The organism is Phenylobacterium sp. (genome assembly GCF_031425575.1).
Classification (GTDB): domain Bacteria; phylum Pseudomonadota; class Alphaproteobacteria; order Caulobacterales; family Caulobacteraceae; genus Phenylobacterium.
The window spans coordinates 1-41,957 of sequence record NZ_JANPJP010000250.1; the positions used below are offsets into that span (position 1 = coordinate 1).

At 66.5% G+C, this 41,957-nt stretch carries 29 protein-coding genes; 14 read left to right on the forward strand and 15 right to left on the reverse strand.

From position 1 onward, the window contains the following. On the reverse strand, nucleotides 1-1,298 hold a 1,298-nt coding region (locus RMO97_RS14330; RefSeq protein WP_310541724.1), incomplete at its 3' end, for an adenosylcobalamin-dependent ribonucleoside-diphosphate reductase. A 184-nt stretch (nucleotides 1,299-1,482) separates the two neighbouring features. Here RMO97_RS14330 and RMO97_RS14335 point away from each other — a divergent pair. Then, the gene (locus tag RMO97_RS14335) at nucleotides 1,483-2,091 is read left to right on the forward strand and encodes a hemerythrin domain-containing protein (protein WP_310541725.1); all 609 of its coding nucleotides are present in this window, start codon (nucleotides 1,483-1,485) and stop codon (nucleotides 2,089-2,091) included. Nucleotides 2,092-2,100: 9 nt separating this feature from the next. Here the strand turns inward: RMO97_RS14335 and RMO97_RS14340 are convergent, their stop codons facing one another. The 6 genes from RMO97_RS14340 to RMO97_RS14365 all read right to left on the reverse strand — a co-directional run bounded on the left by RMO97_RS14340 (nucleotide 2,101) and on the right by RMO97_RS14365 (nucleotide 7,821). Next, on the reverse strand, nucleotides 2,101-3,288 hold the full coding sequence (locus RMO97_RS14340; RefSeq protein ID WP_310541726.1) for a molybdopterin molybdotransferase MoeA: 1,188 nt from the start codon (nucleotides 3,286-3,288) through the stop codon (nucleotides 2,101-2,103). Further along, complete coding sequence (moaB, locus tag RMO97_RS14345; RefSeq protein ID WP_310541727.1) at nucleotides 3,285-3,824, reverse strand: molybdenum cofactor biosynthesis protein B; 540 nt, start codon at nucleotides 3,822-3,824, stop codon at nucleotides 3,285-3,287. Before moaB ends, RMO97_RS14340 begins: the two co-directional genes overlap by 4 nt. A 27-nt stretch (nucleotides 3,825-3,851) precedes the next feature. Continuing rightward, a complete protein-coding gene (locus RMO97_RS14350; protein WP_310541728.1) occupies nucleotides 3,852-5,141 on the reverse strand; it encodes an acyl-CoA dehydrogenase family protein in 1,290 nt (429 codons plus the stop codon). Between the two features lie 128 nt (nucleotides 5,142-5,269). After that, entirely contained in the window at nucleotides 5,270-5,674 is a 405-nt protein-coding gene (locus tag RMO97_RS14355; RefSeq protein ID WP_310541729.1) for a SirB2 family protein, read from the reverse strand. Nucleotides 5,675-5,721: 47 nt separating this feature from the next. Next, complete coding sequence (locus tag RMO97_RS14360; RefSeq protein WP_310541730.1) at nucleotides 5,722-7,008, reverse strand: O-acetylhomoserine aminocarboxypropyltransferase; 1,287 nt, start codon at nucleotides 7,006-7,008, stop codon at nucleotides 5,722-5,724. A gap of 528 nt (nucleotides 7,009-7,536) precedes the next feature. After that, nucleotides 7,537-7,821 carry a hypothetical protein gene (locus RMO97_RS14365; protein WP_310541731.1) on the reverse strand — a complete coding sequence of 95 codons (285 nt, stop codon included), beginning with the start codon at nucleotides 7,819-7,821 and terminating at the stop codon, nucleotides 7,537-7,539. A gap of 63 nt (nucleotides 7,822-7,884) precedes the next feature. Here RMO97_RS14365 and RMO97_RS14370 point away from each other — a divergent pair, with 63 nt between their 5' ends. Together RMO97_RS14370 and RMO97_RS14375 are read left to right on the forward strand one after the other, a co-directional pair. Further along, nucleotides 7,885-10,038, forward strand: a complete 2,154-nt coding sequence (locus tag RMO97_RS14370) for a family 16 glycosylhydrolase (RefSeq protein WP_310541732.1) — start codon at nucleotides 7,885-7,887, stop codon at nucleotides 10,036-10,038. A 551-nt stretch (nucleotides 10,039-10,589) separates the two neighbouring features. Beyond that, complete coding sequence (locus RMO97_RS14375) at nucleotides 10,590-13,286, forward strand: family 16 glycosylhydrolase (RefSeq protein WP_310541733.1); 2,697 nt, start codon at nucleotides 10,590-10,592, stop codon at nucleotides 13,284-13,286. Here RMO97_RS14375 and RMO97_RS14380 read toward each other — a convergent pair. Together RMO97_RS14380 and RMO97_RS14385 are read right to left on the reverse strand one after the other, a co-directional pair. Beyond that, nucleotides 13,283-18,667, reverse strand: coding sequence for a type I secretion C-terminal target domain-containing protein (locus RMO97_RS14380; protein ID WP_310541734.1), 5,385 nt, complete (start codon nucleotides 18,665-18,667; stop codon nucleotides 13,283-13,285). The genes RMO97_RS14375 and RMO97_RS14380 overlap by 4 nt on opposite strands. A 125-nt stretch (nucleotides 18,668-18,792) precedes the next feature. Then, a complete protein-coding gene (locus RMO97_RS14385) occupies nucleotides 18,793-19,404 on the reverse strand; it encodes a sugar transferase (protein WP_310541735.1) in 612 nt (203 codons plus the stop codon). 274 nt (nucleotides 19,405-19,678) lie between these two features. Between RMO97_RS14385 and RMO97_RS14390 the strand changes: the two genes are divergently transcribed. The 6 genes from RMO97_RS14390 (at nucleotide 19,679) to RMO97_RS14415 (ending at nucleotide 27,735) form a co-directional block, all read left to right on the forward strand. Then, nucleotides 19,679-20,578, forward strand: coding sequence for a glycosyltransferase family 2 protein (locus RMO97_RS14390; RefSeq protein WP_310541736.1), 900 nt, complete (start codon nucleotides 19,679-19,681; stop codon nucleotides 20,576-20,578). 111 nt (nucleotides 20,579-20,689) lie between these two features. Beyond that, nucleotides 20,690-21,361: a polysaccharide biosynthesis/export family protein gene (locus RMO97_RS14395; protein WP_310541737.1), complete on the forward strand. Its 672-nt coding sequence runs from the start codon at nucleotides 20,690-20,692 to the stop codon at nucleotides 21,359-21,361. 182 nt (nucleotides 21,362-21,543) lie between these two features. Then, nucleotides 21,544-23,760 (forward strand): AAA family ATPase, encoded by a 2,217-nt coding sequence (locus RMO97_RS14400; protein WP_310541738.1) that lies wholly within the window; start codon nucleotides 21,544-21,546, stop codon nucleotides 23,758-23,760. 11 nt (nucleotides 23,761-23,771) lie between these two features. Next, on the forward strand, nucleotides 23,772-24,707 hold the full coding sequence (locus RMO97_RS14405; RefSeq protein ID WP_310541739.1) for a glycoside hydrolase family 16 protein: 936 nt from the start codon (nucleotides 23,772-23,774) through the stop codon (nucleotides 24,705-24,707). A 110-nt stretch (nucleotides 24,708-24,817) separates the two neighbouring features. Then, on the forward strand, nucleotides 24,818-26,203 hold the full coding sequence (locus RMO97_RS14410; protein ID WP_310541740.1) for an O-antigen ligase: 1,386 nt from the start codon (nucleotides 24,818-24,820) through the stop codon (nucleotides 26,201-26,203). After that, nucleotides 26,200-27,735 carry an oligosaccharide flippase family protein gene (locus tag RMO97_RS14415; protein WP_310541741.1) on the forward strand — a complete coding sequence of 512 codons (1,536 nt, stop codon included), beginning with the start codon at nucleotides 26,200-26,202 and terminating at the stop codon, nucleotides 27,733-27,735. Before RMO97_RS14410 ends, RMO97_RS14415 begins: the two co-directional genes overlap by 4 nt. Here the strand turns inward: RMO97_RS14415 and RMO97_RS14420 are convergent. From RMO97_RS14420 to RMO97_RS14430, 3 genes are all read right to left on the reverse strand, one after another. Beyond that, nucleotides 27,732-28,718, reverse strand: coding sequence for a glycosyltransferase family 2 protein (locus RMO97_RS14420; RefSeq protein ID WP_310541742.1), 987 nt, complete (start codon nucleotides 28,716-28,718; stop codon nucleotides 27,732-27,734). The genes RMO97_RS14415 and RMO97_RS14420 overlap by 4 nt on opposite strands. Before the next feature lie 8 nt (nucleotides 28,719-28,726). Further along, nucleotides 28,727-29,713 (reverse strand): glycosyltransferase family 2 protein, encoded by a 987-nt coding sequence (locus RMO97_RS14425; RefSeq protein WP_310541743.1) that lies wholly within the window; start codon nucleotides 29,711-29,713, stop codon nucleotides 28,727-28,729. A 262-nt stretch (nucleotides 29,714-29,975) separates the two neighbouring features. Further along, nucleotides 29,976-31,124, reverse strand: coding sequence for a glycosyl transferase family 1 (locus RMO97_RS14430; RefSeq protein WP_310541744.1), 1,149 nt, complete (start codon nucleotides 31,122-31,124; stop codon nucleotides 29,976-29,978). A 96-nt stretch (nucleotides 31,125-31,220) separates the two neighbouring features. Between RMO97_RS14430 and RMO97_RS14435 the strand changes: the two genes are divergently transcribed. The 5 genes from RMO97_RS14435 (at nucleotide 31,221) to sppA (ending at nucleotide 37,053) form a co-directional block, all read left to right on the forward strand. Further along, the gene (locus RMO97_RS14435; protein ID WP_310541745.1) at nucleotides 31,221-32,282 is read left to right on the forward strand and encodes an acyltransferase; all 1,062 of its coding nucleotides are present in this window, start codon (nucleotides 31,221-31,223) and stop codon (nucleotides 32,280-32,282) included. Between the two features lie 1,175 nt (nucleotides 32,283-33,457). Continuing rightward, nucleotides 33,458-33,685: a hypothetical protein gene (locus RMO97_RS14440; RefSeq protein ID WP_310541746.1), complete on the forward strand. Its 228-nt coding sequence runs from the start codon at nucleotides 33,458-33,460 to the stop codon at nucleotides 33,683-33,685. Between the two features lie 10 nt (nucleotides 33,686-33,695). Then, nucleotides 33,696-34,535, forward strand: a complete 840-nt coding sequence (locus tag RMO97_RS14445; RefSeq protein ID WP_310541747.1) for a metallophosphoesterase family protein — start codon at nucleotides 33,696-33,698, stop codon at nucleotides 34,533-34,535. Between the two features lie 188 nt (nucleotides 34,536-34,723). Further along, nucleotides 34,724-35,188, forward strand: coding sequence for a chemotaxis protein CheW (locus RMO97_RS14450; protein ID WP_215341652.1), 465 nt, complete (start codon nucleotides 34,724-34,726; stop codon nucleotides 35,186-35,188). Nucleotides 35,189-35,277: 89 nt separating this feature from the next. Then, nucleotides 35,278-37,053 carry a signal peptide peptidase SppA gene (gene sppA / locus RMO97_RS14455; RefSeq protein WP_310541748.1) on the forward strand — a complete coding sequence of 592 codons (1,776 nt, stop codon included), beginning with the start codon at nucleotides 35,278-35,280 and terminating at the stop codon, nucleotides 37,051-37,053. Nucleotides 37,054-37,065: 12 nt separating this feature from the next. Here sppA and RMO97_RS14460 read toward each other — a convergent pair whose 3' ends face one another. The 3 genes from RMO97_RS14460 to RMO97_RS14470 all read right to left on the reverse strand — a co-directional run. Further along, nucleotides 37,066-38,094 (reverse strand): aspartyl protease family protein, encoded by a 1,029-nt coding sequence (locus RMO97_RS14460; RefSeq protein ID WP_310541749.1) that lies wholly within the window; start codon nucleotides 38,092-38,094, stop codon nucleotides 37,066-37,068. 101 nt (nucleotides 38,095-38,195) lie between these two features. Continuing rightward, nucleotides 38,196-41,318 carry a TonB-dependent receptor domain-containing protein gene (locus RMO97_RS14465; protein ID WP_310541750.1) on the reverse strand — a complete coding sequence of 1,041 codons (3,123 nt, stop codon included), beginning with the start codon at nucleotides 41,316-41,318 and terminating at the stop codon, nucleotides 38,196-38,198. Between the two features lie 433 nt (nucleotides 41,319-41,751). Further along, nucleotides 41,752-41,957, reverse strand: a 206-nt coding sequence (locus RMO97_RS14470) for a hypothetical protein (RefSeq protein ID WP_310541751.1), incomplete at its 5' end; no start/stop codon positions are given.

Genomic DNA, 41,957 nt, shown 5'->3' on the forward strand with positions numbered 1-41,957 from the left:
CCGGTGGGCGCGATGGAGGTCAGGCACCCGTTGCGCAGGCCATGCTCGGCGATCATGGCTCGGGTCTCCCCGTCCAGGCTCAGCAGGTTCGGGCGCTCCAGGATCTGCGGATCATAGAGCGGGAAGCTACCCTTCTCGGCAGCCAGCGCCGCCGAGGCGCGGTAGGCCTCGCGCTTGATCACCTGCAGCCAGCGCTGGGTCAGGGTCACAGCCTCATCCCCGCCATAGCGGGCGCCGCAGAACAGCAGGGCGTCGGCCAGGCCGGTGACGCCGATGCCGATCCGACGCTTGGCCCTGGCCTCCGCCGCCTGGGCCTCCAGAGGAAAGCGCGAGATGTCGATGACATTGTCCAGCATGCGGACCGCCGTACGGGTCAATCCGGCCAGCAGCGCCTCGTCCAGGACCGCGCCCTCAGAGAACGGCGCCTCCACCAGGCGCGCCAGGTTAAGCGATCCGAGCAGGCAGGCGCCGTAGGCCGGCAGCATCTGCTCGCCGCAGGGATTGCTGGCCAGGATCTCCTCGCAATAGGCTAGGTTGTTGTTGGCGTTGACCCGGTCGATGAAGATCACCCCCGGCTCGGCGGCGTCGTAGGTGGCGGTCATCAGCCGCGCCCACAGGTCGGCCGCGCGAACATTGCGGTGGACCTTGCCGTCGAACACCAGCGGCCACTCCCCATCCGAGGCCAGGGCCTGCATGAACGCGTCGGTCACCAACACTGAGAGGTTGAAGTTGCGCAGACGTCCGGGTTCGCGCTTGGCGTCAATGAAGGCCTCGATGTCGGGGTGGTCGATGCGCAGGCAACCCATCATCGCCCCCCGCCGCTGACCGGCCGACAGGATGGTGCGACACATGGAGTCCCAGACGTCCATGAAGCTGAGCGGTCCCGAGGCGTCGGCCCCGACACCGCGGACTAGGGCACCGTTGGGTCGCACGGAGGAGAAGTCCATGCCGACCCCGCCGCCTTGCTGCAGGGTGACGGCGGCCTCGCGGACATGCTCGAAGATGGCGCCCAGGTCGTCCGGAATCTTTCCCATGACGAAGCAGTTGAACAGGGTGACCGTGCGCTGCGTGCCGGCGCCGGCCAGGATGCGGCCGGCGGGCAGGAAGCGGCAGTCGGTGAGCGCGTCCATCACCTCGGCGCGGAAGGCTTCACGACGGTCGGGCGCCTCGGGCTCGCTCACCGCGCGGGCGACGCGGGCCCAGGTCTCGGCGAGACTAGCGTCCCCGCCCCCGCCGGCAGGGGCGAAACGGTACTTGCTGGACCAGATTTCTCCGGCGAAGGGATTGTCGAAGGCCATGGCGCTCTCTCTGCGTGGGAGAACGAGGCTGTCCGATTCCCTGCGGCGCCCGGCGCGCGCATTGGGTGTCGCGGGCCACCAAAACAGCCAGGCGGCCACTTGGCCAAGATCAAGCCGGAGTCAGGCCCGGCTCAAGGCGCGGGGAACGCAGGCGGTCTAGTCTGTCCTCATTGAGGAGGCCGCCATGATCCCGATCCCCACCCCTGGACTCGATCTCTGGGCCCGCGAGTTGGTCAAGCGATCCCCAGAGGCCAGCGACATCTTCCGTGTCAGGGGTCCCCTGACGAAGTTGGAGAAGCTTGAGCGTGACCTGACCGCAGCCACCCGTGGAGGAAAGACCGCCGAGCGCGCGGCCGGAGAGCTGATCGATCATATCCTGGAGCGCTTTCACGAAACCCACCGCCGGGAGTTTCCTGAAGCCATCGAGCTGGCGCGCACGGTGGAGCGGGTTCACGCCGGCGACCCCGAGTGCCCCCGCGGCCTGGCCGACCACCTGGCGGTCATGGCCGACGACCTGGAGGGCCACCAGCTCAAGGAGGAGAACATCCTCTTCCCCACCATGCTGGCCGGCTCCTGCGGGGTCCTGAAATTCCCCATCTCGCGGATGATGGCTGAACATGACGACGTCTATGAGCAGCTCGACCGTCTGGCGGCCCTGACCCGGGACTTCACCCCACCCCAGGACGCCTGCAAGACCTGGCGCGCGCTTTCCCAGGCCTGCCGCAAGCTCGACCGCGACCTGCGCGAGCACATGCGCCTGGAGAACGACGTCCTCTTCCCCCACTTCCTGTAGTCGAGGTCCTCAGAACTCGAGGACCTCGACTCGGTCTCCGATCGCCGCGGCTGGGTCACCCGGTCGCCGACGGATAAGCACATCGGCCAGGGCCAGGGCCTTTTGGGACGAGGAATCCTGGTCCGACAACGGCGCGACGCCCGCTGTAAGGCATTGCCCGCGCACGAAGGTCTCCCGATCGCCGCAGGCCTCCAACGCCTGCGTCAGCGGCGCCCAGCGCCAGGCGAGGGCGCGGTCCGTGGCCTGCCCGCCCAGGCCAGCCACCAGCGGCGCCAGCAGCAGGCGCGCGGTCACAAGGGCCGCGGTGGGATTGCCCGGCAGGCCCACCACCAGCTTGCCCCCGGCCCGCCCCAGCCAGACGGGTTTTCCGGGCTTGATGGCCACCTTTGCGAACACGCAGTCCAGGCCGAACGGCGCAAACATCGCCTTGGCGTAGTCGCGTTGGCCGACGGAGGCCCCGCCGGTGACCACCACCAGGTCGGCGGCCTGCAGCGCTTCGCCGGCGGCTTCCTGCAGCAGGGACAGGTCATCCCCAAGCCGCCGTCGGCCGATGACCTCTCCGCCCCAGGCCCGCACCAGGGCAGCCAGGCCGAAGGAGACGCTTTCGGGGATCGACGCCCCACCGCCGAGACCCTGGCCCGGCTCATGCAGTTCGTCGCCCGTGCTGAGGATCATCACCCTTGGCCGGGCCACGACCGCCAATTCGGACTGGTCGGCCGCGGCGGCCGCAATCAGCCTCTGCGGTGTGAGCCGCAGGCCCGCAGCCAACAGTTCGTCGCCGGCCCGGAAGTCGCAGCCGGCCGCGCGGACATGCCGCCCACCGCAGGGGGCTTCGGCGAAGTAGGCGACGCCGCCTTCATCGCGCACCGCTTCCTGCATCACCACGCGGTCGGTCCCCGCAGGGGCCGGAGCGCCGGTGAAGATGCGCACGCAGGCGCCCGGCGCCAGGGGCTGGTCAAAACCCTTGCCAGCATAGGCGACCCCCACCACCGGAAGGCTGACCGCGCCGCGCGACAGGTCGGCCTCTCGCACGGCGTAGCCGTCCATGGCGGAGACCGCGACGGCAGGTGACGCCCCCCTCGCCACGAGGGGAACCGCGAGCACGCGGCCGTCGGCCTGGTCGAGCCCGACGCGCTCGGTAGCCAGGGGCCGGGCGAGCCCGGAGACCAGGGCCACAGCGTCGTCGAAGCTGATCAATTGCAGACGCCCCGATAGCGCGGGATCTGACCCACCAGCGAACAGGGGCGGAAGCGGCTGTCGAATTCCTCGGCCAGCACCAGGTCCCAGGCGTCCTTGCAGGCGCCGGTGGAGCCGGGGATGCAGAAGATGAAGGTCTCGCCGATCTGGCCGGCCAGGGCGCGCGACTGCAGGGTCGAGACACCGACGGTGCCCTGACTCGCCTGGTGAAAGACCACAGAGAAGCCGTCCATGCTCCTGTCCAGCAGGGGCGCAACCGCCTCAGGCGTCACGTCGCGCGGCGAGAACCCGGTGCCGCCCGTGGTCAGGATCACGTCCACCTCGGCCGCCGCCGCCCAGGCGCGGACCTGGCTCGCGATGGCGCCCGCCTCGTCGGGGACGATGACCCGGGCGGCCAGGACGTGGCCGGCGCTGGTCAGTCGGTCCGCCAACAGGCCGCCGGAGGTGTCGGTGACCTCCGTCCGAGTGTCGGAGATGGTCAGGACCGCGATGTTCAAAGGGTGAAAGGGCAGCCGTTCGTCGATGCCGGTCTTCATGGGGTGTCGGGTTCCAGGATTTTCGATCTAGGCCGGGGTCGGAATCTGTCCGCCCTCCAGCGGCGCGCCGTCGCGCCAAGCCCGCAGGCGGGCGCCGTGGCGGCCGATCTCCAGCTTGGCGATGGCCCGCCTGTGCACCTCGTCGGGGCCATCGGCGATCCGCAGGGCGCGCATGCCGGCATAGGCGCGCGCCAGGCCGAAGTCCTCCGACAGGCCCGCGCCGCCGTGGGCCTGCATGGCGTCGTCCAGCACCTTCAGGGCGGTGCGGGGCGCGGCCACCTTGATCATCGCGATCTCGAGCTGGGCGGCCTTGTTGCCCACCTTGTCCATCATATCGGCGGCCTTCAGGCACAGCAGGCGGGTCATCTCGATCTCCAATCGCGCGTCGCCGATCCGCTCCTCCCAGACCGACTGGTCCGCCAGCCGCTTGCCGAAGGCCACCCGGGAGAGCAGGCGGTCGACCATCTTCTCCAAGGCCACCTCGGTGGCCCCGAGCGCGCGCATGCAGTGATGGATGCGGCCGGGGCCGAGACGGCCCTGGGCGATCTCAAAACCTCGCCCCTCCCCCAGGATCAGGTTCTCCACCGGCACCCGGACGTCTCGCAGCATCACCTCGGCGTGGCCATGAGGGGCGTCGTCATAGCCGAAGACCGGCAGCATGCGGACCACCTCGAACCCGGGGGCGTCGGTGGGGATCAGGATCTGGGACTGTTGGGAATGGCGGGCGCCCTCAGGATCGGTCTTGCCCATCAGGATGGCGACCTTGCAGCGCGGATCGCCAATGCCCGAAGACCACCACTTGCGGCCGTTGATGACGTAACTGTCGCCGTCGCGGCGGATCGAGGTCTGGATGTTGGTGGCGTCGGAGGAGGCCACGTCGGGCTCGGTCATCAGGAAGGCCGAGCGGATCTCGCCGTCCATCAGCGGCCGCAGCCACTGGGCCTTTTGCGCGGCCGAGCCATACTGGCGCAGCACCTCCATGTTACCGGTGTCGGGCGCCGAGCAGTTGAACACCTCCGAAGCGAAGGCGACCCGGCCCATCTCCTCGGCGCACAGCGCGTATTCGAGATTGCTCAACCCCGGCCCCGTATAGGCGTCGTCGTCCTGTTCCGATGGGTTCAGGAACAGGTTCCAAAGCCCCTCGGAATAGGCCCGCGCCTTCAGCTCCTCCACGATCGGAATGACCTGCCAGCGCGCTGCGCCCACCTGGTTGGCTTGCTGCTGATAGAGCGGAATCGAGGGGTAGATATGCGCCGCCATGAAGGCCCGCACGCGATCGCGCCACAGCGCCTGGCGTTCAGACAGGTCAAAATTCATGTGCGGCCTCCACCAACTCGACGGCGAGCCTTAGCCCCCTGGGGCGCCGCACACCTTGATGGGGGTCAACTCGGCTGTCGAAGATCATCACTCCGTCTGCGCGCCCACCTCGTAGGCTGAGCGAGGAGTTAGGCGCCGAGGCTCGCGAAAAGCCCGAGAGGGCTGTGGGCCCGCGCCACGCTGACAATGAAGCCGAAGACACAGAGCGCGGCCACCCAGAAGCCGATGCGGACCGAGCGGGAGCGTCTCTGGGAGAAAGCCATGGCGCCAAGGCCGATATAGACCACGAGCAACACCACCTTTGTCGTGAGCCAAGCATCGGCGAACGGATACTGCTGGATAAGGGTCGTCAGGATGAGCGCCGCGGAGAGCAACGCGGAGTCGATCACCCAGGACAGGATCCGCACGGGCAGGACCTTGGGCCAGCGCGCCTCCAGCAGGTTCCAGGCCCCACCGCGCAAGGCGAACAGCAGGCCGCTGGCCACGACCGCCCATATGTGGATCGTCCGAATTACGGGATAGAATTCCTCCACGAGTCCTTCCTGATCACTGGCGCTTCACGGCGACGTTTGAAGCGAGATCATAGGCCCGCCAACGCTTGGTCGAGGTCGGCGATGATGTCCTCGATGTGCTCGAGACCCACCGACAGACGCACCACGTCTGGACCGGCGCCGGCTGTGATCTGGTCAGCCTCTTCCAGCTGACGGTGGGTCGTGGAGGAGGGGTGGATGATGAGGCTGCGTGTGTCGCCGATATTGGCCAGGTGCGAGAATAGCTTCACCGAACTCACCAGCTTCACACCGGCGGCGTAGCCATCCTTGAGTCCGAAGGTGAAGACAGCGCCCGCGCCCTTGGGCGCGTAGCGCTGGGCCAGGGCGTGATAGCGATCCCCCGGCAAACCGGCATAGGAGACCCAGGCCACCTTGGGATGAGCCTGCAGCCATTGGGCGACGGCCAGGGCATTCTGACAGTGCCGCTCCATCCGCAACGGCAGGGTCTCGATCCCGGTCAGGATCATGAAGGCGTTGAAGGGGGAGATCGCGGGCCCGAGGTCGCGCAGACCGAGCGCGCGGCAGGCGACGATGAAGGCGGCCGGGCCAAAGGCCTCGGTGAAGACCTTGCCGTGATAGCTGGGATTGGGCGTCGAGAGGTAGGGGTACTTGCCGCCGGCCGCCCAGTCGAAGCGGCCGCTGTCGACGATCATGCCGCCGATGGAATTGCCGTGGCCTCCGAGGAACTTGGTCAGGGAGTGGACCACGATGTCGGCCCCATGGGCGAAGGGCTGGCAGAGGTAGGGAGAGGCCAGGGTGTTGTCGACCACCAGGGGGACGCCCGCCGCATGGGCCGCCTGCGCGATGGCGGCGATGTCGGAGATCACTCCCCCGGGGTTGGCGATGGACTCGATGAACACCGCGCGGGTCTTGTCATTGATCGCCTTGGCGTAGTCGGCGGCGTCGTCGGTGTCGATGAAGGTGACGCCCCAGCCCATCTTCTTGAAGCTCTGGGAGAGCTGGTTGATGGAGCCGCCGTAGAGTTTGCGGGAGGCGACGATGTTGCAGCCGGGTTCCAGCAGGGTGTGGAACACCAGGAACTGGGCCGCATGGCCGCTGGCGACCGCCAGGCCGGCGATCCCGCCCTCCAGGGCGCTGACCCGGGCCTCAAGCACGCTCTGGGTGGGATTGCCCAGCCGAGTGTAGATGTTGCCGCCGGCCTCCAGGTTGAACAGGGCCGCGGCGTGATCGCTGTCTTCGAACACATAGGAAGCCGTCTGATAGATCGGCGTGATGCGGGCCTTGGTGGTGGGATCTGGCGTGGCCCCAGCGTGAATGGCCAGGGTCTCAGGGCGCTGGGCGCTGGATTCGCTCATTGTGGTCTCTATGTCAGGGGCGGACGGCGTCCGCCTCTCATAGAGGTCAGACACCGCTCGGTCACCCGATCCCTATCAACCCCCGTGGGCTCAAGGCGCTTTCGGTCAAGGGCGTGGGCGCCGACGACGCGTCGGACCGAGCCCGGACGGCGGAGATCGCGGGCGCACGCCCCGCGCGGCGACCGGCTTCACCATGTGCAGGAGGGTCAAGCCGGCGCGCGCCCGGGCGCAAGCAAGCGCGGCCATATTCACTCCAAAGAATATTCGTGGCGAAATATTGTTCGTTTTTGTCGCCCGATTCAGAATTGGAAACCCCAAATGCAGAGCCACAGAAAATCTAAGCGCTGCAATACAATTGCATTGCTGAACTGAAACGCGTCATTTATCTCGAGTCGGGTCGGTTGCCTCAGGGGCGGGAAGCGGCGTTAACTTTTCTGCAATCAGAACGCGTGAGAGCAACGTCCAATGGGATATGCAAACTACTCCGGTACCGTTTTGTCTGAAACGTCGCCTTGGTCTATTGACTGGCTAAGCAATCCAAATCAGCAAATTTCTCAAAATTATGGAACTGGCCCACATACTGTACAGATATGGCAGTCCTATACGCTTCCAGATTCTGTAGAAAATCTGACGAACTTCGGCGACAATCAATATGCGGCCGGAAATTCCCAGAACAACATCATCAAATCTCTCGGTAATGATGCGCAACTGTACGGCGGGGCCGGACAGGACGTCTTCATTGGGAGCCACTCTCGAGACACCTTCATCATTGCTCTCGGCGAGGGCGACAAGGTCATCCAGAATTTTGGCCACGGACAGGACGCCGTTCGCCTGATCGGCGGGCCTTTGGTCAGCTTTCAGGCGGTGCAGGCGGCGATGACCCAGCAGGGCGCTGACGTCATTCTGAATAACGGCGGCACGATGATCGCCTTCCGCAACGCCGCCGTGGGTCAGTTCACCGCCAACGACTTCAAGCTGCCGTTGAACCCGGCCAGCCTGGGCGGAGCCACCTTCAGCGAAGAGTTCAACAGCTCGCAGACCATCCCGGCGAACTGGACCACGAACTTTGGCTATGCCGGAACCGGGCTGAACAGCTTCACCCTTCCCCGCAACGGCGAACAGCAAATCTACACCAGTTCAGCCTTCCAGGGGACGGCCGGCTCGCCGCTAGGTCTGAACCCCTTTTCCTTCAACAATGGTGTACTGACGATCACCGCCCAGCCGGTGACGCAGGCGCAGTCGGACCAGATGTGGGGCTATGACTATTCGTCGGGTCTCCTCGTCTCCAACTTCACCCAGACCTATGGCTATTTTGAAATCCGCGCCGAGTTGCCGGAGGGCCAGGGACTGTGGCCGGCCTTCTGGCTGCTCGGCCCCGAGAACAAGGAGATCGATGTTCTCGAAGGGCTCGGAAGCGACACGAAGGCGGCGCACAACGCCATCCACAGCAACAGCGTCCCGACCCTGGGGAACGCCGCCTTCAACCCCTATGGCGACGGCTTCCACACCTACGGGGTGAAGTGGACCGCGCAGACCATCACCTTCTATGTGGACCGCGCCGAGGTCTGGCAGACCGCCACGCCGGTGGACATGCATTCCCCCATGCGGATGCTCGTAAACCTCGCGGTCGGCGGCAACTGGGCAGGTTCGCCAGACGCCTCCACGCCATTCCCGGCCGACCTGCGCGTGGACTACATCCATGCCTTCAGCCTGGCGCAGGCCGACGGCGGGGCGCCGGCCACTCCGGCCCCTCCCCCGGCCCCCGCTCCGGCGGTGGGCGGCGCGGGCCAGGTGCTGACCTCAGCCTATGCCGGCGCGACGCTGACGGGCGGAACGGGCGCCGACACCCTGATGGCGAGCCAAGGGTCGGACCGGCTCACCGGCGGCGCCGGGGCGGATATCTTTGTGTTCAAGGCGATCCCCTGGAACGCCGGTCGCATCACCGACTTCCAGGTGGGAACCGACCAGCTCGACCTCTCCAGCCTCTATGCCAATGGCTATAACGGCTCCAATCCTGTCGCTGACGGCTATGTGAGCTTTGTCTCCGACGGCGGCGGCGGGACCAAAGTCCTGCTGGACACCGATGGTCCGGGCGGCGCCAACAGCCTGAAGTTCCAGATCGCCACCCTGGAGGGGGTGTCGGCCAGCAGCCTGACCAGCGCAAGTCTCGTCGGCGGCGGGGCCGGGACGGCGGCCCCCGCTCCGGGCGGCGGCGGACAGGTGCTGACCTCGCCCTATCCCGGGGCGACTCTGACAGGGGGATCTGGCGCCGACACCCTCAACGCCAGCCAGGGCTCCGACCGGCTCACCGGCGGCGGCGGCGCCGACACCTTCGTCTTCAAGGGCCTGCCCTGGAACGCCGGCCACATCACCGATTTCCAGGTGGGGACCGACAAGCTGAACATTTCCGCCCTCTACGCCAACGGCTATTCGGGTGCGAACCCGGTGGCGGATGGCTATGTGAGCCTGGCGTCAGACGGCGCCGGGGGGACGAGGGTCCTGCTCGACTCCGATGGCCCGGGCGGCGCGAACAGCTTGAAGTTCGTCATCACCACACTGGACGGCGTCGCGCCGTCGTCCCTGACCAGCGCCACCCTGATAGGGGGTGCGCCCGCCACCGCGCCGGGCGCCGCCGGACAGGTGCAGACATCGCCCTATCCCGGCGCAACACTGACCGGTGGATCCGGAGCCGACACCCTGAACGCCAGCCAGGGGGCGGACTGGCTCACCGGCGGCGGCGGCGCTGACAGCTTCGTATTCAAGGCTCCGCCCTGGAGCGCGGGACATGTCACGGACTTCACGCCGGGCGTCGATGTGCTGGATCTGCGCGCCCTGTTCGCCGCCAGCCGGTACAGCGGCTCGAACCCCGTCGCGGAGGGATACCTCAGCTTCGTGGCCGATGGCGCGGGCGGAACCAGGGTGATGTTCGACTCAGACGGTCCAGGCGGTGCGAACCCCTGGCCGATCACGATCACGACCCTAGACCGTGTCCTGCCCGGCGCCCTGCATCCGACCGACTGGCTTCACTAGACGCTGACGAGCTCAGCTAGACCACCTGACGCGAGATGAGTCAGGGGCAAGACATCAGAGCATGGACGTGGCGGCCACGGCGCGGCACGGCTCCAGGCACAAGAAAGCCCCCGACCCATGCGCCGGGTCGGGGGCGCCCTTCACGACGGCGTGAGGCGTAGCCTCCCGCAACGCCGCCGCGCGGCAAAAAGGCTCGGGCGGCTTGGACAAATTGCCACATCTGCGTCCCGCAGACCTTCGTTATCCGAACCCATGTAACTCTGCACGTCTCGCAATCAGCGGCAGGCCTAAGGTGACGCTTGATCTTGTGTTAGATCAAACCCCTATCGATATTGATTATGCATCAGGCTCCTCACGAATAACGTCTGAAGCCGCCTAAGGCTAAGCTTGTTTGCGTCGCACAACGACTGCATTTGGGCCCTCCCGAGCCGCGCGGAAACTATTTGTGCGGCATCTTGGGTCATGTGTTGGAAAGGCGGTAAGCGCTAGCTTTGTCGGACCGCGAGAGGCGCCTGGTGTGTCGGGTGTCGGCTCCGGATCGGGGAAACTGAATGTCCTTGCTCAAATATGACGGCTCAGTCGCCGTCGGAACAAACACGCCTGTCTCCGACCTATACGGGACCGACGGCAGAGATACCCTGACGGGAAACGCCGACGCCAATTCCCTGTGGGGCGGCCAGGGCGATCGGATGGTGGGCGGCGCCGGGGGCGATACCTATTATCTGAAATCGTCATCCGACCAGGTGGTCGAGCAGGCCAACGGCGGGGTCGATAAGATCGTCGCCTGGTCGAACGTTTACCTCCCGAAGTACTCCGAAGTTGAGAACCTCGAGGTCAATGGCGACCGCACCTACGGCGCCGGGGGCGCCGGCGACAACATTATCCAGGGCGGGGCCGGCTCCCAGCAGCTCTATGGCGGCGGCGGTCAGGACATCCTGATTGGCGGCGCCGGGGCGGACGTCTTCCTGGTGGTCAAGGGTGAAGGCAGCGACGTCATCCAGGACTTCTCCCCGGGCGAGGACGTTATCCGCCTCACCGGCGGATACACGAACTTCACGCAGTTGCACTCCCACCTGACCCAGGTGGGCGGCGACGTGAAGCTCGACCTCGGCGGCGGTGACGGCGTCATGCTGAGAAATCTCAACATCTCACAGCTCAGCGCCCAGGACTTCGAACTGCAGCTGGACCCCAGCCAACTGGGCGCGATGACGTTCCGTGACGAGTTCGACCAGCCGTTGTCGCTGTGGGATGCGCAAAGCAATCCGAACGGCGTCTGGCGTCCCGACTACGGGTACCAGGGCGAGCAGGGTCTGGGCTCCTACACCCTCGCCACCAACAATGAGAAACAGGTCTACGTCTCCCCCTACTTCCGAGGTCACGCGGGGGACTTCGCGGTGACGCCGTTCACCTCCAACGCGGACGGCACCCTGTCCATCCAGGCGCGGCCGACCTCCAACCCGGAGACCTACGGCTACGAATACACCTCTGGAATGATCTCGACCCGGCCGACCTTCACCCAGACCTACGGCTATTTCGAAATGCGCGCCGACCTGCCCGAGGCCGCCGGAGCCTGGCCCGCCTTCTGGCTGCTGCCGGCCGACGGATCCTGGCCGCCGGAACTCGACGTCATGGAGACCCTCTCGTCGGATCCCCGGGCGGCCTGGACCACCGCCCACTCGGGGCTGAACGGCGACCACGTCTCCTCGGGTCAGGCCGCCTTCGTGCCTGACACGGCCGACGGCTTCCACACCTATGGCGTGCTTTGGACCGCCACGAGCCTGAAATGGTACGTCGATGGCGTGGAGGTGTTCCAGGCCGCGACTCCAGCCGACATGAACAAGCCCATGTACATGATCGCCAACCTGGCGCTCGGCGGCTGGGGTGGCGAGATTGACCGGGGCGCCCTGCCGACCGAGCTGAAGATCGACTACATCCGGGCCTATGCGCTCCCGGGCACGGTCGCAACCGGCGCCCCCGCAGCTGAGGCCTCGGGCCTCCGCCTCACGGCCTCCGGCTACGCCGACACCCTCACGGGCGGCGCGGGCGCGGATTCGGTTACGGCGGGCCAGGGCCCCGACAGGCTCACGGGAGGGGGCGGCGCCGATGTCTTCGTCTTCAAGAACCTGCCATGGAACGCGGGCTACATCACCGACTTCCAAGTCGGCGTCGACAGGATCGACCTCTCCGCCCTCTACGCGGCTGGCTACAGTGGTGCGGACCCGGTGGCCGACGGCTATGTCTCGTTCGTCTCCGACGGACTGGGCGGGACGAAGGTCATGCTCGACATCGACGGCCCCGCGAGCGGCAACCCCTGGGCCTTCACCATCGCTACTCTCGACGGCGTGTCGCCACTGGGTCTGACTGCAGCCAAGGTGTTCGGAGGAACAGCGGCGCCATCGGGCGACCCGCCAAACAGTCAGCCGGCGGCCTCAGGCGGCGTCGTGCTGCAGTCGGAAACTTACTCCGACATCCTGACAGGCGGCGCGGGCTCGGACACGCTCAATGCCGGCCAAGGCCCGGACGTCCTCACCGGTGGGGCGGGCGCTGACAGCTTCGCCTTCGCCAACCTGCCCTGGAACGCTGGTCACATCACCGATTTCGTTTTGGGGGTTGATCGTCTGGATCTCTCAGCGTTCATCGCACAATCCAACTACACCGGGACCGACCCGATCGCTGACGGCTACCTGGTCCTGCGCGACGATGGCGCCGGCGGAAGCCAAGTGCTCTGGGACGTCGACGGCCGGGGCATCGGCAATCCCTGGCCAATCACCATCACGACTCTGGACGCCGTTCGCCCTGGGGATCTTACCGCGGCCAACCTGATGACCCCTGCGGGGACGCAGCAGCCGACCGGCGTCCTGGTGGCGTCAAATGGGCCCGTCGCGCAACTCAGTGGAACAGTGGGGGCCGACACCCTCATGGCCGGGAGGTATGCCGATGTGCTCACCGGGGGCGCGGGCGCCGACCGTTTCGTGTTCCAGGAGACACCCTGGAACGCCGGTCACATCACCGACTTTGCGCCCGGTTCCGATGTCCTGGATCTTAGGGCCATCTTCGCCGCCGCCCAGTATCGAGGATCTGATCCCTTGATGGACGGCTACTTCAGCCTGCAGTCAGATGGCTCCGGAGGCGTCCGGGTCTTCGTGGACATCGACGGTCCGCAGGGTCCAGAGTGGCCTTTCTTGATTACGACCCTCGACCGGGTCGAACTCAACAGCATCCGCGCTGGTGACTGGCTGTTCCACTAGTGGATCACCCAGTCCTGAGCCGAGATTAGGGCCGGCCTCACGTGATCAAGGGTGGTGACCAGCGTCGGCCACTGCGACCCCGAGGGACCGTCAAGGTCAACATAGACCTGGGTTCCGCCTGAGCCATCAGCGCGGAGTTCCAGCCAGCGGTCTGCGAGCGGATCACCACCGCTATAGGCCGTTGCGGCCGCCAGCTGGCTCAGGTCGATCACGTCCACACCTGGCGTGAAGTCAGTGATGTGTCCGGCATTCCAGGGCGCGTTTGCAAAGACAAAAATGTCTGGGCCGCCCGCGCCGGTCAGGACGTCGGGTCCCTGCCCGGCGTTGAGCGTGTCTGCCCCGGCCCCTCCCGCAAGCACGTCACCATATTTGGACGAGGTGAGAACCCGACCCGCTGTCTCGTCGCCGCCAGGCGGAGGAGGTGGCGGCGGCGGAGGTGGCGGCGTGGCGGAGCTGGATGTCAGCTGGGCGTAGGTCAGGCCGGTGCTGGCCACACCATTGAGCGTAGTGATTGTCGTCGGCCAGGGGTTCGCGGCGCCGGGGCCATCGGTGTCGAAGGCGATCCGCACGCCGCCCGCGCCATCCGACGACAGGTTTAGATACCCGTCGCCGACCGGGTCTGAGCCCACATAGCCGCTGGCGCTCAACAGCGCGTTGAGATCGAGCCTGTCGGTCCCCACCACGAAGTCGGTGACGTGGCCAGCATTCCAGGGCAGCACACGGAAGGCGAAGACGTCGGCGCCTGCGCCGCCGCTGAGGATGTCCGCGCCGTGCCCAGCCACCAGGGTGTCGGCGCCGTCCAGCCCGTTGAGGCTGGAGCCATAGTCATTGGAGATCAGGGTATTGTCGAGCCCGCTGCCGGTGCCGCTTTGGGCGACGGAGCCGACCAGCTCCAGATTGTGATCCGATCCGGATAGGGTGTAGGCGGCCGCTGACGTCCGAACTGTCGTGTCGGGCGCGGGTGCGGAGTCATCGTCAAGGATGGTCCCGCTGGCGGTCTTGACCCCCAGCGTGGCGCCTGTCGCGTTGCTGAGGGTGACCGTGAATCTCTCGTCGGGTTCGGCGGTGGCGTCTCCCGCGACCTGGACGACAATCGACTTGCTCGCCTCGCCGGCCGCGAAGGCTACGCTGCCAGCCGGGAGCGCCGCGCCCTGGAAGTCGGAGGCCATTGCGGGCGCCGAGCCGGACCCGCTGATTGACCAGGACGCGCTGGCGGTTCCGCTGAGGTCGCCGGTACGGCTTAGGTTGAAGACCAGGGCCGTGGATCCGTTGTCGCCTTCGTTGATGCTGACCGCTGAGGAGGAGAAGGCCAGCTGGGGGGATTGGGCAGGCGGAGGGTTTGTCGCGCCGCCGCCGGTAAGGGCCGACCAGGTCAGGCCGGCGGCCGACACTTGGTCAAGCTTGAGGATATAGTTGGCCCATTGCGGGCTGGGGCCGGCGCCGTCCCGATCGAACAGCACCTGAGCGCCGCCGGCTCCATCGTCCAGCAGCGTGATGTAGTGGTCGGCGACCGGATCAGCCCCCGCATAGCCCGCCTTCTGGAACAGCGCCGAAAGATCCAGCCGGTCCACGCCGACCGTGAAGTCGGTGATCCGGTTGGGTGACCAGGGTTCGGCCGGGAACGAGAACACGTCGGCGCCGGCGCCGCCCGTCAGGACTTCATCGCCACGGCCGCCGATCAAGGTGTCGTCGCCTGCGCCGCCCGCCAAGGTCGAACCCGGGCCCGCGGAGATGAATACATCGCCGCCAGGGCCTGTTGAGCCGTCCGCCCAGCTTTGGAAGATCTGGAAGAAGTTGTCGCCAGATGTGTTGACGCCCTCGGCCGCAAGATGCAGGCCATCAGCCTGCAGCGGTAGGCCGGCGGCGTCGAAGCTCAGGGCGTTCGCGTCAGCCTGATCGACGCTCAGCTGACCAGCCCGGACATCGGCCGCATAGAGCGGAGAGGTTCCGATTGCGAAGAAGCCGATCTTGCCATTGGGGTCCTGAAGCCAGTCGGCCCGAACCGCCGAGAAGAAGGCCGTCAGATTGCCGCCATAGGCCTGAGCCGTCGCCTGGTAGTTGGCGTCTTCCTCTCCCTGACCAAAGAACACGGCCGCGGGCCGCAGGCCGCCGGCCGCGGCGCTAGCCTGGCTGATCATCTGGGTGGTCTGATCAAAGAGCTCACCGCTGCTCATGGGTGACCAGTCGGCGTGATACAGCCCCGTGTCCTGCGCCAGTTGGGTGCCACCGGCCACGGACTTGACGATGTAGAGGGTCTCCCCCGGATGCACAGCGCGCATGTCGATTGCAAACGCGACCTCGGGGCCCCAACCATTGGGCGCACCGGCGTAGCCGGTGTTGACGCCCGGGCGCAGCTCTTCGAAAGTCTGCGTCGTCTGGTTCCAGATCTGGGTCAGAGGACTCTGCGACCAGAGACTCGAGATGTTTGACGCATCGGTCCCGTAGACGCCCATGTTTGACTGGCCCGCGAACACGACTAGCGTTCCGCCTCCAGACGGCGGCGGCGGGGAACCAGCGCCCTGGGTGAGTCCCGACCAGGTGAGACCTGAACTCGACACCTTATCCAGCTGGATGACGTAGTTCCCCCACTGCGGGCTCGTCCCCTCTCCGTCGCGGTCGAACAGCAGTCTCGTCCCCCCCGCCCCGTCGTCGAGCAGGGTGACGTACCGGTCGGCGATGGGGTCCGACCCTGTATAGCCCGCCTTCTGCATCAGGGCCGAAAGGTCGAGCTTGTCCGAGCCGACGGTGAAGTCGGTGATGCGAATGGGAGACCAGGGCTCATTGCCGAATACAAACTGGTCGGCGCCCGAGCCCCCGGTCAGGACATCGTCCCCCTGGCTGGCGTAGATCGTGTCGTCGCCTGCGCCGCCCGAAAGGGTGGCGCCCGTACCAGAGGCGGTGAGGACTTGACCAGCGCCGCCAGGCTCCGCCGGACCGGCGCCGGTGTCGTCATTCTGAATGACGCCGCTGGCCGTGGCGTTCCGCAGCTCGACGCCCGCGCCGGTCGGGTTGGAAATCGTCACGACAAAACGCTCGTCCGACTCCACCGTGGCGTCTCCGGCCACATTGACGGTGAGGGTCTTGCTCAGCTCGCCGGCGCTAAACCTCAGGAGTCCGGTCGGCAGGACGCCGCCCTGGAAGTCGGCGCCGAGCGCCGGGTTGGCCCCCGCGCCGGAGACGCTCCAGGAGACGTCGCCCGCCGCCGAGGTGTCGCCTGATCGCATGACCGTATAGGTGAAGGCGGTGACGCCCGTGTCGTCCTCGAGCTGGGTGACCGGCGCCGACTGGATCGAGACGGTCGAGGGGGTGTAGGTCGATGCGTCGGCCAGGGTGTAAAGTTCCTGCCCAGCGCCATTGCTCGCGATGATCTGACCGTCCGCCGTGACCCCGACGAGATCGCCGGTCACTTGGCGCGCGGGGCCATACCATCCGGGCACGTCGCCGCCGTAGGCATATTCATCGTATCCCCGCGCCACCACCATGCCGTCAGGGGTGTGCCAGCTGACCGCGAAGCCACCGTGGCCGGTAGCGATAAAGGTGGCGTCCGGGGTGGCGCTCGCCGCGCCCAGGTCCTGGCGGACGAAGGTCTTGCGCACCGGATCAAACACGATGTCCCAGAGGTGCTGACCGCCGTCGCTGCTGGATTGCAGATAGGCGAAGACGACCTTGCCGCTGGTGAGCCAGGTTCCAGCTCCAGTGAACTGGCTGATCGAACCAGCCATTAGCGCGGTAGGCATCGCAAGATTAGACCCATCCGAAACCGCGCCGAACACCGCGCCGGCGTCCTCCCAGATCATCATGGTCTGGCCCGGCGGCAGTGTCGTCGGAGGCGACAGTGAGAGCTGGATGTGGGAGGTGGTGACCGCCGCTCCGTCCGCCTCGAAGGTGACAGGCTTATTCACCTGCCCACTGGCGGGTCCGTTGTCCTGCAAGGTGGCCACCGGCAGCGGAGTCGTGAGGTTGAGCACCTCAGTCGACCCGTCGGAGAGCGCGTAGGCGCGGACATAATCCACGTTCAATTTCGCCGGGAAGGCCGCCGGATCCGGCGCGCCACCCCACCCGCCAACCGCGAGGTTGACGATCAGCGACATCGGGCTTGTCCAGGTGGATGGCGTCGCGCCGTGCAGCACGGTGAGACCATCGTAGAAGAAGGTCACGGTCTGGGGCGTCCACAACATCCCGTAGGTGTGGAAGCCCTCGGGGTCGACGGTCAGGACGTTGTCGTATTGTGTCTCCGACCCATCAACGCCGCCATAGGCCCGCCGGTAGTCAACATTGGGCGTCGCAGCCAACCCTTCCATGATGTCGGCTTCTGCGTTCGGCTTGTAGGGGCTGGGGATCATCCAGAAAGCTGGCCAGGAACCGACCGCCGTGGGGACCTCCGCCCGCATCTCGAAATACCCGTACTTCTGCGCGAAGCTGCCGAGGGTGTTGAGCATGCCCGAGGTGTGGGTGGCGCCCCATGCGGCATAGACATCGTCGGCCGCCACTGGCGCCGCGGTGATCGTCAGCACACCGTTTTCGATCGTGAACGGATTGACCCCGATGTCGTGGTCACCGCGGCCCTGGAACCCGGGTGCGACATAGGACTGTTGCTCCCCGTTCTGGACCAGGGCGTAGGCGTATTGGTCCTTCAGATTGCCGCCGAAATTGGTGTTCCACTGGCCCACGCCGAGCGAAGGGTCGCGAATCTGAAGGGTGTCGAACTCGTCGCTGAAGGTCATGGCGCCGAGCTTGGTGGTGTCCAGCGCGCCCAGCAGCTGTCGGTCGGTGAAGGCGGCCGGCGTCATGTCGCGGAACGTGAGGGTTTCGGTCTGCGAAAGCCGCAGGATGCTGTCGGCGCCCGACTGGGTCATCTGGGCGCGGACGTCCGCCGCGGTCTCGAAGCCCGCTGCGTTCAGAAGCTGCAGCTGGGAGTTGCCGTTCCAGTTGTAGATGACGTCGTTGCCGTCGCCGATCCTGACCTGGAACGTGGTGCGCTGGGTTACCGACCCGACCAGGACATCATCGCCGGCGAGGCCGTTGATCCACTGGCTACCATCCACGATGATGAGGTTGTTCAGTTCGTTGCCCACGGCGAAGTTGAAGTCGAAGTGGACCGTCAAATTCTCGACGTTGGGGGCGAGGATCACCGAGGTGTAGGCGATCTGTGTGTCGACACCCCCGCCGGGCGACTCCTGGACGCGGTCGTGGCTGTCCTTGATGTAGAAGGTGGTGTCGCCGGAGGAGCCGATCAACAGATCACCACCGCCGCCGCCGGAGATGGACGAGCTTCCGGCCGAAGCCTGAAGGGTTTCATCGCCCGCCGGGGAGCCATCGATGCTCGACTGTCCCGGGGCCGATTGCACCATCGCCTGGCCGAGATAGTTGTAATAGGTCATGAACTACGCCCGGAAAATGGCGACGCTGCCGGCGTGGAAACGATCCGCACCGAGCCGCCTATGGTTGGGTTACTCGAAGTGGGAATTCGAAGAGATGGTGTTAGCCAGGCGCGGGTCAGCACCGGCTAGTAGGACCCGCGTCTCAGCAGCACGGCGGGTACGGTGTTGAACATGATGGCAAGATCCAGGGCGGCCGTGCGGCGCTTGGCGTAGATGCAGTCCAGGGCGACGCGGGCGCGGTAGGTCGTGTCATTGCGGCCGCTGACTTGCCACAGGCCCGTGATGCCAGGCTTGACCGCGCAGTATTGCTGAAAGCGCCGGCCGTACTTCTGGATTTCGGCGTCGACGATCGGCCGCGGACCGACGAGGCTCATATCGCCCGCCAAGACGTTGAATAGCTGCGGAAGCTCGTCCAGGCTCGTACGCCGGAGGAAGGCACCTAGTTTGGTGACACGCGGGTCATTGCGTAGTTTGTGATCCTTTTCCCATTCCGCGCGGGCGTCGGGATCACAGGCCAGAACCTCGGCCAGGCGCGCCTCGGCGTCCACAGCCATGCTCCGAAACTTGAGACAGGGAAAACTCGCGCCCCCCCGACCGATCCGGCGGTGGGCGAACACGATCGGCCCCCCATCATGGGAGAAGATCGCCAGCGCCACGAACAGCATCAGGGGCGCGACGAAAACCAGCGCCACGAGCGCTATGATGAAATGCATCGCCTCGGACGCGACATCGTCCATCAAAGCGAGTGTCTGCGGAAAGGCTTGCGCCTCGGGGGCCGTGCGAAGAGAGTCTGACATGATCGCTACTAGAAAATTCCTGACGAACCAAATGCACGCCTGATTTGCCGCAACAACGTCCATGCCTAAGGATGTGGTTCCAAGCTTAAGTGGAGAATTTAACGCCGGCTTCCAACCGCAAAGCTTGCCTTCTGGTCAAGCTAAGGGGGCTTTTCATGCTCCAGGGAACGCAAGCGACAGTTTATCGTTTGGGATGCTCTCACGGGGGTCGGTCATGAGCGCATCGGTCGTCAGTGTCGCGGTTTGCACCTATCGCCGGCCCGAGGTGGTCGCCACCCTTGCTTCCATCGCCCGGCAGCAGCTGCCTGAGGACGTGACCATCCAGGTTGTTGTCGCTGACAACGATACGAGCCGTGAAGCAGAGGCGCGTGTCCTCGCGGCGGCTGACCTGAATTGCCTTCCGGTCACCTATGTCCACGCGCCGGAGCGAAACATCTGCGTGGCGCGCAACGCCTGTCTCGATGCGGCTTCCGGAGATTGGCTGGCGTTTCTAGACGATGACGAAACCGCAGGGCCCGGCTGGCTGGCCGCCCTTCTCTCGCAAGCTCAGCAATCGGGTTTCGACGCCGTTCTTGGCCCGGTGAAGGCGACCTACCCCCCACAGGCTCCAAGTTGGCTGGTCGCGGCCGACCTTCATTCAACGGCGCCAACCTTTACCAATGGACAGATCCTCAAGGGCTACGCTGGAAACGTTCTGATCCGGCGAAGCGCGATAGACCGATACAGTCTGCGGTTCGACCCGGCTCTTGGGCGGATGGGGGGAGAGGACGACGCCTTCTTCTATCGTCTCACCGACGGGGGCGGATCCATCGGCTTTGCGCCTGACGCTGTGGCCTACGAGCCGGTCGCCCCTGCGCGCCTGAGCCTGGGCTGGCTGCTGCAACGCAGCTTCCGGACGGGTCAGACTCATGGATCGAGACTGCTGGGGCGGCAAGGCTGGTTGGGGCGAGTCGTCCAAATCGCCATGGCGGGCGCCAAGGTCATCCTGTGCCTTGGGGTGGCGCTGGCCAGGGTCAGGTCGGTCCGGTCGCGCAACCGTTGGCTGGTGCGCGGCGCGCTTCACGCCGGCGCCGTCGCGCGTTTAGCCGGGCTGGGAGTGCTTAAGCTGTACTGATGAAATCTGAAGAGGGCCGACGGAACACCTTGGCAATGTCGGCGTTGGTTGGACCAGTGAGTTGTGGCCAGCCCCTTCCAAGCTGCGCCGTCGCCCCCGGAGTTTCGCCAAATGCGTCTGTACCTTTCCGTCATTTCCGCTGCGTTCGTGTTGCTGACGCTCGGTCAACCCGCCTTCGCCGCGCCGCTGCCTCCGCCCGACAGTGCGCCGACGCGTGTGGGTGCCAGCGGCTATCGTATCGGCCCCGACGACAAGCTCGACATCAATGTCTTCCAGATCGCCGAGCTGAGCCGGACGGTCACCGTCGACTCCGGGGGGAAAGTCTTGCTGCCCCTGCTAGGCTCGCTTCAAGCGAGCGGCCGGACGCCAGGTGAACTCTCCGACGATATCGCCACCGCCCTGAAGAAGTCCTTCATGAAAGATCCGCAGGTGACGGTGTCGGTGAAGGAGGCGCAGAGCGAGCGCGTCACAGTCGATGGGGCGGTTGTCCAACCTGGCGTCTATCCTCTCACCGGCCGGACGAGCCTGTTGCAGGCCGTCTCGCTGGCCAAGGGCCCTGATCCACGCTTGGCGAACATCAAGCGTGTGGCGATTTTCCGCACCGTCGGCGGATCGCGCCGCAGCGCCTTCTATGATCTCGGGCAGGTGCGGAGCGGCAAGGCCGAGGATCCGGAAATATACGGCAACGATATCGTCGTGGTCGACACCTCCGGCTCAAAGTCCTTCTTCCAGAATTTCCAGGGGTCGTTTGGCCTGTTGGGGATGCTCGTCCGCCCCTGGTGACCCATACGCGAAGCTTGGCCTCGTCCGCCAAGCTTGGCCTCGTCCGGCGCACGTCCCGCCTGCGAGCTCGACGAAGACTGACACACCAAGCCGTCCGGCGTGGCCGCTCGCCTGTTCTTGCTTGGTGGGTTTGACGCGCCAACCCGATTGCTGACCTCGAATTTGCGAAACACAGGCTTCCCATGAACGCTATGATCCCGGTCGCCGGCGACGAACTGCCCGCCCATCCCGGTCCCTCGTCGTTTCGTCCGGCTGAACCCGAGCGCATGCACTTGCGCCAATTGCTCGGCATCGTGCTGCAGCGCGCGCCCTTGGGTCTGGCGGTGGCCACGGTCATCTTCGTCCTCGTGCTGGGCCTATTCGCCCTGCAGACGCCCGCCTATACGGCGGTCGGCTCGGTCGTGATCGACCCGAAACAGCAGAATCTCACCGACACCTCGTTCCAGCAGGGCGGCCTGCCCCCGGACACCAGCGCGGTGGACACTCAGGTGGAGATACTGCGCTCGCCCGCCCTGGCTCAGGACGTGGTCAAGCGCCTGCGCCTGTACAACGACCCAGAGTTCAATCCGGCCATGGAACCTCGGTTCTTCGGCGCGATCCCGGGCCAAGAGCCGATCAACCAACCGGACGCGCGCACCCTGGCCAAGGTGACCAACAACATGATGGCGCGAACCTGGGCGCGTCGGGCCGGTTTGACCTATGTGGTCCAGGTGGGAGTTAGCGCGGCGTCGCCTCAGAAGGCGGCGTTGATCACCAACACGATCCTCGAAACCTATCTGTCCCGCCAGCTCGACGAGAAGGTCGTCGCCGTCACCCGCGCCAACACCCAGTTGGGCGCCAGCCTGGAAAAGATGCGCCAGGAAGCGGAATCCGCAGAGGCGCGGGTGCAACAGTACAAGAACGCCAACGGCCTGCTGAGCGCCGAAGGCGCCACCATGGCCGAGCAGGAGGTTTCCACGCTCAACCAGCAAGTGGCGATTTCAAAGGCCGATCACGCTGAGAAGGCCGCCCGTCTGGCGGCCGCCCTGGCCCAGCTTCGCAACGGCAGCGGCGGCGCTGACGTGGGCGCCGCGCTCGGGTCGGACACGGTCAAGGAACTCCGCAAGAAGGAGGCCGAGACCAGCATTCGCCTTGCCCAGCTGAAAGCAGACTTCAAACCGGAGTATCCGGAGGTGCTGCGCACCCAGGCCCAGCTCGACGACATCCGCTCGCAGATCCAGGCCGAGATCAACCGCATCCTCTCCAGCATGCGGGCGGAATCCAGCGCCGCAGCGGGCCGCGAGGCCTCGCTGACCGGCAGTCGCGGTGCGGCGCAAGGGGGCTTGGCGTCCAACAGCCGGGCGCAGGTGGGGCTGCTGGCGATCCAGCAGCGATCCGACGCGGCCAAGCAGATCTATGAGGCCTACCTGAACCGCGCCAAACAGGTCGCCGCCGAAGGCAGCCTGCAGGAATCCGACGCGAAGATCAGTTCGCCCGCGACACTCCCCACCTCGCCCTCCTCTCCTAACATGAAGATCGCCGGAGTTCTGGCGCTGCTGGGGGCGCTCATCGCTGGAGCTGGCGCCATGCTGATGGCGGAGTTCTGGGACAAGCAGCTTCGCAGCCGGGCGGACGTCGAACGTGACCTTGGCGTCCCGTTCGCCGGCGTCCTGCCCGACTTCAGGTCGATCCAGCCCAAGGGTCTGCGCGGCCTGGAGGCCACGCCGGCGGAGTTCCTGCTCAACCACCCCTATTCCGGATTCGCCGAGGCTTTCCGCAACCTGCGCGCCTTCCTGATGATCTCGGCCCGCCGAGATGACGCCCGGCTGTTTGCAATCACCTCGGCGGTGCCGCGCGAAGGCAAGAGCCTGACGTCCCTGTGCCTGGCCAGAACCCTGGCCCTGTCAGGCGCGCGCGTGGCGCTTGTGGATTGCGACCTGCGCCAACGCGGCGTCAGCAAGCTGGTGGGGGATCGCGACATCGGCATCGTCGAAGTCGTTGAAAACGGTGTCCCGGTGCGCGAGGCGCTGATCCACGACCCTAAGACCAACCTCTTCATCCTGCCCGCGAGCGGCAAATCGGTGCCTCACGATCTGTTCTCCGACCCGAGGACCGACGCCGTCCTGCGCAGCCTAGCCAACCAATTTGATTATGTGATCCTGGACACCCCGCCCATCCTGGGGGTGGCCGACGCGCGGATACTCGCGGCCAAGGCCGACTTGGTGCTCTACATCGTCCAGTGGAACAAAACCCCCCTGCGCGCCGCGCAATCGGCCGTGGAGATCCTTCACGACTGCGGCGCCAACGTCGCCGGCGCCTTGTTGACCAAGGTCGATGTGAAGGGGCAGGCGCGCTACGGGTACGGGGACTCCAGCGATTACTACGGCTACTTCAAGAACTACTACATCGCGGCGGCCTAGGCGCAGACGCGATGCTGCTCCGTTCCGCTTCTCTCTCGCGCGCACGCCTCGACGCCAGAATCCTGGCCTGTTTCGTGGCGGGTGCGATCATGGCGGCCTGCGCGCCGGCTCGCAGCGCGCCTCTTGAGGCGACACCTGACGGTCGCCGACTGACGCTCGCCTTTTTCGACGATTTCGACAGCTTCCGGCCGTGGAGTGGCGGGTCGGGCGTATGGCGGACCACGTTTCGGGACGGCCAGGCGGAGGACGACTACGACCTGCGCACCTTGAAATGGAACAAGGAACTGCAGCTATATGTCGACCCCGGCATGCGCGCCCACCCCGGTGAGCACAACACTGTGTCCGACCAGGCCAACGGGGCCTCGGCCCTCGCCGGCCGGCCCTTAGGGCTGAACCCGTTCAGTGTCCGTGGAGGCGCGTTGCATATCACCACGGACCGCACTCCGGCGCGCCTGCAGGACCAGATCGGAGGCTTCAAGTATACCTCCGGCCTGATCACCACTCAGCCGACCTTCAGTCAGACCTATGGGTACTTCGAGATGCGAGCTCTCCTGCCCGCAGGCAAGGGGATCTGGCCGGCCTTCTGGCTGTTGCCGAGTGACTTCGACTGGCCGCCTGAAATTGATGTCATGGAAAGTGTGGGCGACCCTGCGAAGGTCTTTGTCACGTCCCATTCCAAGGCCGCCAAAAGCACCGGGACAGAGGTGTCGGTTACGCCAGGCGAGTTCCACACCTACGCAGTCAGTTGGGACCGTGAGCTTCTGATCTGGTATGTCGATGGCCGCGAGGTCCGTCGCCAGCCCACCCCGATAGATATGCACAAGCCGATGTACCTTCTGGCCAACACGGCCATCGGAGGCGATTGGGCTGGCGCTCCTGACACAACCACGCCGTTCCCCGCTCACTTTGTAATCGACTACATCCGCGCTTACAGGTTCGCGCCGTGAGCGGCTGGGGAAACGACACCCGGGCGCCCGTTCTGTACGGGCGCCTTCGGCCAGGTGTGGGGCCGGCGGCAGATCCTGAATGGCGCCGCCGCCGCGGGGCGTCGCAGGCCGTGATCGACCAGGACGCGCCCGAGCGCCCATCCGGCCCCCGCGTCGGTCGGCTCACGCTTGACGCCAACGGCTTGTTCGCTCTGGCCATCTTCCTGCCACTGCTCTTCATCGTGCAGCTGGCGACCCTGGGCGCGGCTTTTGTCGCCGCCCTGACGCCAATCTACCTCTTCGTCCGTCGCAGGGGGCTGGTTCGCGCGCTGCTGCCGCGCGCCTTTCTATTGATCGTCCCGGCGTTCGCCATGTTGTCGGTGCTCTGGTCGGAAGCGCCGCGGGAGACCTTCCGCTTCGCCGCTCAACTCGGGCTGACCGCGCTCGCGGGCCTATTGCTGTCGTCGGCCCCGCGCCAGGAGACGGTAGTCCGCGGGATGACTCTGGCCTTCTTGACCTACGTCGCGGTGGCGGTCGTGGCGGGTGGCAAGGTGGGCATCGGCGTCGGCGCCGGGGGCGAGGCGTTGGCCGGCCTGACCGAAAGCAAGAACCTGCTTGGGGACATCGCCTCCACCGGCCTGCTGATATCTATGGCGGCGGTGATGATGGCGATCCGAAGTCGCAGCTGGATTTGGGTCACTATCGGTGGTCTCGCCATGGCCCTCGACCTCTATGCGGTGGTCGCGGCGCGTTCGGCCGGCGCGCTTCTCGGCCTCGGCATGGGGGTTGCGGCCATGTGCGCCCTGACGCCGCTTACAAAGGTCGGGCCGCTCCTGCGTGGCTGGCTCACCGGGGCGGTAGCGCTTTGCCTGCTCGCTGGCGGCCTCGGTTACCGAACGCTTGTGACCGGAATGATCAACCTGGGAGCCGATCTCTTCGACAAGGACCCAACGCTCACAGGGAGAACCTACCTGTGGTACCGGGCCGCCGACCTGATCCGTGAGAAGCCCCTGCTGGGTCGCGGCTACTATGCCTTCTGGCGCCAGGGAAACACCGACGCCGAGGGCCTCTGGCGCTATTTCGGGATCGAGAGCCGCGGAGGCTTCACCTTCCACAACACCCTCATCGACATCCTGGTCACGCTGGGATGGCTAGGGGTCGTGGTGATCGCCGTGGTGGTGCTGATCGCGATGGGGGCCATGCTGCGCCGCTTCGTGGAGCGCCCCGACCTGTCGCTGGTGTTCTGGATCAGCATCCTCCTCTACCAGATGGCGCGTACGCCGATCGAGACGATCGGGATCGCGCCCTTCTACTTCTCGACCGTCCTGACGTTCGGCGCGCTTGGCGCGGCGTTCGGCCGGGTTCGACAGGTCACGGTGGCCCGACAGCGCCCGGTCGTGAGACGCCCGGTGCTGCAACTTCGCGCCTGGGAGGTGGACCGCAAGGGCCCTGGTCGGCGCGATGCCGACAGCGCCGCTGGCCGCTCGATCTGGCGGCCGTCTCAACCCACGCCATGAGCCCGCCGGTCGGGACCGAACCCGCGCCCCCGGCGGCGCGCGGGCCCCGCCTTCACCGCACCTCCTTCGGCGCACTCGCCCTGACCGCGGCCAGCAGCTTGCGACTGATGTTGCAACTCGCCCTGCTGCCAATCCTCGCGCGTCTGGTGGGACCCGCCGAATATGGGCTGGTGGCCCTGGCGATGCCGTTCATTCTGCTGGCCAACGTGCTGTCGGATGGCGGCATGGGCTACGCGCTCGGCCGGCGCGCCCAGGCCAGCCGGGAGCTGGAGTCGACGGTCTTCTGGCTCACCGCGGGTTTCGGGGCCACGCTCGCCGTCGCCTGCTGCCTGGCCGCCCTGCCCATGGGCGCGATCCTGCAGCAGCCGCGCCTGCCGGCGCTGATCATGGCGCTCAGCCCGATCCTCTTCATGAACGGGCTCACGGCGGTCTCCAACGGGCGGATCATCCGTGAGGGTCGCTTTGCGGTGTTTGCGGTCGGGGACGTAATCTCCACGGTCCTGGGGGCGGCGACCGCCTTGACCGCCGCAATGAACGGCTGGGGCGCCTGGAGCCTGGTCGCCCAACAGCTTGTGCTGTGGAGCGCCAAACTCGTCTGGGTGACCCTGAACGGCCGGGCGGAGATCGGCTTTCATTGCCGGTTCGAGGAGGCCCGCGAGCTCCTGGCGTTCGGCGGCAGCACAATCGGGGCGATCCTGGCCGACTTCGTGGCGCGGAATCTCGACAGCCTGATCGTCGGGGGTGTGCTCGGCGTCTCCGCCTTGGGCTACTACGCCATGGCCTACCAGATCGTCCGGACGCCGGACATGCTGATCTCGGGGCCGCTGTATCTGTACATTTTCACCGCAGTGGCCCGCGCGGCTGCCGACCCCAGCGGCCATGCGGCGCGGAGCCTGGCCATCGCCGGCCTGAGGCTGGGCGCAGTCGCTCTTGCGCCCCTGTTCTGCGGGCTCGCCCTGGTGGCGGACCTGGCGGTCGCCCTGGTGCTCGGCCCGAAGTGGCTAGGCTCGGTCGGGGCGCTGCAATACCTGGCGATAGCGGGCTTCTTCTTCTGCATGTTCTCCATCCTCAGCACAACGGCGATGGGACTGGGGCGTTCAAGCCTGCAGCTGAGCATGTCGATCATCCTGGCCGTCGTCTGCGTGCTTGTGGTCGCGGTCAGTGTCAGGTTCGGCCTGCCAGCCGTGGCGGCGGCCCTGGCGGCCGGGATCGCGGCTGTGTGGGCGCTCTATGTTGTTCGCCTCGCCCGCGATCTGACCCTCCCCGCCCCAGCACTTCTGGCGGCCCTGGCGCCCGCGGCGACGGCGACCGGGGTGATGGCCGCAGTCGCTTTGGCCACGCGCATGCTGCTTGGTCAGGAGCTCCCGCTGGTGGTGTTCGGGGCGACGGTCGCCACCGCTGCGACAAGCTATTGTGCGGTCATATTCGTCTTCCGCGGCCAGCTTCTTCAGGACGCCAAGGCCTTCGCAAGCGCTCAGTCCGACAGCCCGCCAGAGCCTGACGTCGCAGGGCGCCTCGAGGGCGTGGCCTAACGCGACAGGGGTTTCATCCCCAGGGCGCGGCAGGCGGTCGAGAGGCGTGCCCAGAGCCGCTGGAAGCGGACCCTTACGGGCAGGGTCAGCAGAGGCCATGCCCGGGGCTGACGAAGACTAAGGACAAACCCTGCGCGCAGATCCCGACGCTTGAGGGCGCAGATGATCGTGTCGTAGGCCAGCGCGGTTTCCAGAGAGCGCCGCCGCCGCTGCTGGGCGCGTCGAACCTGAGGTGGGTGGGCCTCAAGGCCCGCTTCAAACTCCGCGTCTGCGGCCATCATCTGCACGAGATGATCGGCCCGCATCACCGCGGAAATCGAGGCGCCGTGCTTGCGGTACCCATAGAGCGCGGGCGGCGTAAGCCGTAGCCGCGCGCCGCGGGCCATCAAGTTGAGCACCAGGTCATAGTCCTCGCCGATCTTCAGGTTCTCGCGATAGCGCAGCGGCCCGAGCTTCTCGGAGTTGAACATCGGCTTGAGGTAGCCGAGGCCGGGTCGGGGCGCATACATTCGGCTGCTGGCGATGTAGTCGGCCAGGGAGACCCAGCGCGGGCTCGCATAGGCCTGACCTGTCAGGAGAGGTTGGCCGGTCGGGTCAGTCGCACTGAACACGCGCACGTTGTCGACCACGATGTCGGCGCCGCTGGACCGCGCCTCGGCGAGCAGCCGCTCCAAGCGATCGGGCTCCATCAGGTCGTCGCTGTCGAAGACGGCGAGCCAGGCGCCACGGGCCGCGGCCAGGGCTCGATTGCGCGCGACCGCGGGGCCGCCGTTGACTGTCGCCGGCATGACCCGAACGCGAGGGTCGCCGGCGCACGCCGCGGCGATCACCGCAAGGCTGTCGTCCGTGGAGGCGTCGTCGGCAATGATCCACTCGAATGCGGTGAGCGACTGGCTGAGCACCGAACGCGCCGCGGCGGCGAGGAACTCGGCGCCGTTGTGGTTTGCGGTGATGATCGAGACCAGCGGCCGCTCGTCTGCCATGAAGACGCCTAGACGCCCGGACGCGCAGCGGTCAGGCGCGCGCGCAGCACCGCGACCCAGAACCCGGCCGACCAGGCCAAGTGCATGATCATGGCGGGCAGTCCGGACAGGGCCGACGCGGCGTCGCGGCGGCGAAGGCCAAGCACCAATCCATAGGTCAGGGATAGGCCTGCCCAGCCGATTGCGGGCAGGGCCGCGGGCCAGGCCCAGGGCGCGGCGACGGCCAGGATGATCGCCGGCGCGACGGCGAGTGGCAGCGCCTGACGGAGTTTGAGTCGGGTGCGATGCTTCAGGACGGTGCGCGCGCGCCCTTTCCCATAGTTGAGGTATTGGCGCCAGAGGGCCAGCGGGCTGCTGCGGGGATGATAGACGATCTGCGCCTTGTCGGTCAGCCAGATGCGCCCGCCCTCGCGGACGAGGCGGAAGTCCAGTTCCGCATCCTCGTTGTGACTAAAGCTTTCGTCGTAGCCCTCCGCAGCGTGGAACGCGGCCAGGCTGAACAAGGCATGGTGGCCGTGATCGACCCAGGCTGCGGCGCCCCCGTTTCGGTGGGCCGACCCGCCGGCGCCCAGGCGCGAATTCTGCGCGGCCGCGACAGCTCGCTGGAAGAAGCCGGTCCCTTGAGTGTCCATGCCCACAACCACCGAGGTCGCGTCCGTGCGGCGCGCCTCGGCGATCAGCGTCGATACATAGTTCGGAGGATACTCTGCATGGGCGTCAACTCGGACCAGCCAGGCTGTCCCGGGCTCGGCGCCCAAGGCCGCCAGGTTGACACCAGCACCTTGCAGGCGCTTTGGATTTGGCAGAAGGCGGATGCGGTCATCCTGTGCCGCGAGGCGTCTAACAATATCCAGGCAGCCATCTGTAGATCCGCCATCGGCCACCACCACAAGCGGGTCCTGCAACCCATCGTCCTCGAGAATCCGCGCGATGACGTCTGCGATGATCGCGGCCTCGTTCAGACAAGGGATAACGATCAGCGCCCGATCCGCCATGGTCGTGATCGAGCCTGGCCACGAGCCACTATCCAACCGACGGCCCTCGGAGGCCCGCCCCCGTTGGCTTGACGGACGTTTGGTCAGGATATCCGCTCTGCGGTCAGGGCGCGCGGTAACGTCTGGATTGGCGTTCTGCATTCGAAAAACACTCACCGTCGCCGTGGCCCGAGAAGGGCTGGCACGTCCCGACAGGGGAAGCCCTGGATCGCCCTAAGGTTCCGCTTGCTGGCGGGATTTCAGCCCGTCGAAGGCCTCGCTTTCACCCGTCCGCCGGGAGGCGCTGCGCGGCCGACAGGTTTTCCACCAGCGCGAGGCAGTCTGAACGATCAGCGTAGAAATCGTGGCTTGGCGCGGCCTCCAGCCTGGCCCGAAGAGCGGCGTACGCCTCGGGAGTCAGCTGATCCAGGAACCCCTCGATGTCGAGGCCGTCCGCCAGGCGGACGCCGAACCCACGGGCCTTCAGGAAGCGCCCGGTTTCCACGCCCTCGAGCGCGATGGGTGTGGCGCCGAAACGCGAGCTCTCATAGACGCGGTTCGGCAACAACCAGGCGGAGTTCTGCCCCTCTTCCATGTAGTCTATCGCCCAGCAAAAATCGGCTTCGCCGTACAGCCGCGGCAAGTCATCGGCCACATAGGCGCCCCCGAACATCAGGTTCGGCGTCTGGGACGTCTGTGCGGCGAAATCAGCGAATTCCGAGTAGGCGGGCCGGCCATGGATGCGGACCTCCACGAGGTCTGGCCGTCGATGGGCCAGGTCGGCGAGAATGTCGAGACTGCGGTGGCACCGGATGGCGCCAAGCCAGGCGATCCGCCAGGGCCGAGCCGCCGATCGCCCCTGCGCCGGCGACGGCGCTGGCCCGTCGAGCTCGAGGACCTTGTTCTCCAGCAGCAGGACAGGCGGCCTTTCGTCTGGGCCGAGGCCCTGCAGTCCTTCGAAATACTCGCGCGTGAACGCGGGAGAACTCACAACAAGCAGGCTGCAGCGCCGCAGCAAGGCGCGCTCCAGGGCGCGCATGGCGCGGGACACCAGATTGCGCCCCAGCATCACGCGGTGGATGTCGAGACACTCATAGACGACCCCTGCGCTAGTATCGCATAGCCGCCGGGCCGCGACCGCCACCAGCAGCATCTCGAGGCTGCGCGCGAGAATCACCTCGGCTCCAGCGAGGATGTCGCGCAGTCGCCCAACGCCTAACGCGGCGCGCAGCGTTGCGTGCGCGCGATGGCCGAGGCGTCCGTCATAGGTTCGGCCCAGGTCGATGGCCCGGGCCCCGGCGATCGTGTCGGGCGGCGCGTCACCTCGATGGAACCCAAGAACCACGGGCTCGCCACCACCGGCACGCAGCATGCGCACCCGGCGCGCCACGGCCGGGTCGTTGAGATCGTGAACGAAATAGGCGAGCTTCAAGGGGCGTTCCACGGTCATGCTGGCGCGATGCGAACCAAACGCGCGACGGGCCGTTTGGCCCCAGGCGCGACAAGCAGGCGCGGAAACGGACTGCAGATGACCTCAGCTCCACCGGCCGAAGCGGCGATCCGGCCGTCAGCGCCCAACCTGGTCCGCTCCATCCAATACCTGCGCGGCCTCGCGGCACTTGCGGTCGTAGTCTTCCACGGCGCCGAGCGTGCGGGGAGTTCATTCGGGGTGGGCGCAGCGGGCGTCGACGTCTTCTTCGTGATCTCAGGGTTCATCATGTGGGTCGTGACATGCGGCCGGCCGCCCCACCCGGGCGTGTTCCTGCTGCGCCGCATCGAGCGCATCGTGCCCCTTTACTGGCTCGTCACACTGGCCACGGCGGCGCTGGCCATCGCGGCGCCCATGGCCTTTCCAGCGATGCGTCCCACCCTCGCGCACGTCGGTCAGTCGTTGTTGTTCATCCCGCACGTCGCGCCCGACGGGCTCATCGCCCCGCTCATCGTGCCAGGCTGGACCCTAAGCTACGAGTTCTTCTTCTACCTCATATTCGCCGCCCTGCTGTTCGCGCCGCTGCGGTTGCGGGCGTGGCTGGTGAGCGCCTGCCTCTTGGCGCTGGTGCTCGCGCGCCCGCTCGGTGACGCTGACAACGCGGTGTGGGCGACCTTCACCGATCCCATCCTCCTGGAGTTCGCGGCCGGCGTCTGGCTGGGCTGGGCCTGGTCGAAGGACCGCCTCCCAGGGCCTGCCTTGGCGGGGCTGCTGATCGTCGGCGGGCTCGGGGCCTTGGCCTGGACAGCGGCCTCCGGCGTGGATGTGGCGCCGGCCCGATTGCTGTTGTGGGGAGCGCCCGCCGCCATGCTCGTGACCGGCTGCGTCGCCATAGAGCGTCACCGCGGCGTTCCGGCTTGGCCCGCGATGCAGCGTCTGGGGGACGCTTCTTACTCGATCTACCTCGTTCACGGCCTGGCGATCTCGGCTGTCGTGCGACTGCTGCGCCCGCTCGCTGACCTGCCTCCGCCGGTGATTTTCGGAGCATCCCTGGTGGTGGGCGTCGCCAGCGGCCTAGCGGTCTATGTGTTGGTCGAAAGGCCGCTTTCCGAGTGGCTCAGTCGCAAGACGCCCCGCGTTTCCCTCGCGCCTCAGCCCTGACTCCAATCGCGCGGTTGCAGAGGGGAATTTTGCAAGCCTGATCGCTTTGAGGTGTGGTAGATTCTCGGGACAAGCCTGGAAATGGCATGCTGGCTCGACCGCATGTCGCAAGCTGTGGAGGATCTATGAGACCGGCAGCCGAGAAATCGCTGCAGCGGACGATGGATGCGGTTTCCGCAGACACCGCGCCGCCCCACGCTCAGGCGCCGCTCGTTGCGCCCTATCCTTCCGTTGAGCGGACGACCATGAAGCCCGACGCCGGGCCGCTGGCGCCGCGCAAGCTCTTCATCCTCGTGGCCGCCTCGCTCGCCTGGATGCTGGTCGCCTCGCTCGCCTGGGCGGTGGTCACTTTCATCATCTGATTTTCCGGCTGACCTCCCGCTAGGCCGCGGCCTCGCGCGGAGGCCCGCGGGAACTTACCGACGGAACCGGCGCCTGAATCAGGGCTGAGCTGACCGCGCTTTCTTCCCTGACACCGTCGCCGGGATCAATCCTCCCCCTTTCCCGTTATCTCCACATGCTGGCGGCCAGACGGGTCGCAGGCCCTGGAGAGCCCGAGCCCAATGTCATACGAAACGGTTGGACGGCCGGGACACGGTGCGTCGACCAACCCATCGGGCCACACGGCAGCCACTCACCATCATCCGCGGGCCCTCGGTCACGTCGCCCGCGACATGGCGTCCATCTTCGGCACGCAGGTCCTGCTCCGGCCCGGAGACCCGTCGGCCCCGCAAGCACCGGAAACCCCGCCTGACACCACGCGATCGGGGACCGGAGTTCGGACAATCCTCGGGGCCCTTGTCGTGGCCATGACCGCCGGCGCCCTGTTCGCCTTCATGCTTTATGGACCGCCCCAAAGTTCGCCAACCCAGGGGGTGGTGCTGGATGCAGGGACGCCCGCGGCGCCAAGGATCGTGGCGAGCGCGCCGGCGCCCACAACTGCGGACCTGGTCTCTGGACAGGCTCCCGATATCGAGGAGTCCACAGTCGCGCCTGTCGAGGCCTCGCCTGTAGCGTCAGCGCCGAGCCCTCGTGCAGAGCCGCAGCCGCCCGCCCCGGTCGCCTTGCGCCCCGCCCTTGCCAGCCGCGCCCGCGATCCCGTGGGACGCGGCGCCCCTGCGGGCGACTGCGCTGGGGGGTCTGGCTATGAGAAGGCGCAATGCGGTCATGAGGCGGTGCTGAACGCCCATCGCGGTCTGCGGCGCGCCTACGCCCAAGCGCGCCGCGCCGGCGTCCCAAGCGCTGTGCTGGCGAACTACAATGACCGATGGTTCGATCTCCTGCACAGCACCGAAACCCCGCCCCTAGAGGTGGCGGCGGGATATTGGGCGCTGGCGGCGGAACTCGACCAGTACGCTGCGGTCGTCGAGACAGATCGCGCCGAATATCTCCCTCAATACTAGGCGGTGGCGTATGGCCCGTTTCGGCATCGATAAGGTCCGACCCACCTCCACCGCCGACCGGCGCTCAGGGCGAGGCACAGCGGGGGAACTCGTCTTCGCCATTGGCGACATTCACGGACGCTACGATCTGCTGAAAGCCCTGCTTCACACCTTCGCAGAAGACTATTCGACACGCGCGAAGGGGCGCCGGCCGATGCTGATCTTCTGCGGGGACTACATAGACCGGGGCCCGCAGTCCGCAGCCGTCCTGGAAGCCCTGATCTGGCTGCAGCGTCATGCCCATCTGAACGTGAGGCTGCTGATGGGCAATCACGAGCAGGCGTTGCTGACGTTCCTGGAAGACCCCGACGCCGGCCGCGGCTGGCTTGAGTTCGGAGGTCTGGCGACCCTGGCGGCCTACGGAGTTGAGGCGCCGCGTCCGGATGCGGGGATCGTGGACCTGATCCGCGCCCGCGACGACCTCCTAGCGCGTTTGCCCGCTTCGCACCTCAGGCTCCTCGACAGCCTTGAACTGATGGTGGTGGTCGGCGACTACGCGTTCGTCCACGCGGGAATTCGGCCGGGCAAGCCCCTCGCCGCTCAGGAGGCCCGCGACCTGCTGGGCATTCGGGAGGCGTTCACCGATGCGCCTGGGCCGTTCGAAAAGATCATCGTGCATGGGCACAGTTGGCGCAGCGACACGGCCGAGGTTCTGGGTCATCGGGTCGGGCTGGATACGGGCGCCTACGCGACGGGGGTTCTAAGCGCGGTTCGCCTGGATGGCGGCGAGGTTGCCATCCTCACGGCGCGGGATCCGGAGGCCGCCCCCTTCAACCCCTGGGCGATGCCTCCCCGCCACCAGGCGAGCTGACAAGGGCCGGCGCCGGTTCCTCGCGACTCGGACTGCTGACGGTAGGCGCCGCCGGCGCGACAACGCGCCGCGCCCTCCGAGTGGCACGTCCGTGGGCGCGATTTCCGAAACATTAACCGTAGCGGTTCAGACCTGGGGCTGGCGTCGTGCGCGACGGCGCCGCAAGGCCATCCAGCGGGGAAGTTCTGATGCAAGCGACCGGGGGTTTGCCGCACGTCGGCGCCGAGCTGATCTCCATCATGGCCGGCGGGCAGCAGTTCGCCATCGACATCATGTCGGTGCGCGAAATCCGCGGCTGGACCGCCTCGACCCCCCTGCCCCACGCCCCCTCCCATGTGCTGGGCATGATCAATCTGCGCGGCTCCATCCTGCCGGTCGTGGACCTGGCCTCCCGCTTGGGCCTAGGGATGGCGACCCCGAACCAGTCCTCCGTCGTGGTGGTCACCCAGATCCATGACCGCGAGGTCGGCCTGCTGGTGGACGCAGTCTGCGACATCCTAACGGTCACCGAGAACATGCTGCACGAGCCGCCGGATGTCGGCGCCGACCAGGTGCGGGAGTTCGTCGACGCGGTGATGTCCACCGATGAGGGCATCGTCAGCCTGCTCTCTCTGGACAACGTCCTGCCCAAGAGCCTGGCGCTCGCTGCCTAAGTAATTTCTCCCGCCCCGATTGCGGGGACTTCATTTGAACGAAACCCGTGGCCATATAAGCCTAAGCGACTTTCTCGCGCGGGATTCCCATGAAGCAGTTCCTGATCACCGCGGCCGGCGTTTTCGCGGGCCTGGTGCTTTTCCTCGTGGGCGTGCCTTTCCTGCTCATCGCCATGGCAGCCAGCGCCGCGCGGCCCGACGCGACGCCGGCGCGCGCGGTTCTGAGCCTGGACCTGCGCCAGTCGCTGTCCGACCAGGACCCCTCCAATCCCCTGGCCGCCTTCGGCCGCAGGTCGATGTCGGTGATGTCGGTGATCGAGACCCTCCGCCACGCCGAGTCCGACGGCAAGATCAAGGCGGTGCTGGTGCGCCTGCCCGAGGGCGGCATGGAACCGGCCCAGGCCGACGAACTGCGCCTGGCCTTCAAGCACTTCCAGGCGGCCGGCAAGCCGATCCTGGCCCACAGCCAGGGGCTCTATCCCTCAGGCGTGATCACCGCCACCTACATGCTGGGCGCCTCGACCGGGAACCTGTGGATGCAGCCGGGCTCGTCGTTCCAGGTCACCGGCCTGGCCAGCGAGGAGGTCTTCTTCAAGCGGCTGTTCGACAAGTACGGCGTCAAGGCCGACTATGAGCAGCGCTATGAGTACAAGAACGCGGTCAACCCGTTCCTGCACGACGACTATACGGCCGCCCACAAGGAAGGGACCCTGTCCTGGATGAGCTCGGTCTACCGCACCGGCCTGACCACGGCGGCCCTGGACCGCAAGAAGAACCCCGCCGCCCTGCAGGCCTCCATCGAGGCCGGGCCGTATCTCGCCGAGGACGCCGCCCGGCTGGGGCTGATCGACAAGGTCGGCCAGGTCAAGGAGGCGCAGACCGCGATCCTGGCCAAGGCCGGCGAGGGCGCCAAGCTGGTGGATTTCGACGACTACATGCGGGCCACCCACGACCGCAGCACCGGCTCGGGACCCGCCATCGCGGTGATCGAGGGCGAGGGCGCGATCGTCACCGGCCAGGACGGCGCCCGCAACCCGTTCTCCGGCGGCTCGACCATCTTCTCCGACGATCTCTCCAAGGCGATCTACGACGCCGTGGACGACAAAAACGTCAAGGCCATCGTCCTGCGCGTCTCCTCGCCGGGCGGCTCGGACACGGCGTCTGAGCAGATCCTGGCGGCGGTGCGCGCGGCCAAGGCGGCCAAGAAGCCGGTGGTGGTCTCGATGGGGACCTACGCGGCCTCTGGCGGCTACTGGATCTCCTCCGAGGCCTCGGCCATCGTGGCCCAGCCCACGACCCTCACCGGCTCCATCGGCGTCTATGGCGGCAAGTTCGCCCTGGGTCCGGCCTTGGCCAAGTATGGCGTCGACGTGCGCGAAACTACGGTGGGCAGCCCCTATGCCGGCGCCTTCGGGGTAGGCCAGGAGTTCTCCGCCAGCGACCAGGCCGCCTTCGCGGGCTGGATGGACCAGATCTACGCCAACTTCATCACGCGCGTGTCGCAGGGCCGGCGTCTGCCGGAAGCCCGCGTGCGTGAGATCGCCAAGGGCAGGGTCTGGACCGGAGCCCAGGCGCGGCAGCTAGGCCTGGTGGACGAGATCGGCGGCTTCTACCAAGCCGTGGATAAGGCCAAGGCCCTGGCCGACCTCAAGGGTGAGGTGCGGCTGAAGCGGATGGCGCGGCAGACCTCCCCCTTCGAGGCCCTGGAGCACGCGCTGGGCGTGTCGGCGACCTCGCTGCAGACCCTGGCGGCGGCCGCCTGGATCCTGGGGGACCCGCGCGCCCAGAGCACCCTGGACGGGCTGGTGGACGAACGCCTGCGCAGCGGCGGCAAGGCCGCGGTTCTGGCGCCGCAGCCGTTCTGAACTGAACCCCAGTCAGTTCGGGCGGCGCGCCGAGCGCGGCGGCGTATGGAAGCGCACCTGACGGTGGCCGAAGTCGAGCTCGATGGCCTCGAAGTGACGCATCACGTCGATGCCCACCAAGATGGCCGGCCGGTCGTTCAGTTCCCACAGCTTGAAGATGTGCAGGTCGGCGAACACCGCTGTCAGATTGCCCACGCTGAGCCCGCCCATCCGCAGGGGTGGTACGGGAGAGAGCTCGCCGCGCGCCCTCTGACCGGTGGCGCTGATCAGCTCCACCACGGAGATTTGGGGCCTGAAGGCGTCGGAGGCGCCCGCAAGCTGCTCGTGCAGCTTCAGGTTCCCGACGGTGTTCTGAGACCCTGAATCCAGGAAGGCGGTCACCGGAACGCCGCCCATGTCGGCGTCGATGATGATCAGCTGACCAAAACGATAGCGCGCCTCGACGACGACGACGTTGTTTCCCGCCGCGCCGGCCTGCGCGCCCCGGAGCCGGCTGTCGGAGACGTTCTGCAGGGTCTCGATCCGGTCGTCGTCGGCCTTGCTGATCGAGAGGCTGTTGCGGCGGAAGTCCATAGTCACGCGGCGGTTCTTCAGGACATCCACCCCCATCAGGCCATCGGCGCCGAGCCGCTCGCGCGACAGGGTGGGCGCCCGCAGGCGCCGCGAGGTCACCCGTCCGATGTCCAGGCGGGCGACGAGCGCGGTGGGCGCGGGCTCAACGCCCGCAATGCCGTGGATCTGGGCGCGGCCGGCCGAGGGCAGCGCCAGGGCCTGGGCCAGCTCGGTGGAGACCACCGTGCGGTTGGCGCCGGTGTCCACCACGAAGTTGTAGGGCCCCTGCGCGTTGATCATCACCGGGGCGGTGAGTCGATCCGCGATATCGGAGGCGGCCGCCAGCTGGGCGGTGTCGGCGGGCGCCGGGTCGGCCAGGTTCACCAATATGGGCGGTTCGGCCGGAGAGCTCACAACGGCGCAGCCGGCGGCCACCATGCTGGAGGCGATCACCGTCGCCGCGTGCCAGCGTGTCCATAAGTCGACCACTGGCGGGCCCTCCCCTGCCCTATCGATGACGTGCTCCGGGGCAAAGAAAAAGGGCGGCGGATTGCTCCGCCGCCCCCTGTCTTGGTCAGACGAGCTTCGACTTAGAAGCGCATCTTGATCTGAGCGAAGGCGCGGCGGCCGACGACGTCGTAGGTCGACGGATCGGTGCCCGACTGCGTGTTCGGCGCGTAGAGGCGCGGCTGCTGGTCAGCCACGTTGTTCACGCCGACCTTCAGCTCGACGTTGTCGGTGATGCCCCAGGAGGCGTCCAGGTCGACATAGTAGGTCGCCGGAACGTTGGTGCCGACCGACGTAATGCCGAGGAAGGTTTCGCCGGGATACTGGCGGAGCTGACGGTTCTCCATGGCGTCGATGTAACGGACGCGGACGCCGAAGCTGAGGGCCTCGGTTTCATAGCCCATCATGCCGACCTTGCCGAGGTTGAAGCGGGTGTTGAAGGTCCCCTTCCAGTTCGGGAAGCTCGTGCCGAGACCGGCGCCGAAGTAGGAGATGGTCCCGGTGAAGTCCACCGGGGGCAGCTCCGAACGGTCAGCCTGCTCGTAGTTGAGCACGTGGGTCAGCAGCAGGTTGGCTTGAACGCCGCCCATCCAATCGGGCAGGCCCATCCAGTTCCAATCGAACCCGTAGTCGACTTGGAAATCGAGGCCCGAGGTCTTGATGATACCGCCATTGACGCCCGGGAACCGTAGGTCGGCCGTGGTGGGGTCGTTGATGGTGGCGTTGGTCAGGGTTCCGCCCGTACGCGCGATGCCGGAGCAGAACTTATAGGCGTTGCTGTAGGTCGGGTTCGCGCCGTTATAGTTGAAGCAGGACGAGATGGCGGTGTTGGTGTCGATGCCCAGGATAGGATCAGTGATCTCGATGTTGTAGTAGTCGATCGAGGCGCGCAGACGGTCGAGCCATTGGCCCTCCCACGGCGAGGACAGGACGACACCAGCGGTGTAGGTGTCCGCCGTTTCCGGCTTCAGGTTGATGTTGCCGGAAGTCTGGATATTGGCCTGCGACAGCGGGGTCGTCGTGGCGCCGGTGGTGGGAACGCCCTGGGCGACGCAAAGCGCGCGCAGGGTGCCCGGACCGGTGCCGGAGGCTTTCCACGCATTGGTGAAGGCCGAGCAAGGGTCGAAGATCTGCGGCGCCGAGGCGCCACCAGCGAACAGTTCGTTGAAGTTCGGCTCACGAACCGCGCGCTGATAGGACAGGCGGAAGCGGGCCCAATCGGTGGACTTCCAGTTCAAGTCGACCTTGTAGGTCGACGAACCGCGGCCCTGGGTCTTCTGGCCCGTCAGGTTGTTCTCGAACTGGGCGTAGGAGTAGCGGGCGCCGAGGCCGAGTTCCAGGTTCTGGACGAAGGGCATATCCTTCACCAGCGGGATCACGGTTTCGGCGAACAGGTCGTTGAAGCTGCTGCTGCCGGCTTCCGGGTCACCGACGGTGAAGCCGGAGAACGGACCCGGGTTCGACAGGAAGCGGATCGAGTAGTCGAATGAACGGTGCTCGACACCGAACACGATCGGCACCACGCCGGCCGGCAGTTCGAACACATCGCCGGTCAGGAAGGCCTGGCCGATGGTCTGTTCGATCTGCTCACGACGGCTGACCGGGGATTCAAGGTAGGCGCGGCAGGGGCCGGCCAGGCCGCGGTCACCGAAGAAGTTCTGGGTGGCGCAGGCGCTGTTGGAGCCCGAGGGGTTTTGCGCCGGGTCGTTCAGCACATTGGTCAGGCGCTGGGTGTCGATGTTGCCGAACTGGGTGCGATCGATCTCGGTGCGACCCTGGGAGATATAGGCCTCGACCTCGAAGTTGTCGTCGAGGGGGAACTTCACGCCGCCCATGTACTGGACGACGGTGTTCTGGAACGACGAAGCCCGGACGCCGAAGCCCAGAGGGCGGAAGGCGAAGAGGAAGGGCTCGGTCGCGCCGGCGCCAACCAGCAGCGGGTCATCACCGGTCCGGGCGTTGAGCAGGGTGCGCAGGTCGGCCGGGATGAAGGGGTTGCTGGCCGAAACCACCAGGTTGGTGCCGGCCCGGAAGCCGGGGGTGACCAGGGGCGAGGACACCTGCTGGGAGTTCGCCGTGCCCGGAGCGCCCGTCTGCACGGTCGGGATCGGGGTGGGGGCGAGCGCCTGGGCGGCGGTGTATTCGGTCCAGCCGGCCTGGGCGAAGACTTCAACGCCGTTGTCGAACTCATAGCGGAACTTCGTGAGGAACGAATAGCGGTCCAGCGGAAGGGTCAGCAGGTTCGGGGCGTCGAAGTTGTAGCTGTAGAAGTCCGGGAAGAAGCGGGTGTTGACGTTGACGTCGATCGGATACTTGAAGTTCTGGACTTGCAGCGTCGGGTTGTTGGCGAGACCGCCGTAGAACAGCGTGCCGTCCAGGTTGAAGCCGAGCGAGCCCGAGGCGCTGGCAACCGCGGTGGGCGCAACGCCATAGGTGGCGAACAACGCCTGGATCGCCGAAAGCGGGATGGCGTTGCCGGCGTTGAAGCGGATCGCGCCGGCCGGCGGTGTGCCGGTGGTCGAGGTGGCGAGGGCGGAGAAACCGCGCTGGCCCTTGGTGATCGGCTCACGGAAGGAACGGTCGAAGCCGAAGATGGCGTTGCCCTTGCCGTCGGCGAAGTTGCCGCCGACCACGGCCGAGAAGTTGTATTCCTTGGAGTCCTGGAAGTCGGTGGAGTCCATGTAGCTGGCGCGCAGATCAACGCCTTCGAAGTTGCGCTTGATCTTCAGGTTCACGACACCGGCCACGGCGTCGGCGCCGTAGGTGGCGCCCGCGCCGCCGGTGATGACTTCGATCGTCTCGACCATCGCTTGCGGGATGGTGTTGAGGTCGACGGTCAGGGTGTTGGCCGAGACCATCGGGCGGCGGCCGTCCACGAGAACCAGGTTGCGGTTGGAGCCGAGGCCGCGAAGGTCGACGTTCGACTGGCCGGCGTTGCCGGGGTTGTTCGAGGTCGTCGAGCCCGCCGGGTTCACCTGGGGCAGGGTGTTCAGATAGGTGTCCAGGGTGATGTCGGCGTTCGCGACGGCCTGTTCGCCGGTGACGGTGGCGATCGGACTGGTGGCGACATAGTCCTGACGGACGATGCGCGAGCCGGTGACGACCACTTCGGTCACTTCAGCGTCCTGAGCGAAAGCCGAGGTGGAGCTGAACGCCGCGAAGGCCGCGCCGCAGATCATCGAAGACGCCAGAAGGCGCGATCGCATGGATTTGATTTTCAAGGTCTAGATCCTCCAGCGGCTCGCGGTCTTTCGATCCAGCGACGCCTGCTCCCCATAAATAGATCAGTCCCAGGGCCGCATGCGGACCCGGTTACGTGGGAGTTACGAAGGTTACGCGGTACCGGTCAACGACCATTACCGACAGGCAATGTGAAGGGCCCGGACTGTCGCATTCTGGTCACAGATTACGCCAAGCCGCAACGTCAGCGCAAGATTCGACCTTTCGAGAGCGTTTTTCGCCGACTTTTTCCCCGCAACTTCAAGTTATAGCGGCGCTCTGGGGCACAGGCGACCTCATTTGCGGGTCCATCGCACGCTGAAGGCCGCGCTTATGGCGAGTTTTCGCCTCATTCGCCTCATGCGATGTGACGCCGGGCCGCGTTTGTGGGCCCCGCCGACGCCAAGCCAATCCCTGAGGTCAGCCTGCCGTCCGCGGCATGCACAGCCAGCGCGACCGGTGGTGGTCCACCAGGTTGGCCTTCCAGCCGGTGATCTTCGGCGAGACCAGGTTCTTGTTCACGTAGAAGAAGATCGGCGCGACGGTGGCGTCATTCAGCATGATCTGCTCGGCCTGGGCGAGGTAGCCCGCGCGCGCGTTCACGTCCGGCTCGTTATCTGCCCGGG

Coding starts and splice junctions, on each gene's coding strand:
- RMO97_RS14335 (WP_310541725.1), top strand. CDS start 1,483: ATGATCCCGATCCCCACCCCTGGACTCGATCTCTGGGCCCGCGAGTTG.
- moaB (WP_310541727.1), bottom strand. CDS start 3,824: ATGAAGACCGGCATCGACGAACGGCTGCCCTTTCACCCTTTGAACATC.
- RMO97_RS14350 (WP_310541728.1), bottom strand. CDS start 5,141: ATGAATTTTGACCTGTCTGAACGCCAGGCGCTGTGGCGCGATCGCGTG.
- RMO97_RS14360 (WP_310541730.1), bottom strand. CDS start 7,008: ATGAGCGAATCCAGCGCCCAGCGCCCTGAGACCCTGGCCATTCACGCT.
- RMO97_RS14370 (WP_310541732.1), top strand. CDS start 7,885: ATGACCCAGCAGGGCGCTGACGTCATTCTGAATAACGGCGGCACGATG.
- RMO97_RS14375 (WP_310541733.1), top strand. CDS start 10,590: ATGTCCTTGCTCAAATATGACGGCTCAGTCGCCGTCGGAACAAACACG.
- RMO97_RS14380 (WP_310541734.1), bottom strand. CDS start 18,667: ATGACCTATTACAACTATCTCGGCCAGGCGATGGTGCAATCGGCCCCG.
- RMO97_RS14385 (WP_310541735.1), bottom strand. CDS start 19,404: ATGGACGATGTCGCGTCCGAGGCGATGCATTTCATCATAGCGCTCGTG.
- RMO97_RS14390 (WP_310541736.1), top strand. CDS start 19,679: ATGAGCGCATCGGTCGTCAGTGTCGCGGTTTGCACCTATCGCCGGCCC.
- RMO97_RS14395 (WP_310541737.1), top strand. CDS start 20,690: ATGCGTCTGTACCTTTCCGTCATTTCCGCTGCGTTCGTGTTGCTGACG.
- RMO97_RS14400 (WP_310541738.1), top strand. CDS start 21,544: ATGAACGCTATGATCCCGGTCGCCGGCGACGAACTGCCCGCCCATCCC.
- RMO97_RS14405 (WP_310541739.1), top strand. CDS start 23,772: ATGCTGCTCCGTTCCGCTTCTCTCTCGCGCGCACGCCTCGACGCCAGA.
- RMO97_RS14415 (WP_310541741.1), top strand. CDS start 26,200: ATGAGCCCGCCGGTCGGGACCGAACCCGCGCCCCCGGCGGCGCGCGGG.
- RMO97_RS14420 (WP_310541742.1), bottom strand. CDS start 28,718: ATGGCAGACGAGCGGCCGCTGGTCTCGATCATCACCGCAAACCACAAC.
- RMO97_RS14425 (WP_310541743.1), bottom strand. CDS start 29,713: ATGGCGGATCGGGCGCTGATCGTTATCCCTTGTCTGAACGAGGCCGCG.
- RMO97_RS14435 (WP_310541745.1), top strand. CDS start 31,221: ATGACCTCAGCTCCACCGGCCGAAGCGGCGATCCGGCCGTCAGCGCCC.
- RMO97_RS14445 (WP_310541747.1), top strand. CDS start 33,696: ATGGCCCGTTTCGGCATCGATAAGGTCCGACCCACCTCCACCGCCGAC.
- RMO97_RS14450 (WP_215341652.1), top strand. CDS start 34,724: ATGCAAGCGACCGGGGGTTTGCCGCACGTCGGCGCCGAGCTGATCTCC.
- sppA (WP_310541748.1), top strand. CDS start 35,278: ATGAAGCAGTTCCTGATCACCGCGGCCGGCGTTTTCGCGGGCCTGGTG.
- RMO97_RS14465 (WP_310541750.1), bottom strand. CDS start 41,318: ATGCGATCGCGCCTTCTGGCGTCTTCGATGATCTGCGGCGCGGCCTTC.